The following is a 57671-nucleotide window of genomic DNA, read 5'->3' as shown; positions in this document are numbered from 1 at the left end:
TTGATAGTAATCAATGGTCAAATCGGGATAGGCCATGCGCAGCTTCTCTAAATAGCTTTCAAAGGATTCTGCGCCGTATATGCTAGGTTCTCGTTTACCCAACAAGTTGATATTTGGCCCGTTTATGATTTGTATTCTCATCTTTTTCTATAATTTTGTAGAAAACGTGCCGCAAAAATACAAAAAAAGAATGGAATACAGCGAAAAAACGTCTTATAATAGAGGTGGGGATGTCTCGAAAGTGCTGCTACGAAGATATTACCAGTATTTGAAGTTGGAAAGAGGGCTTTCAGAAAATACGTTGGATGCTTATACCGAAGATTTAAGGAAGCTTTTGGACTTTTTTTCAGATGAGGAACTGGATTTCAGGGCTGTCTCTCTGGATGATTTGCATCAGTTTATGGCAGAATTGGCAGACGTGGGAATCAGCCCCCGTTCTATGGCGCGTATCTTGTCCGGAATCCGTTCATTCTACCGTTTCCTGTATGTGGAGAAAGAAATCGAGCAGGATCCGACGGAACTGCTTGAATCTCCGAAAATAGGGCGACGTTTACCGGAGGTCCTGACCGTGGCAGAAATAGATGCTATGATCGAGGGCATTGATTTGAGTCAACCGGAGGGACAACGGAACCGTGCCATTCTGGAGATGCTTTACAGTTGTGGCTTGCGGGTAAGTGAGTTATGCGGGCTTCGGATTTCCGATTTGTTTTTGGAAGAGGGCTTCATCAGGGTGAAGGGCAAAGGGGAGAAGGAACGTTTGGTTCCCATTTCCGGCCGTGCCGTACACGAATTGGAGAATTGGTTCCTTTGCAGGAATCTTATCCGTATCAAGCCTGGACATGAGGATTTTGTGTTTTTGAGTTTGAGGAGGGGGACTGCCTTGTCGCGGATTACTATTTTTTATTGGGTCAAAGAACTGGCAGTTGCAGCCGGAATCCAGAAGACGATAAGTCCCCATACTTTCCGCCATTCTTTTGCTACCCATTTGTTGGAGGGGGGCGCGAACTTGAGGGTCATACAGGCTATGTTGGGGCATGAGAGCATTTCCACGACAGAAATTTATACCCATATCGACAGAAGCCGTTTGCGGCGGGAAATCATGGAACATCATCCGCGGAATATTCGTGACGATTCTTCAAAATAAAGGCGGAAGTGGGTTGAATATGGTATAATACGCATTTTTTTTGCAATATTTTAAAGTTAAAAATAACACGGTCTATTAAAGATTTGTATCTTTGCAGCCGGAACTATTAATTAAAACAGTGTTAGTATGCGTAAAAATTATTATTTAGTCATGTCGTTGGCTGCCGTTGCGGCTCTTTCGTCATGCAAGAAGTTAGGCGAACTTTCTGCCGACAACTTTACGGTGACTCCGACTCCGTTGGAGGCGATTGCCGGTCAGGTGCCTGCCACTATCGACGGTAAATTCCCCGAGAAGTATATGAAGAAGAAAGCCGTGGTAACGGTGACTCCGGTATTGAAGTACGAAGGCGGCGAGGCTAAAGGACAGAGTGCTACGTTCCAAGGCGAAAAAGTACAAGGTAACGACCAGACTATCGCTTACAAGGCAGGCGGCACTTATACGATGAAGTCTATATTTGACTTTGTTCCGGCTATGCAGCAGTCCGATCTTTACCTGCAGTTCGATGCGAAGGTAGGCAAGAAGACGGTGTCTGTTCCTGAAGTGAAAGTGGGTTACGGGGTTATTGCCACATCTCAGTTGTTGCAGAATACCTTGGCTTCTGTGAAACCGTCTTTGGCTGCAGATGCTTATCAGCGCATTATCAAAGAAAAGCAGGAAGCTAACATTAAGTTCTTGATTCAGCAAGCCAAGTTGCGCGATTCTGAATTGAATTCTGAAAACATGAAAGAATTCATCGCAATGATGAAAGAAATCAATGACGCCAAAGAAACGCGTGCATTGAACAATATCGAGATTTCGGCTTATGCTTCTCCCGATGGAGCCCTTGATTTGAACACCCGTTTGGCTGAACAGCGTCAGGACAATTCTGAAAAGTTCCTCCAAAAGAAAATGAAAGCCAATGAGGTGACTGCCGAAGTGGATACGAAGTATACTGCTGAGGACTGGGATGGTTTCCAGGAATTGGTTTCACAGAGCAATATCCAAGATAAGGAAGTTATCTTGCGTGTACTTTCTATGTATAAGGATCCCGAGGAACGTGAAGCGCAGATTAAGAACATGTCTGCCGTATTCAAGGAATTGGCCGAGACGATTCTTCCTGAATTGCGTCGTGCACGTTTGACGATGAATTATGAAATCATCGGTCGTAGCGACGAGCAGATTGTGGCACAATTCGGTAGCGATGCCTCGAAGTTAAGCGTGGAAGAATTGCTTTATGGTGCAAACTTGGCTTCTGTATCCAATAAGGAAGCTTGGTACCAAAAGACTTCACAACTTTATCCCAACGATTACCGTGCATACAACAACCTCGGTATGTTGGCATACCAGAAAGGAGATTTGAGTGCAGCTGAAAACTATTTCAACAAGGCCAAGTCTTTGAAGGGCGATGCCGGTGAAGTGAACGCTAACTTGGCGTTGATTGCTTTAAGCAAAGGTAATGTGAAGGATGCCGAAACGTATATGGGCAAGGCTTCCGGTGCTGAAGGTTTCAACGAAGCCAATGCTGCATTGAATATTGCTAAGGGATCTTACCAACAGGCTGCCAGTGCTGCGAACGGCGTGAAGTCAAATACAGCTGCTTTGGCTCAGATTCTGAATAAGGATTATGCTGCTGCCAAGTCTACATTGAACGGCGTAGCTAATAAGGATGCTTATACTTCATATCTGTTGGCTATCGTTGCTGCCCGCACAAATGACGCAGCTGGTGTAAACACGAATTTGAAGGATGCTGTCAGCAAGGATTCTTCTTTGAAGAGCCGCGCAGTCAAGGATCTTGAATTTGCAGAATACAAATCAGCTGTTGAAAGTTTGTAATCGATGACTTTTTAGATGAAGAGATTTATTCTCTATACATTAGTAGCATTCACCCTGCTCAGTTGTGGAGGATCTGAAGGCCGGTTTCGGCTGAAAGGAGAATTCGAACACCTGCGGCAGGGTGAATTCTATATATATAGCAATGATGGAGGAACCTCAGGATTCGATACCATCAAGATTGAAGATGGACAGTTCGACTATGAAACGGACTTGAGAAACCATGCCATTTATTATCTTTTATACCCCAACTTGTCCGAACAGGTTATTTTCGGTACCTCGGGCGACGTAATTACGCTTAAGGGGGATGCCCGTAACTTGAAAAGCGTGGAGGTGAAGGGGAGTAAGCCGAATGAGGAACTGACGGCTTTTCGTTTGGAGAATAAAGATAAGGGGCTTGTTGGGATAAGGGAAGCTGCTGTGGCTTTTATGACGCATTCGCCTTCATCGCCCGTAAGTGTTTTTTTATTCAAGGAGTATTTTTTGCTTGCTAATGATGTATCGCAAGATGAGGTAAAAAAACACTATCGTGCATTGTGCGAGGCACAGCCCGACAACCTACTGCTTTTAAGTTGGCAGTCTGATATAGAAAACAGGGGGCGACTTTTGAAAAAGGGAAGCTCTTTGCCCGATTTTGTTTTTACTTTGAAAGACGGCAGGAAGGTACAGGCTTCCGATTATCGTGGGAAACCGCTTTTGGTCAATTTTTGGGCTTCGTGGGAAAGCCGTAGCCGGGCTGAAACTTTCCGTATCAGGCGGATGTTGAAAGGAAATTCCGGGAAGATAGAGGCCGTCAGTATTTCGTTGGATGTTAACGATGCGGCCCGAAAGGGAATTGAACGTATGGACAGTGTGTCGTGGACAAGCTATTGTGACTTTCAGGCGTGGAATAGTCCGTTGGTCAAACTGTTCGGCATCCGTTCCATACCTTTCTTTATATTGGTAGGGGCAGACGGTAAAGTGCTTGCTGCCGGAGCTTCTTATGAGAAGGACATAGAGCCGGAAATCAAGAAACTTTTTGAATCGCGATAAACGGGCCGTTATGTTAGTAAAGGTTTATGGTGCATCGGTCCGGGGGCTTTCTGCCATACCCGTAACCATTGAGGTGAATGCCTCAAGGGGGATTAAGTTCTTTTTGGTTGGTTTGCCGGACAATGCGGTAAAAGAGAGCCACGAGCGCATTGTGGCGGCAGTAGAAAACAGTGGATTCCGTTTCCCCTCGAAACAGTTCGTGGTCAATATGGCTCCTGCGGATATCCGTAAGGAGGGAGCGGGATATGACTTGCCCTTGGCCATCGGAATCTTGGCGACGGACGAAAAGGTGAAACTCGAAAAGTTATCCCGCACCATGATGCTTGGTGAGTTGAGCCTTGACGGTAGCTTGCAACCGGTGAAAGGGGCTTTGCTGATAGCCATCAAGGCCCGGGAGATGGGGTTTGAGCATTTGATTGTTCCAGAGCAGAATGTCCGGGAAGCCGCAGTGGTCAACCAACTTAAGGTGTATGGGGCGCGTCATATCAGTGAGGTGGTGCGTTTCTTGAATGATGAGGGAGGTCTTTTGCCTACTGAAGTAGATACACGGGCTGAATTTTATGCCCAACAGACTGAGTTTGATTTCGACTTTGCAGATGTGAAAGGCCAAGAGCATGTGAAACGGGCATTAGAGGTGGCTGCGGCAGGTGGTCATAATGTCATCATGATAGGTCCTCCCGGAAGTGGGAAATCCATGATGGCAAAGCGTTTGCCTTCTATCTTGCCTCCTTTGTCATTGGCTGAAAGTTTGGAAACCACCCAGATACATTCGGTGGCCGGAAAACTGGAGCGTGAAAGTTCGCTCATCGCCCGGCGTCCGTTCCGTTCTCCTCATCATACGATTTCGCAGATTGCCTTGGTGGGAGGAGGGGCGAATCCCCAACCCGGCGAAGTGAGTCTGGCGCATAACGGGGTGCTGTTTTGTGATGAGTTGCCGGAGTTTTCCCGTTCGGTGCTCGAAGTGTTGCGTCAGCCGCTCGAGGACCGGCAAATCAACATATCCCGTGCCAAGTATAGTGTCACTTATCCTTGTTCGTTTATGTTCGTGGCTTCCATGAATCCGTGTCCGTGCGGTTATTACAATCATCCCACGAAGGCTTGTGTCTGCACACCGGGACAGATTCACCGTTACCTGCATAAAATATCTGGGCCGTTGTTGGATCGCATAGACTTGCAGATAGAGATTACTCCTTTGTCGTTTGAAGAACTTTCGCGGACAGCTCCCGGAGAATGCAGTGCCGTGATTCGGGAGCGGGTGGTTCGTGCCCGCCGTATTCAGGAACAGCGTTATGCCGATAGCAAGGGAGTACATTGTAATGCGCAGATGACCTCTCGTCTGTTACGGGAATATGCAGCTCCTGATGAACAGGGGGTGGAGATGTTGCGGGCGGCTATGTCGCGGCTTCAGCTCTCAGCCCGTGCTTATGACCGTATTTTGCGTGTGGCTCGTACAATTGCGGATTTGGACGGGAAGGAAACTGTCGGGCTTCCCCATATAGCTGAAGCCATCGGTTACCGGAATTTGGACCGGGCCGGATGGGGAGAGTAGCTTGCATTTCACCGAAATAGGCAAAACATTCCCTTTTTTGGGGAAACTTCTTAATGCTCTCTCTTTGTATCTTTGCTTTAGGAAGTTACGAAAAGAGTGTAATTTATTGGAAATGAGCGTAGGTTAATTGCTCTTGATAGTAATAGGTTACGATTTAGTTAGTTATCTACTGCATTATCCTTCTGCGCGTTGCGTAACCTTCAAAGAACTCTTCGTATGCAAAAGTAGCTATTTAATTCGAGATTTTGATATAAACTCCCGTTTTTTATCCCCTCATTCATAAGAATTTTCCGTAAAAGCGGTATTGTCCGTCGGCACACCATTGCCCAAAACGAGTTTGGAACAAACGTGTGCCGACTACCGCATAGCTGGAGAAAAGGGCATTGCCTCACGCCTAAACGATGTTTAGACAGATGAAGCAATGCCCCTTTCTTTTGCGCCTATGCCAAGAGGTGCTTTTACGGGTTTTCAAATGATTTTTCTTTTTTCGCTGTCTCTTTTGCCGGAAGCGGAAAGTGAATGCAGAGTGTGTCAGCCTGCCCCATGAATGAAACAGGCGCCCACACACAGCCGGACAAACCGGGAAGAATGATTGTTGCCACCCGGCTGAACAAGTTCCGTCGGATCGGAAACAATCATACTTCCTTTGTTGTGGTTTGCCCTTTTCACGCTTCCGGTGATGTCTTTTTCCTTTTGGTGATTCTTTTTTTTACGGATTTTCCCCTGAAGTTTTTTTCTACACAATCTGCCTCTGTTTTCGTTTACCTCCATTTTGCGCCTTTCAGTAAGCCGCATCAGTCAGTCATTTTCGTTCTGGGCGCAAAGGTAATTCCGGGATTGGACGGGAAAGCAAGGTCAAGCCTCCTGTTTTCGGTAAAAATCTCCAGCCCTGCGGGTAGTATTTTGACCGAAAAACCTTGCATTCCCTAATCCCTACCTTTTCAAGCACCCGAAACGAAAACGACCGATGCGACAGAAAGACGCATAAAAAAAATGTCGGATAAACGAGAGGCAGATAAGATAGTTTGAAACTCAACTCCCTCAGCTCTTGAATCCGCATTAAAAACAAAAAAATCAAAAACAGCGAAGATATGACGGCAACGGCAAATTTCAGACAAATGGCGCAACACATCGGGTTGGCGATATGCGGCTTGATGATGCGCACCGCCTTCGGGGTGTTCGGCATCCTTTGGGGCATCATCAGAGAGATTGTAAACGGAGTGTTCCGAGTGGCGATAGGTGTAATCGTGGCTATCCTTTCCACCATTGCCTTCTTTGGCTTCATCCTTTGGTTATTCACCCTTTAACCCTTACCGACATGGCAAAAAGAAACAGCAAGACGGCAGCGCAGCAGTGCAGATATTACGAGGTGGACAACATCTTCGTGTATATGGTGGAAACGTACATCAACGGCAATTTTGAAACTTTCCGAAGATTGTACCACGAACTGAACAAGGACGCACGGAGGGATTTCATGGACTTCCTTCTCAGCGAGGTAGAGCCGACCTATTGGAGAGAGATACTGAAACAGATAATCTAAAAATGACAGCGATATGAAAGGAACAGACCATTTCAAGAGAACGATATATATGTACTTGGAACAGCGTGCGGAGGAAGATGCGCTATTTGCAAAGAAGTACCGCAACCCTGCCAAGAACATGGACGAGTGCGTGACCCACATTCTGAACTATGTGCAGAAAAGCGGTTGCAACGGTTTCACGGACGGAGAGATATTCGGGCAAGCCATCCACTACTATGAGGAAAACGAGATAGAGGTGGGCAAACCGATGGACTGCCAAGTGGTTGTGAACCACGTTGTGAAACTCACGGCAGAGGAAAAGGCGGAGGCACGTCAGAACGCTGTCCGCAAATACCAAGAGGAGGAACTCCGCAAGTTGCAGAACCGCCACAGACCGTCAGCGAGAAAAGAAAACCAACCCCAACCCTCATTATTTGATTTAGGCTTATGAAACCGAAGACCAAGATACAGAAAGAGGTGGCAAGACTTTCCGCCAACCTTCGCCCCATATCAGCGACACAAATAGATTGGGCATACCGCCACTGCGTTGAGCATATCGGCTACCGCACCAAGAAAGGGAACATCACCTGTTCCGACTGCGGTCACGAGTGGCACAGCGACAGCGGACTATGCGACACCCTTGAAGGCTGCACCTGCCCCAAATGCCATGCCGAACTCAAAGTGCAGGACACACGCAGACGCATCTACAAGGAAACGCAGAATTTCAGCGTGATAACCACCTGCAAAGGGTATCAGGTAATCCGCGTGGCGCAGGTCAGATGCGAGAGCAGGAAAGGCGAACCGATGCGTTTCTACTGCCACGAGGTCGTGCAGCGTTGGATTTCACCCGACGGCAAGGTTACGGACATGGCGTTGCTCCGTGGCTTCCTTTTCTGCTATTGCGATGTGTGGGCATTAGGCAGCGATATGGAGGTAAGACCGCACAACAGCCTATACGATGATGTGGTGGCAAGAAGCTGTGCATATCCAAAGATGAGGATATTGCCCCAACTCAGACGTAACGGCTTCAAGGGCGATTTCCACGGCATCTCCCCCGTGCGTCTTTTCAAAGCCTTGCTTTCAGACCCAAGAATTGAAACCCTTATGAAAGGCGGTGAGATTGAGGTCATGAAACACTTTCTTTTCAATACCCGTACTGCCGATGAATGTTGGGCATCATATCTGATTGCCAAGCGTCACAAGTATCAGATAGACAACCTCTCAATGTGGTGCGACTATCTGCGTATGCTCAAAAAACTCGGTCAAGACCTCCGTAACCCGAAGAACATCTGTCCCGAAGATTTCATGGCGGCACACGACAACGCAACCCGAAAAATTGAAGCCATACACGAGAAGGAAAGAGCCGCAGAGCAACGCCGTTGGGAGATTGAAAGGCGTGAGCGTGAGCAACAGCGACAACTCCAACGAAAGAAAGATGCGGAGGATTTCATCGCCAACAAATCCAAATTCTTCGGCTTGGTAATCACGGACGAGGAAATAATCGTCAAGGTGCTTGAAAGCATAGACGAGTATTACAACGAGGGCAAGACGCAGGGCATCTGCGTGTTTGGCAGTGGATACTACAAGAAAGCCGACACCCTCATACTATCGGCAAGGATTGGCGATGAGATTATTGAAACCGTAGAGGTGGACTTGCGAACCCTCGAAGTGGTGCAGTGCCACGGCAAGCACAACCAGGACACCGAATATCACGAGCGCATCATAGACCTTGTGAACAAGAACGCCAACCTTATCCGTGAGCGGATGAAAGCGGCATAGCATAACCCCTAAAACAACATTGATATGGAAGTAAGAATTGAAAGTATGATTTGTGTGTGGGATGATGCAATCCCCACGATGTTCCTTGAATTTGTGAACCTCCTCACTCTCACAACGAGTGAGGGGGAATTGAGAAAGAGCGTAAAGGAGTTTGCCGAGAAGCACGAACTTGACAAGTTTTTCCTTTACGGCTTCGGCTCACACCATTTCTACCTGCACCAACGCTACACAAGCAACCCCGAAATGGTGATGAAGAACAGAGTTCTGTCAGTACATTTTTAACCATCTAAAAAGCAACATTATGACAACACGAATGACCATCAACGGAGTAAGCACCTGCGCGGAAGCAGGTACGGAGAAATACGAGCGTTTCCAATCGGGTATCGGAAGACGCAGGCGGACACTTGTGCAGTACGACTACCGCCACCCCATAGACAGAGAATTGTTCTCTTGTGTCAAACCCACGTTGGACGAGTGCCGAGCCGCACGGGACAAGTGGCTGAACGCAAAGAAGGGAAAGGAGGACAGACTATGAACACGACCTATCAAACGCTGATAGTCAAGTTCAGCGAACCTATCACGGCATTGGACGGTATCTTTGACGATACCGGAGCGTGGGGAACGGACACCCTCAAGGGGTGGATAGATGATTACGAAAGCACACGTTTCACCGCCACCGACAGCCATACGGCAGTCATCACGAGCGAGTACAATATGGAATGTGTGAAAGAGTGGCTACAACGGCAGACCCCCATTTCCGAAATGCGAGAATTTTGAACGGGATGGCGGTGTCCGCACCGCCAATACTTAAAACCCTAAAAACAAAAGATATGATAGCCAAGACGATATTACAGCAGATAGGCGGAAAACGCTTCACCGCCATGACAGGTAGCCGTGATTTCATAGATATGGGCAACGGCTTACGGATGAGCCTTGCAAGGAACAAAACAAGTGCCAACCGCCTTGACATCATCTATGACGAAGGGGCAGACCTCTACAATATGCGCTTCTACCGCAGGACGTTCAGCAAAAAGACCTTTGAGTGCAAGACAAAGGACATTGCCGTACACGAGGGTATCTATTTTGATATGCTGGAGGAAATGTTCACGATGGTGACGGGACTTTACACACGCTTTTGAGTGGCGGGGCGGCGAGAGCCGCCCTACTTTCTTTCAGTGAGCATGATGGCGGACAAAGAAAGTAGCAAAGAAACCTTTGTCCAATCTGCGATAACTAAAAAATCCGCAAGTAAAACTTGCGGAGGCTATATATTGGGTCGTTATTTTTTGGTGGAGGGGAATGATAATCTCGAACCGTTGAACTACACATTTCTGCTTCGTCTCCATTTCCCCCAACGATTTGATACGTTCAATCATTTTTGTTGTTCCTTTCTGAATTTTCCTAAATACTTTCTTCATAATTTCGCTATACTTTTTATGGTTAATAACTATGTTTTGTATTGCTCTCACAACACTTACAACTTGAAGTGTTATTTGGAAACCGATAGGCAAAAATGGCTCAACGATGTCAATTAACGAGAAAATCCTACGATAATCTATCAAGTGATAGAGCAAAAGACGTGCCAAGTTAAATATGGCACGTCTTTTGCCAGTTTTGTCAGTCCTTTTATGGGATATACAACAGCGCAAACTCCGCCTTTCTCCGTTTGAGCAGCATGGCGTGGCGTTTTCCTTTGTAGTTGCAGAAGGCTATATACTCACGGTAGATGTTCCTGTCACCAGCTTCCAGCTTCTTGATTAAGGTGCTTTTGGGGATTGTTTTGCTGCCTAACAGCTTCGCCGGTCCCACATTGTAAGCTAACGTGCCAAGCAAAATCGAATCAACCCCGAATTTACGGAACATGGCGACAAATTTGCGCAGGTCTTTCCGCAAAAGTTCATCCGCATCCCGTTTTGTCATGGTTCGTGCCGAATACTTCTCGTTTGGCAAAAGTTTGTGACCCCAACCGACGTATGGGTAGTGTTTTTCTGAGTGCCAGCCTTCAAAGTAGCGGCAGCATAAAAAAGCACGTTCCATAAGCGGCAGTCGGTAGATTGCCGCCTGCCCGTCCGTTCCCTCTTGGCGGCTGATCTGCGCGGACACAGAACAGACCGTCAGAAGTGAACAGAGCATTGTCATGAATACACGCATCATTTCAACAAGGGGCTGAAGTTGCCGATGGGAACGATGGTAAGATCGTCGTCCTTTACATTCCTGTTGTTGAAGTCAAATTCCAGTTCGTAGGAGTTGCTAAAGTTATCCTCCACCACCACGATGAAATTATGCGCCTCATCACCCGCCGCCGTGTAGTACAGGCGGAATTTTTCGTTCTCCAGCAGGTAGCGGTCGTTAGGCAGGAAGGTGATGCCGTTATCCATTTTGAGCGAGCCTTCCCCCTCGAACTGGAAATAGCGGATGGTATAGAGCGTACCCGAAAAGTCGCCCTCCTTTTTCAGTTCACAGCGGATTTCCACTGTCTGCCCCTTTACTACCTTGTTCGGCACGGGCATGACCTCCACCGTGAAGGGATAGGACTGCTGGATGTCCATGTCATCGTCACATGACACGAGGGTGAATGACATGGCGGCTATCAGGCATAACGCCACTGCCTTGAATATTGATGTTCTCTTGTTTCTGTTGTTCAGTATGTTCATTGTTCTTCGATTTTTAGATGGTTGTTTTTCTGTTTTTTCGTTGTCAGTTGCAGGTACTCGTTCAAGTCCTTGCAACCGTCATAGAGGGAGGAACGGTCGGTGACACGTTCCCCGTATCGCATGGTAAGTGCGGCAAGCGTCCGCCGTCCGGCTTCGTCACGGTCGAGGAAGCAGCCGATGCGCCCGTATCCGTCCAGCAATCCCGCCGCCTTCTCCACGTTGGCGACTGAGTTCAGCACAAGACAGTCAGCGTTACCGGTTACACCAAGCGTCACGGCAGAGAGAAAGTCCATGAAGCCCTCGAACACGAGGCACTCGTCAGCCGGGATGTCATTCGCCTTTACCAGTGATACAGACTTCGGAGGTATGCAACCCTTGAAATATCGGCTTCTGACTTCATAGCCACCTGCCATGTTCGGAAAGCCAACGGCAAAATACCGTTTCCCACGCACACCGTAGTTCAAGCGGCAGCAGTGACGGGATGCGATGGCGTAAGGGATGCCCCGTTCCTCTAAATACTCCGTCAGCAGTGAGCGGAGCAGCGGAGCGACCTCCACATCCTCAAAAACGGATTCGGTCGGCTTCGAGAGATAGACGGGCTTTTCCCATCCGGCAACCGTCATATTGGCGGCTTCCGCTATGAACTTCGCTTGCTTCATGAAGTCATCGCTTTGCAGAAACTCCCCGGCAAGCGTGAAGATGTCGCCGCCCTTGCCCAAACCGAAGTCGTACCAGAGCTGTTTCGCCACGTTCACACGGAAAGAGGATGTGCGCTCGCCCCTGTACGGGGCAAGATACCACAGCTCGTTACCGCTCCTTCTGACAGGCTCATGCCCCAGCCGTGCGAGAAAATCCGCAAGCGGCATCCTTCTGACAGCATCTATTTCCGTCCTTTCCATGCCCGTGTCAGTTGATGATGAACTTGATACCGACCCCGAACTGCGTGTGGAACTTCCGTGTGTCGCCACCCCAAAGGCAACGCTCCCGCAGGTTGGCAAGCAGGGCGATACGGTCTGCCACGTAACACTCCACATCGAGCGTCAGCGCACCGCCGTAGATGAAGGCGTCCCGGTCGTGCAGCGTGGAGCCGTCATGCAGCACCTTCTTCCCCCAATTTACCGCCTCATATCCGGCGAGAGCCGAAGCCCCGGCATAGACGAAAACAATCTTTCGGGCGTCCGACAGTATCTTGAAGTAATAGCCGCCCTCCGCCGTGAACTGCGCCACGGGTATCTTGGTGTCCTTGTAGGGATTGTTCTTCAACAGGTATTCGCCACCGAACACCCACTTGTTCCCCTTCTTCGTGTAGGTGGAGAGAGCCGCCCCGAAGCTGTACCCGCCGTCCTTGCCGCCGAGATTGAAGCCGTCCGCCATGTCCGCCCTCACCTCGATGCCCTGCATCTTCGGCAGACACCGCTGGGCGTGCGCCTGCCCTGTAAAAAGGGCAAGCGACGCGATGATTATTGCGATGTACTTTCTCATGGTCAGCGTACTTGAAGTTCGTTGATGGTACCCGCGCGTACCAAATCCTCGTTCTCAATCACGAAGGACTGGTGACGGCCGCCGTTCTTCTCGTTCAATTCCACCACGAGGCACTTGTCATCGGGGATGGTGAACTTCGCCATCGTGAAGACCGTGCGCTCGCTCTTTTTGCCCGGCACGAGGGTGGCGTAGTTCTGCGCGCGGAGCGGCAGAATAATCTGCTCCTGCACGGCAGTACGCTTCGCAACCTTCTTGTCCACGATTTTCCAAGTGATGTAGTCCACATCGAAAGGCACGTTGCTCTGGTTCTTTATCTCCGTGTGGAAATAAAGCAAGCCGTTGTGCGTGTAGATGCCTTTCAACAGGTATTGGATGCCGAAACGCTTGCAGCCGATATGCTTCACCTCGCGCTTGTTCTGTTTGTGGATGGACTTCATGATAAGGCGCACCAGCATCGGGCTTTCGCTGCCCAGCTCTTTCAGATAGATTTCCTGCGCGTTGTTCGGGCGGTTCACCGTGCTGCCGTCATGGATGAAGTCGCACATCTCCACGTTGAGCAACAGCGGTTCGGCGGCGTACTTCACGTTGAAGGTGTAGAAACTGCCGTCCTCCGTGATGACGGACATATTCGTTTCGTTGGGAAAATTCCTTACGGTAGCCTTCACACGGATGATGTTCTCCGCTCCGTCGGCTTTCCCGGCAATCAGGTCGGGCGAGCCTAAATCGACATAGCGCACCTCCGCCGGAAAAATGACGTGGACGGTCTTGTCGTAGGTCACTTCCAGACCGTGCGGCGGTATCATGCGGTCGAAGGTCAGCTTGCGTGACAGCCCGTGATATAGGTCGCCGTCCGCCTCCTTCTGCGGATAGACCTCCTTCGTCAAGGTCGGTTGTTCACTTCCGTTGGTCGTTTCAACGGTTACATTCTCCTGCGCGTTGGCAGTTATGATGCCCATAGCGAGGGCAAACATGATGATTACTTTTCTCATTACTTTTGGATTTTAGTGGTAATTTTTATTGTTTTCAATATTTTTCTTGGTAAAGCATGACCCTGTACCCGGCTTTCAGATGCACCTTGACGGTTCGCATCTTTTTGGCGATGTACTGGCTCGTGCCTTGTATCAGCCCCTTGCCCAAGTCGGAGGCGAGCTGCGCCCCGGCATTGGTGGAGATGTTGATGCTGCTTCCCAGCGAGCCGCCCATGTTGGCGGCGACCTCCCGGACGGCGTTCATCTCCATCGAGTTCGGGATGAAGATGCCGGGCTGTCCGTCCGTGTCATAGACCGCAAGCTCCACGGGGATAATCGTGCCGTCGTATTCCAGCGAGGTAATCTCGATGTCGAGCCGCTCACCCTGTATCTTGCCCGTGCCGACCACCACCGCACCCCGGGGTATTGTCCTGCCTGCCACCGCCATAGGCTCCAGCAGGCGCAGCCTTACCGTCTGCCCGTCCGTCACGCTCTGCGCCCCATGCACGCACGCCGGTATGGTGTTCCTGTCCAATACCTCCGCCGTGCCGACAGCCGTGTTGAAACCCCGGTTGCGTTCCTGCGATAAGGCGGCGACAAACTCCGCGTTACTCATAGGCTGTGAGAGTGAAGAAACTACTTGATGCTCCACCTGTCTGATAGGCATTGCCTTGTTCTTCTTCCCTTTCTGCACGGTAGTTGGCTCTGCCCTCTGTTCCGCCGATGGCTGTCCTCCGTTCTGACCGCCCATGTACTTTGCCGCCAGCTCGTAGGACTTCTCCATAAGAGCCACCTGCTCGTCCATAGAGGAAGCCTTGCCCCTCTCGCTTTCCAGTTCCGACTCCAGCGATGCGATGCGCTCCAACAATTCGTCCATCTCCGCATTGTCGTTTTTCGGCTGGTCGTAGAAGTTTCCGAGCGTGGCGTTCAGGTCACGGTAGGCGGCTGCGGAGGACTGGATGGTCTGCGGCGTGGCTGGCTTTGCCCTTTCTTCCTTGCCGCCCGGATTGGCGAGGTCGAAGTCCACTCCGTTCTCCGTTCCCGCTATCTCGCGGTCGAACATGTCGCCCAGCTGCCCGATGGCACGGTTGCGGCTCTCCTGACGCTCTTCCATCTCCCCATGCTCGTAGGCTTTCAGCTTGTCGCCGATAATCTGCCGGTTCGCCTTGTCAGCGTCGGGCATCTCGGTGTTGTATCCGTCCGTTCCCGGCGGTTGCTCCTTGCCGGAGGACGGGGCGAATATCAGCCACATCGCCCCGATGAACACCAACACCATAGCGGGCAGCACGATCATCTTCTGCCGTTTCAGCCGTTGCGCCTCTGTCAGCGGTTCGCGCTCCTTTTTCGGTTTCCCCGTTTCGGGAGCAGCTTTGTTCTCTTTCGTCGGTTCATTCTTTGTCTGTTCCATATAAATAAGGTGTTAAGTGATTGCCTGTTTCCGCCGGGGTCGGCAGTTCCACCCGTCCGGCGTGTCCCGTTTCCATATGTGAGCCGTCGTTCCTGCCGATGTCATAGACGGCTCTGCCGAAGGTGTAAAGGGCAAGCACCGCGAAGGCGGCGAACATCCCCAGCACGATGCGGCGGCGTGTTTCCGGCGGCAAGCCGTCCAGATACCCTTTGAGACTTGCCGCCAAGCGTTTCCGTTTGTCGTGGAGTTTCCAATACATGCCCCACATTGATTTTCTGATACTTTTCATGTCCTGTTACCGTTTGATAGTCTGTAAATCCTTGTTCTCAATGATGGTGAAACCCTCGATGGTAAAACCGTTCGGGTTGTCATCCGACCGCGATGCGTTCAGCAGGCGGCAGGTGGTCACGAGGCTGCGCTCGGTGACGTTGCTCTGCCGGATGATTTTCTGTGTGGCGTAGGTCACGGCACGGTAGGGATAGGCGTTGAAGTCGCACACCACGCTGTCCACCTTCAGCACTTGGTTGATGTTCCCGGCGATGATGCGGTTGTAGTACCCCTTCTCCGCGAAGTCCGAATAATAGTGGTACACGCTCTTGTCCGCCAGCAGCAAGGCACGTTTCACGTTGTGTTCAATCGCGCTTTTTTCAGGTGATAGCGTGAAGAACATCTCGTGGAAACGGCGCACATGTTCCCGTGCCTCCGCCGGGCGGTTCTGCGACAAATCCTGAGACAAGGCGAGCATCAGGCTCTTGCCGTTGTCCAGCACATAGATTTTCTCCCGTTGCTTCTCTGCGAAACGGTAGGAGTTCCACACGCTCCACACCGTCACCACGGCGCACAGCGAGAGGAAGACGATACCGAACAGGCGTATCTGCCTGAACGACGATTCGATGTTTCTAAGTGATTTGAATTCCATTTATATTTTCCAATTTATGATTGCACATTGATTATTTCAGCAATTTGCCGACACGTCCGACTGCGTTTCCTGCGGCTGCACCCGCCACGCTGCCCGCCATGCTTCCGGCTCGTCCCGCCATCTGGTTCACGTTGCGACCGTAACCGCCCATGCCTCCGGCTTGGATAATCCAGCCCGCAACGGTGGGAATGGTAAAGTAGCCGATGATGCCGATGCAGAGGAATACGATATACACCCCGTCGCTCGAATCCAGCGAGAAGTTCGGGTCTGCCTGCATCCGCTCGATGTCGTTTTGCAGCATCAGAACCTGTATCTTCGCCAGTATGGTGCTGAACATGTCCGATACCGGTAGCCACAGATAGACCTGTATATAGCGGCATATCCACTGCGTGAGCGTGTTTTGGAAACCGTCCCATACCGACAGGGCGAAGGCTATCGGACCGAGAATCGCCAGCACCACGAGAAAGAAGGTGCGGACGGTGTCTATCACGAGGGCGGCGGCTTGGAACAGCAGTTCGAGTATCTCGCGGAAGAAGTCGCGGATGCTCTTCTTCATGTTGTACATTCCCCGGTCGATATACATTCCCGCCATCGTCACCATGTCGGAGGGCGACCAGCCGAGTTCCTCCAGTTGCTTGTCAAATTCCTCGTTGGACACGAGGTAGGCGGTTTCGGGGTTGCGTACCATCGCCTCGTATTCCAGTTTGTCCTTCTGCTCCCGGTATCGGTTCATGTCCAGCGTTTCCGCCTCCAGCATCTTTGCCGTGCCCTGTACGACGGGTGAGAGGATGCTGTTTATCGTGCCCAGCACCACAGTCGGGAAGAACATGATGCACAGACCGATGGCAAAAGGACGGAGCATCGGGAATACGTCTATCGGTTCAGCTCTCGCCAGCGACTGCCATACCCGGTAGGCGACGTAGAACAGCGCACCCAGCCCGGCGATGCCTTTCGCCACACCAGCCATGTCCCCACACAGCGGCATCATCTGCTCATAAAGTGAACGTAAAATCTGATGAAGGTTGTCGAACTTCATAGGCTACCAGTATCTTTCGTTCATGTTCCCGTACAGCCCCATGATGCGGTCGAGGTCGTTCTTCTTTTTCGCACGCAGGTAACTCACGGAGATGTTCTTGTTCGTGTAGTAGCTCACGAGGTTGCGGTAACGCTTCATCTTCGAGTGGCAGCGTTCCACCACGTCCATGCGCTCCTTGTCGGTCATGGAGAGCGTGGTGATGTTCACCACGTTCCTGAGTTCCGTCAACACTTCGTTGCTTTCCTCCAGCAGTTTCGTGTAGCCGAAAGCGATTGCGGAAAGCTCTTCGGGTCTGAAATTCCCGTCACGGAGCATCCGTTGGAAACTGTTCACATAGATGTCTGTGATGTCGCCCACCATCAGGATGGTCTGCTGCACCTTGCGGGCGTCCTTGACCAGATTGTTCACCGATTTGAGGGCATCGTAATACTTCTTGCCCTGCTGATAGATTTTCACCGTCTCCTGAAAGTTGCTCACCATGTTCGTGGCGGTCTTGGAGGTATGGATGATGTTTTTGGAGGCATTGATGATGCCCTGCGCTAGATTGCCCGGATCGCTTACGACCCACTGTGCGCTTGCCCTGCCCGCGAAAAGCAGGCACAGGCAGATAATCATTGTTATTCTTGTTCTCATGTTACTTTGGATTTTAGTGGTTGTTATTCTTCGGTCGGATGTCCCGGCTGCGGCTTCACCCGCACATAGTCCCCGTTTGGCGAGAAAGTCAGCACATCCGTGGCCTCGTTGTAGGACACGTCGATGCGGAAGCCGGTGTTCATGAACAGGTTGCCGTTCTCCTCCTGCAAGAGATAGGTTTCCGGCTTGAGCTTGCGGCGCAGACCGCTACGACGGAACACCGTCACTTTGTAGGCTTCGCCCTCCTTGTAGATAAGCACGTCAGGTTTTCCCTCCACGCTCTCCCAGTTCCCGCACAGCATGTCGCGGCGGTTGTCGGCCACGTCGCAGGATTGCAGCATCATGACCGCCAATCCGATAAGGCACTTGCTGACTTGCAGCATTTTCACTTTTGGTAAATTCATACGCGTTTTTCTTTTTTGGTTGATACATTCTGTTTTTTAGTTATTCCTTGTTTCTCCGCCTTTCGGCAAGCTGCCGGATGGCGGCTTCGATGTCGTCGCCCAGCTTCTCCGCCAGACGGTAAACCTCCACTTTTTCCGTTTCCTCGGTGGTGTACGCCAGATACTCTTCCGCGCTGACCTCCGTGGCATAGACCGCCGACTGCGTGCCGCCCAAGCCTATCCACACCTCCTTGTAGAGCCGTGAAGGGTTGTTCGCCATGTTGATGGAGAGTATCTGCGACTTCTCCTTTTCCGTCAGTCCGAGCAACGCCTGTATCTGGTCGAACTTGTTCATATATTTCCTTTGGTCAAGCAGGATTTTACAATCCGAGTTGTTGATAATGCTCTCTTTGACCACCGGAGAACTGATAATGTCGTCCACCTCCTGCGTCACCACGATTGCCTCGCCGTAATATTTTCTGACCGTCTTATACATATAGCGCAGATATTCAGCCATGTTCGCCGATGAGAGGGCCTTCCAAGCCTCTTCCACGATAAGCTGTTTCCGCACGCCTTTCAGCCGCCGCATCTTGTTGATGAAGGCTTCCATGATGATGATGGTCACGACGGGGAACAGTTCGCGGTTTTCTTTAATCGAATCTATCTCGAAGACGATGAACCGCTTGCCGAGCAGGTCGATGTTCTCCGTGGAGTTGAGCAGGAAATCGTAACGCCCGCCCCGGTAATACTGCCGCATGGTGGTGAGCATGTTGTCGATGTTGAAGTCGGACTTCTCCACCTTGATGTCACGCTGTGCCAGTTCCTTGCGGTAGTCGTCACGCATATACTCGTAGAAGGTGTTGAACGACGGCACGATGCTACGGTCGGATTGGATGCGCTCAATATAGGCACTCACGGCACTGCCCAGCTCGCCGCTCTCCGTCTTTGTCACCTTGTCGTCCTCCGACTTCCAGAGCGTCAGCAACAGGGTCTTGATGCTGTCCTTCTTCTCCACGTCGAAGATGTAATCGTCGGTGTAGAACGGGTTGAAGCTGATGGGCTTATCTTCCGTGTAGGTGAAATACACACCGTCCGCTCCGCCTGTCTTGCGTCGGATCATGCCGCACAAGCCCTGATAGGAGTTTCCCGTGTCCACCAATACCACATGTGCGCCTTGCTCATAATATTGGCGCACGAGGTGGTTCATGAAGAAAGACTTGCCGCTGCCCGAAGGACCCAGCACGAACTTGTTGCGGTTGGTCGTGATACCTCGCTTCATGGGCAGGTCGGAGATGTCAAGGTGCAGCGGTTTTCCCGTGAGCCTGTCCACCATCTTGATGCCGAAGGGCGAGAGCGAGCTGCGGTAGTTGGTTTCCTCTGTGAACAGGCACACCGCCTGTTCGATGAAGGTGTGGAAACTCTCTTCCGCCGGGAAGTCCGCCGCATTGCCGGGTATCGCCGCCCAGTAGAGTGTCGGGCAGTCGATGGTGTTGTGGCGCGGCACGCATTCCATGCTTGCCAACTGGCTGCCCACGTCGTTCTTGATATGCTTCAGTTCCTCCGCATCGTCGCTCCACGCCATGACGTTGAAGTGTGCCCGTACCGAGGTCAGTCCGTAGGAATGGGCTTCGTTCAGGTATTGGTCTATCCACTCGCGGTTGATGCTGTTGCTCCTTGAATAGCGAGATAGCGACTGCATGTTACGGGCGGACTTCTCGAACTTCTGCAAGGTTTCCTCACTGTTGTCTATCAGCACATACTGGTTGTAGATATGGTTGCAGGAGAGCAGAAGCCCCACCGGGGAGGCGAATGACAGTCGGCAGTCACTCCGGTCGGTGGAGAGCTTCTCGTAACGGGTGTCGGTAGCCACCTTGCCCGGCAGGTCTTCCGCGTCGGAGAGGGTGTGCAGACACAGGCGGTTGTCGCCGATGCGCATCTCCCTTGCCGAAAGCTCGATGTCCTGCAAGGTGGTGTCACCTTCCGGCATGAGCGAGAAGTAGCGTTCAATAAGTCCCGTCTTTCCCTCAGTACCCACAATCTCATCGGTGGAGAGGCGGCGCAGCCTGACAAGCCCGCTGTCGTTCATGATGCGCTCGAACTGTTCGCAGGCTTCCAAGAACTTGGTCGTGGTTTCCCTGTCCAGCTCCTTCGGGATGATATGTCCCCGGCACAGCGTGCTGAAATTGCTCTGCATCCGGTTACGCTCCTTTGTTGTCTTGGTCAGGTAGAGGTAGCAGGTGTGTTTCAGGTACGGACGCTCGTTGAAGTGACGCTCGAAAGAGCGGCTTAAAAAGCTCATGTCGTCCTTCTGAAGCTCCGGTTTGTAGCGTTCCTTGATGAACCAGTCCTGTTTGTGGACGACGGAGTAGTCCGGCAGCACCTTGATAGCCTTGCACCAGCAACTGTGTATCGCCTCGTACTCCGCACCCGTCACGGTGTAAAGTTCCGGTAGTTCCACCTCGAAAGCCACCGTGATGTCGGCGTCCTTTGAGATGATGCAGCCATGCTCCACCGCTAAAAGTGGGAACCTGTTTTCCAGTGTTGTCATTTTCGATGTATTCCTCATTGTCTTTCTTCCTTTCGTTGTCGTTTGAACAGACGGGTTATCCGCCGCCGGTTGATAAGGTATCGGGGATGGCTCCGTGCCGCTCCTAATTTCATCAGCCCGTGTTCACCGTACCGGGCGTTCAGCGCGAAGGTCTGCCATACAAGGAGGGAGGACGATGCCGCGCCGAAGCCGATACATATCCACTGGTCGATACCGACCATGTAGAGGATGACGAACAGGACGAAGAGAGCCAGCAGACCTCCGCAGAAGATGAAGAGGTACTGTGCCTTCAAGCCCTTGAACTCTACCGGACGGCCGATACCCTTGTTGATTGGGTATTCAGCCATACATTATTTATTAAAGGAAGAATGAGCGCAGGATGGTGGCGGCAACAATCAGGAAGATGCACGCGCCGAACCACGAGGCGGCTGTCTTGCTGGTGTCGGGGTCGCCCGATGAAAACTTGCCGTACACTTTTACGCCCCCGATAAGCCCGACGACTGCACCGATGGCGTATATCAGTTTAGTTCCGGGGTCGAAATAAGAACTCACCATAGAGGTGGCTTCGTTGATGCCCGCGATGCCGTTTCCCTGCGCGAAAGCGGAGGCGGTTGCGGCGATGACAAGTGCCGCGGAGAGGATTGCTTTTCTGTTTTTCAAGATGTTCTTGTTCATAAACTGTTCTTGTTTTTTGCCGTCAAAAGGGTGGATGGTCCTTTGTCGGGCGGTTGATACTTTGTTTCTTTACTTTGGTTTTAGTGGATGCCCGTTTGTTTCCACGGACGTGGGCGTGTCCGTTGCGGATGGGGATGCGCCTTGCGTTTCCTCGCCGCGTGGGTTGATGTCATTCTTTCATGTTCATTTCTTTTATTGTTGTCATACATAGTTGCGAATGTCGAACTCCTCGATGTTGTCCGGCACGACGAACTCCTTTTCAGATTTCTTCAGCCGAATCTCGATAAGCCCCTTGATGCGGATGCCTATCTCCGAAGAGCCTTCCATCATTTTCTCGTACAACTCCGTGCCCTCCATGTCGGTGAACACCTTAGCCGCCTTTTCACGTTCCGCCTGTGTCGCGTCCGGGTTTTTGGCGGTCTTGCAGGCGTCGTCAATCTCGTCAAAGCTGCTGCCCGAAGCCCGTGGCGTGTCCGAGGCGTCCTCTTCCGGTTCGTCGTCCCCGTATCCCAGTTCCTCCGGCGGTATGCTCGTGAAGGTCTCATCGAGTTTTTCCTCCGGGACTTGTGCCGGGCGGGATGCGTTTCCCGTTTTTCCGTCGTCAAAAGTAGCCTCTTCCTCCGACAGCTCAATGCCTTTTTCAATAGTGGCGGCTTCTTGCGTCGGTATGGCAGCGGTTGTCCGGGTGGATGCCATCCTGAAACGGCTCTTGCCGATGATGTCCGCCTTTTCCGCAGGGACTTCCTCGTGTGCCGCTATGCGTTTAGCCTCATTCCCGTCCAGTGACCGCCATAATCCGACAATGCCCTTGAAGAAGCGGACAATCCGCGTGTCCATGATGCGCTCGTAAAGGAGCAGGAACAGGAACCAGAGGTTGCAGCCGACCGATACCGCCAGCAGAATGTCTGTCATGCTGATTGTGTAATTCATATCCTTCCGTTTTTGGTTAGAATACTGAATTGTAATTTCGGGCATAAAGGCTCTTTATCGCATCTTCGCACTGGTTGAAGTGGTGCGTCAGCACATGGTCGATGTAAGCGGACAGCGTAAGCCGGTCATGCCCGATTACACGGGTGATACGCATGATACGCTCGTGGTACTCCGGGCGCACATACGCCATCTTCCCCTCACGTGCCTTTACTTCCGGGTCGCGGATGAACAGGCGTTCATAGTCCTTCTCACTGCATTTGCCGCTTACCGGGACAGGCGACAGTATTTCCACACTCGCCTGCACTTGGGTAAACATACCTCCGCAGTCTTGCTGTGGTCTTTTTTCATTCGGTGTCATTTCTTTTTCCATTTTCAAATCAGATCTTCACGTTGTTTCTTGTACAGTTCGTTGATTCTCTCCTTGTGCTGTTCCAGATGCTGGCGCAGCACGGTATCCACATATCCGCCTACTGAGATTTCCCCTCCGGCGATGTCGTTCACGATTCTGAGGATCTTGCCGTGGACGTCACGGCTGATATAGACACATTGGCGGGTCTTTATCTCGTTGCGGCGCAGGAATAGCTCGTTGTAGTCCTCGTCCTGCCTTTTCCGGCGTCCACTTTCCCTCTGCGCTTTTTCCCGTGTTACGGGTTGCACAGGAGATGGTTCCGGTGCGGCGGTGTCCTCTTCGGTCGGTGCAGCTGCGGGTACTTCCTGTGCGGGGCGCAGTGTCCCGTCCTGTGTGCGCCGCCCGATGGAGGCTAACAGCAGTTCCTCGTCGATGCCTTCCGTGTTCACTTTCCTGCTGCCCATGCTCACTGCGGTCTGATGATGTCGCTTATCTCTTCGGAAAACTCCCGGATGCCACTCCCTTTCAGCAGTGCCGTGTCCATCGGGAAGATGGTGGAGCGGAAAACGCTCTTGCGCTCTTCCGAAAGGTCACGGCGGAACTTCTTGCTGTCGGGCAAGCGGGTGGAAAGTACCGGAAAGCCCATTTCGGCTATCACTTCCTCGTAGATGCCGTACAAGTCGTTCCTCTCCCTGCCGTCCACCATCGTCCAGAACAGATGCAGCCCCTTTGTTTTCGCCTGTCCGGTAGTCATCAGCCTGTCGCGGAACATCGTGACGAATTTCAGGGTACTCTCCACGACAAAGCGGTCGGCACTCAGCGGAGTGAAAATGTAGTCCATCTGCGAGAGCGTCTTTATCACGCCGTTGCTTCGGAGTGTGCCGGGCATGTCGAAGAACACCACGTCGGGTTTCACGTCCTCAGTGGCAATCATCCTCTCGGCATCGTCGAGGGCGTTCACCGCATTGCTTTTGACGATGGTGTAGGCGTTCTTTTTGATCCGGCGGAAATGGTCGCAAGCGAGAGCCTTGAAGTAGGTGCTGCTGTCGATAAGCCCCATTTCGTGTTCGCGCAGCCCGTGGATGCTGTGCTGCGGGTCGTCGCAGTCCACGACGGCGACATTGTAGCCTTTCACGTTGTGCAGGTAGCTGGCGGCAAGTGCCGTGACAGTGGATTTGCCGATGCCACCTTTCTGTGTTGCGAATGCAACGAAGATTTCCTTACTCATAGTTCCATTTATTTTAATTGTTGATGATTTGTTTTTCTGTTTCCATACGGATTTGGCTGTCGCACCATCCGCTTCCGTGACTACACACGCAGGCGGGTCGTCGCGTATCCGGTTCTGTGGTGAAGCGGTGCGTCGGACAAATGGTGATTGACGACATTGCGTCATGAAGTCATTGAATCCATACGTCACCGAATTGTCGGAGAACCGGGTTTCCGACGGTTCGGGTATCCGTTTCGGCAAGTATCCGAAGAAGCGGATTTCCGGGTATTTGAATGTTCCGTTTATCATATCTTCAAATCGTTCGTTTCTTGAATCATGCTGCAAATAAACAAGTATATTTTGGAACCTGTATCACTTCTCCGGCAAGTGGCGGCACGTTGCGCCGGTTGGCAGTCATTGACCGGGTCAAGCATCTGTCCGATACCGCTTTAAGGGCGTAACTTTGCACCCGGACAGCAGGGTTCGCCGATGACGCGCGGCCCGGAGTCCTGAAAGGTATTTTCCCAATCCGTCCCCTGACGGATTTTTATGTTCACCTGAACATAGCAAGATGTCTTTTCAGCCGCTCAAAATATTTTGAGCAGCCACGAAAAGCACTTGCCCTTGCAGGGGGCGGGCTTTCCCTCCGAAGTCGGGAAGCCTTTCAGAACTGCGGTGCTGTAATCCGAAGCGGCGGCTTATGCCGTCAATCCGCTAAATCCAAAGTAATATGAAAGAGAAAAGGAAAAGCAAATCAGGGAGAAATCCCAAACTTGATCCGGCGGTGTACCGGTACACCGTCCGTTTCAACGAGGAGGAACACAACCGTTTCCTCGCCATGTTCGGAAAATCGGGTGTCTATGCACGGTCTGTTTTCCTCAAAGCGCACTTCTTCGGGCAACCGTTCAAGGTGCTGAAGGTGGACAAGACGTTGGTGGACTATTACACCAAACTGTCGGATTTTCATGCACAATTCCGTGCCGTGGGTACGAATTACAACCAAGTCGTGAAGGAACTGAGGCTGCATTTTTCAGAGAAAAAGGCGATGGCGTTGCTCTACAAATTAGAGCAACACACCGTCGAACTCGTGAAACTGAGCCGCCGGATTGTGGAACTTTCAAGGGAAATGGAGGCAAAATGGTCGCAAAAATCAGTGTAGGAAGTTCGTTGTACGGCGCGATTGCCTACAACGGGGAGAAGATTAACGAGGCGCAGGGGCGGCTTCTCACCACCAACCGCATCTACAATGACGGTTCGGGAACGGTGGACATAGGCAAGGCGATGGAGGGTTTTCTCACCTTCCTGCCACCGCAGATGAAGATCGAGAAGCCGGTGGTGCATATCTCTCTCAACCCGCACCCGGAGGATGTGCTGACCGATATTGAGTTGCAGAATATCGCCCGCGAGTATCTGGAAAAACTCGGTTTCGGAAACCAGCCTTATCTTGTATTCAAGCACGAGGACATCGACCGCCACCACCTGCACATCGTGACGGTCAACGTGGACGAGAACGGGAAAAGGCTCAACCGGGATTTTCTCTACCGCCGCAGCGACCGTATCCGCAGGGAACTGGAACAGAAGTACGGATTGCATCCGGCAGAACGTAAAAATCAGAGATTGGATAATCCGTTGCGCAAGGTGGCCGCATCGGCAGGTGATGTGAAGAAGCAGGTAGGCAACACCGTGAAGGCTCTGAATGGGCAGTACCGTTTCCAGACGATGGGCGAATACCGTGCGCTCCTTTCCTTATATAATATGACGGTGGAGGAAGCGAGGGGCAACGTGCGCGGACGGGAGTATCACGGGCTGGTCTATTCCGTCACGGACGACAAGGGTAACAAGGTGGGCAACCCGTTCAAATCCTCGCTTTTCGGGAAGTCCGCAGGCTATGAAGCCGTACAGAAGAAGTTTGTCCGTTCCAAATCGGAAATCAAGGATAGGAAACTGGCAGACATGACGAAACGCACCGTCCTTTCCGTGCTGCAAGGCACTTATGACAAGGACAAATTTGTATCCCAACTCAAAGAGAAGGGCATCGACACCGTACTGCGCTACACAGAGGAAGGGCGCATCTATGGGGCTACCTTCATCGACCACCGCACGGGATGCGTGCTGAACGGTTCGCGCATGGGTAAGGAGCTTTCGGCGAATGCCTTGCAGGAACACTTCACCCTGCCATACGCCGGACAACCGCCGATACCGCTATCCATCCCTGTGGATGCTGCGGACAAGGCACACGGGCAGACCGCCTACGACAGTGAAGATATATCGGGCGGTATGGGCTTGCTCACTCCCGAAGGTCCGGCGGTAGATGCCGAGGAAGAGGCTTTCATCCGGGCGATGAAGCGCAAAAAGAAGAAAAAACGCAAGGGCTTGGGTATGTAATCAGAGTATCAACAATTAAAAAATCAATGTATGTCACAACAAGAAGACGATTTGAGGGCATTGGCGAAAATCATGGATTTTCTGCGTGCCGTGAGTATCATTTTAGTGGTCATGAACGTGTACTGGTTCTGCTACGAAGCCATCCGGCTGTGGGGCGTGAACATCGGCGTGGTGGACAAAATCCTTCTGAACTTCGACCGCACGGCGGGGCTGTTCCATTCCATTCTCTACACGAAGCTGTTTTCCGTCCTTTTGCTTGCCTTGTCCTGTCTGGGTACGAAGGGTGTCAAGGGTGAGAAAATCACTTGGGGGAGAATCTGGACAGCATTTGCCGTCGGGTTCGTGCTGTTTTTCCTGAACTGGTGGTTGCTGCCCCTGCCGCTGCCGCTTGAAGCGGTGACGGGACTGTATGTCCTTACCATTGGAACGGGCTATGTCTGCCTGTTGATGGGTGGTCTGTGGATGAGCCGCCTGTTGAAACACAATTTGATGGAGGATGTTTTCAACAACGAGAACGAGAGTTTCATGCAGGAAACGAGGCTTATCGAAAGCGAGTATTCGGTCAATCTGCCGACACGTTTCTATTACAGGAAACGCTGGAACAACGGTTGGATCAATGTAGTTAATCCCTTCCGTGCGTCCATCGTGTTGGGTACGCCGGGCAGCGGCAAGTCCTATGCCGTGGTAAACAATTTTATCAAGCAACAGATTGAAAAGGGCTTTAGTCAATACATCTACGATTTCAAGTATCCCGACCTATCTACTATTGCCTACAACCATTTGCTGAACCACCCGGACGGCTACAAGGTAAAGCCGAAGTTCTATGTGATCAACTTCGACGACCCGCGACGCTCTCATCGGTGCAATCCCATTCACCCGGATTTTATGGAAGATATTACGGATGCCTATGAGAGTGCCTACACAATAATGCTCAACCTCAATAAAACGTGGGTGCAAAAGCAGGGCGACTTCTTCGTGGAGTCACCTATCATTCTGTTTGCCAGTATTATCTGGTATCTCAAAATCTATCAGAACGGGAAGTTTTGCACGTTTCCCCATGCTATCGAGTTTCTGAACCGCCGTTACGAGGATATATTTCCGATACTGACCTCTTATCCGGAGCTGGAGAACTACCTTTCGCCGTTCATGGATGCGTGGCTTGGAGGGGCTGCGGAGCAGCTCATGGGTCAGATAGCGTCGGCAAAAATCCCGCTTTCGAGGATGATTTCACCGCAGCTCTACTGGGTGATGTCAGACAGCGAGTTTACGCTGGACATCAACAATCCCGAAGAGCCGAAAATCCTCTGCGTGGGTAACAATCCCGACCGTCAGAATATCTACGGTGCGGCACTCGGTCTGTATAATTCCCGTATCGTGAAGCTCATCAACAAGAAGGGGATGCTGAAGTCATCGGTCATCATCGACGAGTTGCCCACAATATACTTCAAAGGGTTGGACAATCTTATAGCTACCGCCCGAAGCAACAAGGTTGCCGTGTGTCTGGGCTTTCAGGATTTCAGCCAGTTAGTGCGTGACTACGGGGACAAAGAGGCGAAAGTGGTGATGAACACTGTCGGCAATATTTTCTCCGGTCAGGTGGTGGGGGAAACAGCCAAGACGCTCTCCGAGCGGTTCGGTAAGGTGTTGCAGAAACGGCAGTCCATCTCCATCAACCGGCAGGATGTTTCCACCTCCATCAACACGCAGATGGACGCGCTCATTCCACCGAGTAAGATTTCCGGGCTTACGCAGGGAATGTTTGTCGGTTCTGTATCCGACAACTTCAACGAGCGTATCGAGCAGAAGATTTTTCATTGCGAGATTGTGGTGGATGCCGAAAAGGTGAAACGGGAAGAAAGTGCCTACAAGAAAATTCCCGTCATTACAAACTTCACGGACGAGGACGGCAACGACCGCATGAAGGAAACGGTGCAGGCGAACTACCGGCGCATCAAGGAAGAGGTGAAGCAGATTGTGCAGGAGGAACTGGAGCGTATCAAAAACGATCCGGTGCTGTGTAAACTGCTACCAGATAATGAGACTGTCTAACAAGTCCCCAAAATTGAAAATTATCCCTATCGAAGTTTGAAGTGACCCCCAAAAGTTGGATACAATTTTTTTGGGGGGCACTTCAGTTCTGACGGGTAAAATCGTAAAATTCGGACTTGTTAGACAAATACTTACGCGGTTTCAACCTCAGGTACTGAATCTATCGAATTGACAAATTTAACCAATTGCGGATCTGAATCTTTTTGTATGAGGTTTCGGAGACTCTTTTTCAATTCATAAGCATCATCCCCTGCTGTATTTATTAAATCCATATAAAAATCTTTGTTTTGCAGAATCAATGAACGGCATGCCCCATCGGAAATTACAGGTTTCACTATTTTATCAATAACGTCTCCAGCTTGACTTTTCAAATTACCATGCGATCTAAGCCATGTTTCGAAAAATTGAAACTTTATTGCATTGATAGTCTTTTTACCGATGCAGAAATCATTTCTTATATCGGTAACTGTCGATTTAATTTTTCGTTTATCCAATCTTTCAACTATATTCTTGAAACAATTAGGGAAAGGATTCAAACTTTGAGTTCCAGAAGCAATATCCATCAGAATCTTTTTGCCAAATTCAGTCAAGTTATCTGGCAAGGATTTGATTTTAGCCAGTAAATGTTTTATTGCGACAAACCAATAATATGATGTATGTGCTGTTCTTTGGGCGTATAATGTATCAACACTTATTTCAGACAACGCTTCGAACGCTATTTTATTGATATGATCGGTCAGGACATTGCTTATTTTAGTGGTCAAATCGTAAAAAGATGCGTCAGGAATTACATCTTTAATATTGTTCTTAGTGATATACTTATCCAAATCGGTATTCCACTCTGCTAAATGCTCGATAAATACCTCATCCGTTACACCTATTCTGTTCTTAATATCTTCAAATTGGGGCAATATGTCTGAGAGCAATAATTTATAGCCAAGTTTATGATTTACCATGTATTGTAGTGTTTCATTTAATAGCGGTATATTCCATCCCACACTATTTACTAATAAGTCTCCATGATCCACATAATAGTCCATGAGTTCTGCAACATATTTTATATCTCCACCCTCTATTAAGGAAACGGAATGACCATGTGCCAATTGCATGGCGACTAAATCGTAATATCCAGACTCTTTAATGTTTCGGCCATCAGTTTCTAATTCAGAATGCAACTGATTTATGTAGGTTGAATCTAACGTTACAGGTAAAGGTCTTTCTTCGTCAGATGCCAATAAACGATAGGTTGTAAATATAGCCCCTATATTATCTTTATTTACATTCTGTTCATCAATGCAATTCGTGATCGCTTGCAAAAGCGTTGGAAACGTATAGGTAGAATTATCTTTTAACGTTTTTACAATATCTGCATGGTCGAAATTATCGGGTAGTAAGTTTGCCAAATAATTATCGAGCGCCTCCGAATTTGTTGCTACTTGATAATATTTATATGCTTTAGTTGTCGCGTTATCCCGATAGGCAGCATCTGTTGCATTTGCAGCTTGAATATAATCGATAAATGTATTTGGCTTGACTGTTTTTGCTTCAATCAATGACGTAAAATCGCACGCCAACTTATTTTGCGCAATAAACCTGTCTATTGCATCTAACGTTTTGAAATAGTCGCCGCCATTGAAGTCATTGAACCGAACTATCTTCTTATATAATTGAGCAATCACATGGTTTTGGCTTTCCGTGTCTAAATGCAACAGCAGTTCTTGGTATTCGACAGGGAACACCTGCTTCTCTATGGATTCTTTTAATTTCAATTGTGCTATTCTTTGCCATACACGCAGAATAACATCGCTCTTTCGAGTTAATTTATGCAAACAATGTATAATCTTATCGATAAGCGCATTGTCCATACATTGTATAACTTCTTCTAATACAGTGTCAAATTGTTTATTAGTCTCTGCATATTGATTTATGTCGTGGTCTTCTTCTCCGTTGATGCAGCCTTCAATATATTTTTTCAATGGAATTTGTCGAGCATCTTCAACATCGACACCATATACCAAAGCTGCAATTTCGCGTTGTGTTTGCAGATCATTGTTAATTATTGTTTGAATGCCATTCAGATAGTCGCCGGACAATATTTGTTCTACTGGATTTGCCAGAATATCCGTCTTCTTCAAACAGAACAATGCTATGTTTATCATCAAAATTTCGTTACACCACTCTTGTTTAAGAGCGACCATCTCATTGATATATGATATAATTTCCCTAACATTGGCATTAGGATTTACCAATCTGAATATCCGATTTATAGTTTCTTTCGCTTCATTTTCTGTTTCTCCAAATGCTTCAACAAACAGTTTGTTGAATATACTTCGATAGTCGGTAATAACAGGAGGAGCAACACGATAAACAATAGGGAAAGTTTTATTGATAAAATACTTGGTCAGTTGTTTCGTTTGTTCGTCGGTCTCATCTCCGAATGCACAAGCTAAATGTGTTTCATCGAAAGGAATAACAGCCCAAACATTTTCAAAACCGCTATCGGCGAAGAACGTATGGATAGAAGACCATAATTCTTTTACTTTTTCAGCGGGGAGACGATCCATGTTGTCAAAAACAAGGACTAATTTACGTTGTCCTTTTTCCTTGATAAAATCAGAAATGTCTTGCATCCATGTTTTGAACTCGTAAACCGTTGGTTCGTCTTCGCTCAAAGTCTCATAGCAAACGTCCTTTTCGACTTTATCTTGATAAATAGCTAACATATAACTCCATCCATATTTATGATCTTTGCTATATGCCCATTTCCAAACGCACAATGCAATAAGAACTGGCAGTGCAGCTATGATAATAGACAATAAAGAAAACCACCATGTTGTGGGTGTAGGTTTTACTGCATACGCAATAAATGTAAATATCGGAGTTAAAACTGCAACCAAAAATGCCGCAACCATACCATTACTGATAAGGGGATATTTTTCGGTTACGGTCTCCGTTTTACGGGCTAATAAATATTTCAGCTTTTCAGACCATGATACGGTTTTCGTACCTCCACCTTTGACTTTTATTGTTGCATTTCCAGATAGGATACCATCATCAATAAGTTTGCTTGTAAGCAATTCCAATATAGAGCGGCGTTGCAAGTCCTCTTGATGTCCCCATGCGTCATACTCAAAAAAGTAATAGTCGTCTGATAATTCACGTTCCAACATTTTAACCACGTTGGATTTTCCAGATCCCCAAATACCTTCGATGCCGATAATTCGAGGTAAAGTACATTCCTCATCCAATGAATCATTCTGACAAAAATGGCGAGCAATAGTTTTTGCCAACCTTTCTTGCGAACCTCCATCGAATTTGTCAATACCACACGGTTTATTTTGGATAAACCGCGGATATTGCTGTTTGGATTGTAGTTTTGTTTCCATATACGTAATTTATTGATTATACGAACTCCAAATAATTCTCCCGATTTACCACATGAAACTCGGCATAGGGATAGGCTTCTTGGAAGGCTTTCGGTGCGGCCGGCATTTTATTTCCCCACTTGAACTCCAAGGCGGTAAGACTGTCGGCACTCTCCTCAATCAGGTCGATTTCCTGTTTGTCGTAGGTGCGCCAGAAATAGAACTCCCTGTGCAGTCCCTCATTGAAGTTCGCTTTGCGCCGCTCTCCGATGATGTAGTTCTCCCACAGCGCACCGACATCCTGCCGAATGGCCAGCGGTGAGAAAGCCCCGATAATGGCATTGCGAATGCCGTTGTCGTAGAAGTACCACTTGCCAGCTTTTGTAACCTCCTTGCGTAGGTTACGCGAATAAGCCCCCAGACGATAGATAACGAAGACCTTTTCCAATAGGTCGAGGTATTTTTCAACGGTCGTCTTGCTCATGCCGAGTTGTTTACCTAACTCTTCGTAAGAAACTTCGCTGCCCAACTGAAAAGCTATCAATCGCAGTAGATCGCGCATCTTGCTCGAATTTTTTAAGCCGTCAATTGCTAAGATATCTTTAAGCAGGTATGCACCGACAATATCACGTAGGTAGTCTGTTTTACGTTCATAGTTCTCCATCATTACTACTTCGGGATAGGAACCGTAAATCAAGCGCGCTTCGAGGTTCTGGCGGGTTTCAAGTGCCGTTTCCGTCTGTGCGATTTCCCGTTGCGAGAATGGTGTAAGGAGAAATTGCGTACTGCGGCCGACCAACGGTTCACCAGTCTTATTCAGCAAATCGAATGACGAAGAACCACTTGCCAAGACACTTATTCCCGGTATTTCATCAACTATCAACTTCAGAATACTACCGATTTGTGGTATGTTCTGTGCCTCATCAATAGCCAGCAAATCAATACCATCCAATAAATGCCGATAATTGGCTATTGAGCGATTCTCCAATAGTGCTAATGTGTCGTAGTCTTCGCCGTTGAGCATCATCGTCCTACCTGAATAGTTGTCCACAATTTTACGCATCATTACCGTTTTACCAACACGGCGAGCACCAAAAATCAGTACTGCTTTATTGGGCGCGATTCGTGCTGTAATCTTCTCTTGAAGTATTCTATTTACTGTTTCCATACCTTATAAAATATAATGCAAAGATAATCATATTTTTTTTAATTGGCGAATTTTACAAAAAAAACGGGCTATTAAATGGCGATTTTTACAACCACAATCTTATGGAAGTTGTTTCATTGTTTTTAGTAATGATATATGTTCATACTATGATGACTCAATAATTTACCAGACATACGTTTCTGAAATTTGTCCTTATAGGAATGAAAAACTCACATATATTGTGCTAATTAATATATAATTAAATGAAAATAAAAAGACAGGATACGAGTATTCCTGTCTTCTCATATGTAATGGATATTTTTTTATTTTCTCATCCGCTCCAACTCCTCATCACGCAACATTCTCTCGTTCAGTTTTTCCTGCATCCTGTCAATGAAATAGGTGCGGCTTTCGTTCTTCCGGCGTTTGATATCAGTGTAGAAGCGGTAGCAGTCTTTAGAATCAACCCCGAATATCTTATAGAGAAGTGGGGCGAGCTGTTTGAGCGGCATATTGCCGTTGTTGATGCAGCCCATCACGTCTATGCCGTAGATAAGTTCCACGAGGTCGATGGCATTGCCCGTCCATTGAAGAAGGCTGGCGGTGGTTTCTGTTGCGTTGTTGGCGGATATTAGTGGTGGCACTTGGGGCGTGGCAAGGAATTTCTGCATCTTTCTTACGAAAGACAGAGCCTTGCTGACGTAGGCGGCAATCTCTCTTTTTTCTTCTGACAGATTACGTACGGGATGGTGCTGCAACTCGATTTCGATGTAGGCAAGCGCGATGACGGTAAGGTTCATGTCCATGCCGCCGTTGCACAGTTCGATCACTTGGGTGGCGAAAGCCGTGTATGCCGTTTCCATATTGCAGTCGCCGGCTTCGTTTATCAGGCGGAAAAAGTCGGTTTCCGCCAACAAGAAATAATTCATGGTTCTGTCAATTTTGAAAATTACACTTTGTTTTCTGCGTGCGCACATGAATATAATTGGCAAAAAACGCGGCAGAAAATAAAAAATCCAACACTCAATTTTACAAAGTGCTGGATTTCAGAGGTATAAAATTCAGTATTTTTTCACAAGGACAAATTATCTCCGACTTAAATTGTTTGTAATCGGAACATTTATTCTATTCCTGAAAATAGAAATGTATGCTTGCCGCACATTTTGGCTATCTTGCTTTTTTATCAAGGATATAGATAATGCGACATACACCGTTGGGATAGCTTTTCAAAGAGGAAAGCGTCCAGTGTTGCTCTGGCAGAGCCGACTTAAAAAAATGTCGTCCGCTTCCGGATATGAAAGGAACGGTGTATAGTATGATTTCATCCACAGCGTGCATCCGCAGCAGTCCGTTTATATAGTCTGCCGTGTCCGGTGTGGCTTCCGCGAGGTAACGGATGTTTGTGCAGTCTTTTCTCCATTCGTGCAGCATTGAAATGGAATAGTCCGGTGTCACACGGTAAAAGGCTTTCTTCCTGATTTCATCAAGACCGCAACGGTCAAGGCACAAATCCTGATGTGCTTTATCATATAACTCTGAAGAAAGACATCCGTCCATCGTCAGTACGGCGAGAATCTGAACTTTACCCATAATCGTTTCCTTTCGTTAGGCAAGGGTAAAAAAGTAGCGTGCAATTCACACTACCTTCAAGCGATGGCTCTGGTAAAGCCTTTACGGAGAGTACGTGAATGCACGCTATGCGTAAGCATAGCATAAGCATCACGCAATCGTCTCCGTAGTTCCAATTTACCAGATTTTCGCTTGAAACGCCTTGCGGTCTTATCCTATATGTTGGCGGCGAAAAGCTCCTGCCAATCGCCGTTTTTCTCAAATGTTATGCAAAGATAGCCAAATTCAGTGAATTACGGGCTATGATTGCTTGAATTTATATTTAAGTCCATACTCTTCAAGTTTGCTGTATAGTGTTGTCCTGCCTATGCCGAGCAGTTCTGCGGCGACACTCCGGTTGCCGTTTGCCTGTTTCAACGCACGCAATATCCGCTCCTTATCCTCCGCGTCATTGCGCAAGGCGAAGCTGACAGTAGAGGTCGGTTTCGTCACGGCAAGTTCCAGATGCTCTTTCATGACAACACCTTCCTGCGCCTGCAATACAGCACCCATAACTTTCTGCCGAAGTTCCCGCACGTTGCCCGGCCATGCGTGTGTCAGCAACGCTTTACGTGCTTCGGAACTGAACCCGCTCACGCTACACTCCAGCTCTCTGTTTGCCATATCACGGAAGAACTCTGCCAGCGGCATAATGTCTTCTTGACAGTCACGCAACGGAGGAACGGTTATCCCGAAGTCGTGCAGGCGGTACAGAAGATCCTGCCGAAAACGCTTTTCATTCACCGATACCTCCAAATCTTCATTGGTAGCAGCGATGATGCGGACATTGAAATTCCGGTCTGCCTTGTCTCCGACCGGGCGATACCGCCTCTCCTGTATGGCACGGAGCAACATCTGTTGGGTTTCCAACGCGAGGTTTCCTACCTCGTCCAGAAACAACGTGCCGCCTTCCGCCTCATGGAAATATCCTTTCTTGGCATTGTCCGCACCTGTAAATGCACCTTTGACGTGTCCGAAGAAAGCCGACGGTGCAAGCTCTTTGGAGAGTGAACCGCAGTCCACCGCCACAAATGGCTTGCCTGCACGTTTGCTCTTGTCATGCAACAGGTGGGCAATATGCTCCTTGCCCGTGCCGTTCTCACCAAATATCATCACGCTCATATCGGTGGCGGCTACCAGCCTTATGCGGTGCATGATTTTCTGAAAGGCGGAACCTTCACGGGCGAATATAGGCATACGGCGTTGTCCTGCCTGACGTTCTTTCAGTATGGAACGGATCAGGGGGACAAGTTTATCCTCCACAAGCTGTTTGGGAATATAGTCTATCGAGCCGAGTTTCATGCTTTCCACGGCGGTATTAACTTCGGCGTAGTCGGTCATAATGATGAAGGGCTGCATCTTTCCCTCCTTTCGCATCCAGCACAAAAGGTCTATGCCACTGCCGTCAGGCAGACGCAGGTCGGCAACCACGATATCATTATCTGTTGCCTGTTGCAGATGTTTCTTCGCGGTTGAGAGGTGGTAAGCCTTCATATTGCGGTAGCCCTCCCGTGACAGCATATTGCAGACATATTCGCAATACACGATGTTGTCTTCCACCACAATTATTTTTGTCTTATTCATCTTCGTATTTTCTCCTTTCCTCTTCTGCCAACCGTATTATTTCCACTCCCTTATCCAGCACGGCAGTCACGGCATGGCTTAACGCTTCACCATCCGGGAGAGCATCGCCACGAAGCAATCCGTAAAGTACATTCAGCGGTTGGTCGGCACGGAGCACCTCCCACGAACTGCGCAGGTGGTGGATCAGGGAATCCAGCTTTTGCAGGTCTTTTTCTTTTGCTGCATCCCGTACCGCCTGCATTTCCTTTTCTGTTTCAGTTATCAACTTTTCCAGCATGACGGCTTCATTGCCATAGGACAATAAGGCGGAAAAGTCCGGTTTCCCGTCCGGTGTCGCTTTTATGGCACACCTGTCGGAAACCTCCATCAGTTCCGATATGGAGAACGGTTTGAACAGGCATCCGGCAAAGCCTTTTGCCAATAGTTCCCCTTTGTTACAACTGCCCGAAGCGGTTGCCACAACCACCGGGATTGTTGGTGAATTGCCCACGTTGGACGAACGCAACAGTTCCAGCAATTCGAAACCGTTTATATCGGGCATATTCAAGTCTGTCAGCAACAGGCTGTATTCTTTCTGGCGTATCATTTCCATCAGTGCCGCAGCATCGGTGCAAGTGTCGCAGTGTATTCCTTCTTGGGAATACATCTCTTTCAGCATCAGAAGTAATACCTCATCATTGTCAATGGCGACAACATCATGGAATTTATTGTTATGATAAACAGGTGTATTGCTTGTATATCCAAGCTGTTCTTCAGCTTCCTGCATAGAAATTTCAACTGTGAAACGACTGCCTTTCCCTTTCTTGCTGTCTAAACGGATTGTTCCGCCAAGCATCGACACAATATTACGCATTATGGCAAGCCCAAGCCCGAAACCCTCCTTTGCGGCGGCATTTGATAGACGTTCAAACGCACCGAACGCTTGTTTCTGTTCCTCTTCTGTCATGCCTGTACCTGTATCTTCAACGACCAGTGTCAGAACTCCATTATCATATTCAGTAATCAAAGAAACACCGCCTTCTTCTGTGAACTTGACAGCGTTTGACAGCAGGTTATTCCCGATTTGTATTATTCGCTCTTTGTCGGTCAATACAATGGCATCGTGTCCAGTCTTCACGGACAAGGACAGCCCTTTGTTCACGGCAACAGGCATGAACTCCGTTTCAAGTGTGTGCGTGATTGCTGAAATCCGGCAGGGTGACAGACGGGGCTGTTCCTTGCCGTTGTCCAGGCGGAAGAAGTCAAGCAAAGTGTTAAGCATATCCCGCATACGGTCGGAGGATTGCAGTATGTTTTGGATATACTGCCCGGACTTATCCTCACACTGTTCTTTCCGTATCAGTCCGGCATAGCCTGTTATTGCTGTCAGCGGTGTGCGCAGTTCATGGGTGATAGTATGTACCGCCTTCTTCCTTGACGTTATCAGTGCCTCGTTCCGTTGTACGGATTGTTCCAGTTGCCTTATCAAATCAGTTGTCTTGTGCTTGTATTGTTTAATGCTTTTTGCATCACGATGTATGATGATGTAGGAAATTAACAACAATAGAAGAACGAATCCCATTAAACCGCCTACTTGCATAAATGACTTTTCACGCATGGCAACTATTTCGTTTTCCCGGCTTTGCAGTTCGGTTTGTACCTTTTCTTCTATTTGGCAAATCAATTCTTGCAGTTGTCTGTTAAGTTCTGCATTACGAGCTGCAAGGCTGTCGGCTTGTTCCGACAATTGGCGATCCTGCACTTTCTGTTCGCTGATTACGTTTCTATTGACCGAATGAAGGATAGTGGTTGATACTGCTGGAGTTACTTCCTTTTTTTTGCCGAATATGCCTAAGAAACCTTTTCGTTTTGGCTTTTTGGACTGTTCCTGCACACTTTTCTGTACAATAACCGGAATTTGATTGGCTATCTTCTTGTTAATAGATTGTTGTTCATCCATTAACCGGACTATCTGGAACATCTGTCGTTCCTTATCCTCTAAAAGACTGCGCACACTATCGATGCGCTCTGCTGGATAGGTGGCCTTGAAACGGCAGAGCATACTGTCCATTGCCATACGCCGTGCATGGTAATGCTCGATATCTTTATCGTTCCATTCCAGTATTGTTTCACCCAATAGAGAAAATTTTATCATTTGAATATTGATATTGTTTATTTCTTTTCGGAGCTCGTCTATTTTTTTATTGCCAAGTTCTAATGCTTCTATCTCCTGCCATTCATAGAGGCTATTATATGCCATACATCCGATAAGAATGGAGATAAGTATATATCCCAACCGTATTGCCTTATAGAAATTTCCTGACCGCTCCATTATTTTAATGACATTGATTTTTGGAACATGAATAAAAGTTTATCTTTTTCGTTCATGCGGATATTATCAGAATAACCGTCTTTTGTTATTTGATACCCACATGGCTTAACCATAAAAATGCCTAAGCCCTTAGTGTACGAACTTACTTCTGAGGCATAGTCTTTACTTGTATTTAATGGAACTTTCCCTTTAATATGACACCACTCATTATTACAACTGATGTCTTCAATCTCAGACATCAGTTTTTGCAAATCTGTAATAGCTTTGGAACTCGCTACTTGGGGTATCTGCAACTCAAAACAGAGCATCGGTTCGAGAATGTCCACACCTGACTGTTGCAAAGCCAGCCTGAAGACATAAGGGGTCAGCTGTCTGAAATCAGCAGGTGTACTTACCGGGCTATAATACTCGGCTTGAGTAAAAGTTACTTTCAGATCTGTCACTTCCCATCCATGTAAACCAGATTGGCAAGACATACGAATCCCTTCAAAAACGGCATTTTGAAAAGAATGGTTCAGATAACCATAGGAGATGTCACTTTCGATTTGCAACCCTGCCCCTAACGGTAAGGGTTCAAGAGTCAGCCCTATTGTGGCCCAGTAAGGGTTGGGTGGTACTTCGATCTGAATAATCTTATTGACCTTTTTTATAGGTCGTTCTTTGTAGATAGTCTTGATCTCATCAAAATGGACCTTTACGGAAAATCGTTCTTCCAGCAATGTCTGTATGATTTCCTTTTGGGTCAAACCATATAACGAGATTTCCAATTCATCACTATATGAGTTTATGGAAAAGGACAAAGACGGGTCTTCAATCCACAATGTATTCAGAGCGGATATCACCTTGCTTCTCTCTTCGGGCTTATTTGGCCGGACGGAGGATTTGAGAGCGGGATGCTGATGAGATAATCCTTGAATCAAACAAGGTTTAGCACCTAAATAATCTCCGATTCGAAAATCTTCTATATCTTCTACAATCGCGATATCATTGGCACCCACTTCATCAACATTTATCTCTCTGCCCTGATAAATAGTCTTTAGATTTTTAATCTTGATGAATTTTTCCGAATCGTTGATTCTTACAACGTCTCGAAGTCTCAGACTTCCGTCAATTATTTTAAGAAAACTTCTTTTATGCCCTTTGGGGTCATGCTCTATCTTATAGAGATAAGCTGAAAGTCTGTTTGAGACTGATGCCGGAGGAAGTATAAAAGAAGAAATGGCGTCCAACAACTCATTGATACCGATATTGAACATTGCTGATCCATGTAGCACCGGATAGACTTTGGCTTTTGCCACAAGAGCGATTATCGTATTCCAATAATCAGCCGGTGAAATTTCGCTATCCGCCAAATATCGTTCTAATATATCGTCGTCATGGTTGCATACAAATTCTTTGTATTCTTCCTTTATATATGTTTGGGAGCAAACCGGATAAACCGATCCATCGACAACAGTTTGCATAAACAGGACATCTTGCGACAGATTTGTTTTTATATCCATATACAAACGCTCCAAATTCACACCGGCACGGTCAATCTTATTGATAAATATAATTGTCGGGATTTGCAGCTTTTGTAAAGTACTGAACAGCAACTTTGTCTGCGCTTGTATGCCTTCCTTTGCGGATAAGATGAGGACTGCTCCATCAAGCATTTTGAATGTCCGCTCCACTTCCGCAATAAAATCCATGTGTCCCGGAGTGTCAATGATATTGCATTTCACTCCATTCCAGATAATAGATGTCGTAGAAGCCCGGACAGTAATTCCTCTACGTTTCTCTATATCCATAGAGTCCGTTATGGTGTCACCATTATCCACACGGCCGCACTTTTCCGTTGCTCCACTGGCAAACAGCAGATTCTCGGTTACGGAAGTTTTTCCTGCATCAATGTGAGCAAGAATTCCTAAATTTATAATATTCATTTGGATTAAGCAATAATATACTACAGTAGATGCATTGTCGAAACGCACCTTTTAATACCTCCTCGTAGCATATGAGAACTACAGGATTACTAACTCGTATTAATATGTATATTATTACTGCCGCATAACGATTACAAAATTACACAAAAAAATATATCTAACAAAAGTGGGAGGATTTTTTAACTTTTTACCATAGACATTTTATTAGGGAAGCGTAGGTTCAACTGGCAAGTACAAATAAGTAGAAATGTTTGAACAACACCGTTTTAGGAAGTTGAAAAATCAAGTTTCTCTCTCGGTATAGCGTTTATTTTGGCCAATATCTTCTTTAGTTTAGCATTTGTGTATTTCCCATTCGTGTTCTATTTAGCTCCTTATTATGAGTATGTAGCAAGTTACTTATCAAATTCAGCCTCTTTGAGGGTCAAATATGGTTTTGCAAATGGTGACTGACAAGACATAAACAAGGTCAGCAGGAATTTTTTACATAAATGGACATGAATGTATATAACCTAAAATAAGAATAAATTTTAATAAGGGCTGCCCAAAAAGAAAAAAATGCAGTTGCCATCCTATAGATACTTGCAGAAAGGATAAAATTTACTTTTAGACCTTTTGGGATAGCCCTTATTAATACTTCAGATAAAATTCCTTAGGTTATATTTTCAATCCTTTGGACCGGGTTTCCTCCTTGGCATACAGTCCCGGACGCCCGATTATGACATGGTTGGCAACGATACTATCCGCCGGACTGCGTATCTGCGGCGGTGCATTTTCGGGATATTGCGCCTGCCTGTTCCTCACATCTTCCGCTTCCGGCTTGAGCTGTTGCCCTTCATTCTCCTTTTCTGCGACTTCGGGCGTGGGTGGCGCAAGCTCCAGCTGAATTTTTCGGTCAAGGGCGGCAAGTTCGGACTTCAACTGCTTCAGCTCGTCCTCCTTCTTCCACACCTTACCCGCTATCTCCTGTAACTGCGGTATCTCCATCTCCAGCACCTCGTTCTTCGCCTTGTACTGGTCGATGATGGAGGGTATCCTCTCCATCGCGTTGAGGAAGTTGCGGGCGGCGGCCAACGGGTCAGCCATCGCCAGATGCCCGTTGTTGTAGGTGTACTTGTAGTTCCCCTCGACCACGAAGCGGTTGTCGGTGAACTCCAATCCCTCTTTGAGTATCCTTTCGCTCACCACCTTTATCGGAAAACCGTAAAGTTCACCGACCTGCGTGTACAACCCTCCGGTCGTGGCATTCTTGGCTATCTCCTGCAAACGCTTTCCGATGACCTTCTCATCGGCGGAATCCACTCCGTCCACCTTTATTATATTAAGGCGGTTGCCCTCCTTGTCGGTCTGCACCACCGACAGGAAGCGGTTCCAGTCCTCCGTCATGGCATCTATGAAAGCCGTGTTGTTGCGCAACTCGCCGGTCTTTGACTCCAGCTTGAACTCCGAATCACGCTTGCCCTTGTTGAACGACTTGCGTTCCCCTTCGAGCGATGCGATCCGCTTTTCCAGTTTCGCCTTGTCCAACAGGTCGGTATTGCCGGAGAGCAACGCCATGTATTCCGAGAAATTCATGCCCGATTTTTCGTCCATTGCCCCCTCGTCGATGGTACGCGCACCCATCGCACCGCTTTTGAGCTGGCTTATGAAAGTCTGCTTGCAGTGCAGGAGGTTGAACTTGTAGCTGTCCAGTGACTTCTCCACCGCGTAGATGATTACATCCACGTTGTTCCCGGCGAAATGTTTGGCAATCTCATTACCTGCCCTAACTCCGCGTCCGTCACGCTGTTGCAAGTCGGACGGTCGCCACGGCGTATCGAGATGATGGATAGCCACACACCGTTTCTGGGCGTTCACACCCGTTCCGAGCATAGAGGTAGAGCCGAACAGCACACGCACCGTCCCGGCGTTCATGGCGTCTATCACCGCCTTCCGCGCCTTGTCGGTCTTGCACTCCTGAATGAAGCGCACCTCGCTTGGCGGTATACCGTAGTCCTCCGTCAGTTTGCGCTTGATTTCCGAATAGACGTTCCACCCGTCGCCCGGCTGGTATGTCCCCAAATCAGAGAAAACGAACTGCGTGCCTTTCTGGGCGTCGTATTTTTGATAATACTCCGCGATCATCTTGGCACAGTGACTCGCTTTGTTGTCGGGATGATCTTCGTAATTCGGGTCTATCATGCGCATGTCGAGTGCCATTTTCCGGGCATAGTCCGTGGCGATGAGCATCTTCGCCTTTTCTTCCGTTTCCGAAAGCGGCAGCCTGCCCAACAAGGTGGCATCGCCCGTCTTGGCGAACTGCATCAGTTTCTGTATGAAGTCCTCCTGTTCCGGCGTGGGCGGTATATGGTGCAGTATCTCGTTCTTGGCAGGACGGTCAACGCCCACATCCTCCGCCGTGCGGTAGTCCGTGATTTCATTATAGAAGGCGGCAAGCTCCGGCACTTTGATGAAGTAGCGGAAACGCTCCTTCTGGACCACATTGTTCGTCACGTTAAATTCAAAATCCGTCGTCTTCTTGGCAAATATCGCCGCCCAAGCGTCGAAACACCTTATGTCCTGCCGTTCCAGCTCCTTCGGGCGCAGGTACTTGAACAGCAGGTACAATTCAGTCAGTGAGTTGCTGATAGTCGTGCCGGAGAGGAAGGTCGCACCCAAGTCTTTTCCTGTGCGCTCCTGTATGGTGCGTATGGCAAAGAGCATGTTAAGTGCCTTCTGGCTTCCCTCGCTGTTTCCCAATCCCGCCACACGGTCGTGGCGCGTGTTGAAAGTCAGATTCTTGAACTGGTGGCTCTCATCTATGAAGATGTGGTCGATGCCCATCTGCTTGAAATCCACCACGTCGTCCGTGCGTGACTTTATGGCGTGTTCCACCTTCTCCAGCTTCGCTTCAAGGTTGTGCTTGCGCTTCTCCAATCCTTTCAGCATCGCCCGCGACACGTTCTTTCCCTGCTGCCGTAGCACTTCGAGGTTTTCCTCCACCGTGTCAAGCTCTGCTTGCAGGATGCGCTGCTGCAATTCCGGCGACTGCGGTATCTTGCCGAACTGGTCGTGCGACATGATGACGCAATCGTAGTCGTTGTTCTTTATATTATTGAAGAAGCGCACACGGTTGGCGGTCGAAAAGTCCTTCTCCGAAGCGTACAGAATACGTGCGTTGGGATATGCCGCCTGATAGGTGGCTGCAATCTCCGCAACGTTGGCTTTCAGCCCGATAATCATCGGCTTGTGTGCCAAATTCAGACGCTTCATCTCATGCGCGGCGATGCACATTATCAGCGTCTTACCGGTTCCCACCTCGTGGTCGCAAATTCCGCCGCCGTTCTGTTTCAACATCCAGACGCAATCCATCTGTGAGGGATAGACGCTCTTGATACCCCGGCTTGCCAGCCCTTTCAGGTTGAGGTCGGGAAAGGTCTGATGGGAGCCGTCGTAGCGCGGGCGCACGAAACAGTTGAACTTGCGGTTATACATCGTCACAAGCCGCTCCTTGAACTGCGGCGACTGCTCTTCGAGCCATTCGGAGAAGCCGTTTCGTATCTCGTCAATCTTGGCGTTGGCGAGTTGTATTCCCTCGCTGTCGCGCATCTTGATGTCGTTGCCATGCTCGTCCTTGCCGATGGACTTCATCATGTCAGGGCAGGTGTTGTGCAGGGCGTGTTTTAGGAGGTGCATACCGTCATAGTTCCGGTAATACCCCTTCACCAGAAACTCGTCCGTGATTTTCATGGTGCGGTAGCCGCACACCACCGAAAACTCGTCCATGCTTGCGGAATAGGCGATTTTCACCTCCGTGTCGAACAGCCGGCTCATGTAGGCGGCATAGACACCCGTCGGAATCCAGCGTTCCCCGAAATTGAAGTCCAGATCCTCGAAGGCGATGCGCTGCGGCTCGGCATCTTTCAGAGCCTCCAACGCCTGCTTCACCTCCGGCATACGCTCATTTTCGGGATTGTCACCCATCCATGCCTCTATGCGTTCCGCTTTCTCTATGACATTTCCGGCGATGAAACGGTCTTTGATTTCGTAACCGGTCACGAGCGGATTGTAGTAGATGCGCCCTTGCAGGGCAGTGAGCAAATCCTCCGCCGTGCTGTCGGTTATCTCCCGCATATAGTCGAGATTGACCGTACCATATTTGTTGAGCGACGCAGACAGGGCTTCTTCGGGAGAGCCTACGTTGGCATGGCTCTCCACCGCGAAGGAAACAGGATGCTCGAAGATGTCCGCCTTGACGAACTTTCCGTTTTCCATCCGTTCCAGCGAAAGGATGTCGCGCCCGCCCGCATCCATCATCACTAACTTCACGTTCTGCTTGGCGTTGAGGTTGCCGTAGCGCATGACAAACTCATCGTAACAGGTATTCAGATGCTCTCGCCACGGAACATTTGCCTCGCGCCGGAGCGATTCATAACGGTACAGACGCTCGTAGGCGTCACGCAGCGACACATACAACAACGCCTTTTCCTTCTGGTATCCTTTCAGGTCGAGCGGCTGGAATGTCGCCCCGTATGGCGTGATGTCTTTCAGGTAGCCGATGTTATGACGCCCCCGGTCAGCCACCAGCGACCCTTCGCGCAGGTGCATCTCCGGCGTGCGGTGGTAGGCACGCGGAGAAAGGTCCACGACTTCCTCCTTCGGCTTTTCCGCTTCGATGTCGGGGAAAAGGAAAGTCCCCACCGCTTCCGATGGGGTATCTGTAACGGCAGGTGCGGCGACTGCCTCCGGCTGTGTTTCCTCCTGTCGTGGCTGCTCACGGGAAGTTTCCGGCACGGCTTTCACTTCCGTCTTTTCCGCCACTTGTTTCTCGTTATGCTGCCTTGCCAGTTCCCGAAGTTCTTTCCTACGCTCCGGCGTCAAACCCATCATCATTTCATAGAAACCGTTGATGGGAGGATTGGTATCCCAGTCCAGTGTGGCATAGATGTCGTCCGGGTCGGCAGGCTTGGCGGTGTTCTCCGCTTTCACCTCCTTATTCTCCATTGCGGGTTTTGCAGTTGGAGCTGTCGGTGTAACCGTGACTTTCGGTTTGGGCGGAGTGGACTTTGCCGTAACTGCCTTTTTCACCGTCTTTTTCTTTTTGGAGGTTTTCGGTTGGCTGACCTCTTCCGTCATCCCCCAGAGGTCAAGCAGGGTGAGCTGCACGCCTGCGGAATATTGCGGGCGCGGTTCTATCTCCGGCTTTTCATCTGCGGGTTGCGGCTTTTCTGTCGGAGTTTCCACCGTCTGCGCCGAGGATACTGTTTCCAATTTTATGGCAGGACGCTCTACTTTATTTTGAACGGCAACTTTTTCTTCCGTTCCTGCCTGCCGGATTGAACCCGAATACAAGCGCATGGCAAGCCTGTAATGGAAATCCTCGTCGAGCATACGGCGCAAATCCCCGGCGATGCCTGCTGCCTTGCCCTCGTGCAGATAAACCATAGCGGGCTTCCCGTAGGGGTCTGTGTCAAGTTTCGCCATCGTATGCACGATGCGTTCCGGGTGGTGGATGAAATAGGCGTTGTCGGTCAGGGCGGTTTTCGTGTCCGTCTGTATCACGGTCATCAGCCGCTCGTCCTGCGACATTTCCTTCTTGCTGAGGTTCTTTTGCAGGACAATCAGGTCACTGCCCACCTCCGTGCCCGCGTTGTCCGTGAACAGGTTGTTGGGCAGGCGTATCGCGGATACCAGATTGGCCTGACTGAACAGCTCGTTACGCACGGAGGTCTTGGTGCTATTCAATACCCCTTGCGAGGTGATGAACGCCACGATACCGCCGTCACGCACGGCATCCAGTCCTTTGAGAAAGAAATAGTTGTGGATGGTTTTCTGGGCGGAGCGTCTGCCGAAAGAGTCGCTCCGCTGAAACTCCGCGTCGAACACGGCAATGTCACCGAACGGAATGTTGGACACCGCCAAGTCGAAATAATTGTTGAACGGTCTTTCGATTTTCTCAAAACCGCAGGTGCGCATTTTCTGGTCGGGATAGAGATGCCTCAAGATTGTACCCGTGAGCAGATCCTTCTCGAAAGCCATCACATCCGCATTGGGGCTGTGCCGCAGCATGGAATCCACGAACACGCCGACACCTGCCGACGGTTCGAGCATACGGGCGGGGCGGACGCTGTAATCTGCCAGCACGTCCGCGATGGTGTCGGTTATCTCTTTGGGGGTGTAGAAAGCGGTCAGCACGGACGCTTTCAGCGAATCCACAAACCGCTTGTACTCTGTTTCGTCCTTGCTGTTCTCACGGATAAGCCTGTGCAGCTCCACCGTCGGGGCGAACAGTTCGAGGTCGGATTTCGCCCACCGGACGGCATCCGTCAGTTCCTTTGCAGGGTTGAGGATACATTTCAGACCGCCGAAACCGCAGTACCTTTGAAGTATGGCACGCTCTTCGGTTGTCGCTGTCCTATTTTCCCTGTCAAGGATGAATGCCGTCCGTATCGCCTCGATGTTGTCCCGCAGTTTCTGTTTGCGGTTAAACGCCATATTCGTCTAAGTAAAGGACGGTTGCTCCCGTCAGCTCCGTGTAGAGCAGGTCGTAATCGGAAGACAGGGCGAAATTGTCATCCGAGAGGTCATAGACGGAGAACACGTTGCCGACAAGCGGCAGCAGTTTCAGGACAAAGGCTTCACGCTTCTCTTCCGGCACTTCATCGGCAAACTCGTTTTCCACGACTTCGCGGAGGATGGCGTAACGGGAATAATGCAGCCCGCGCAGCAGCGTGTCCATCGCCAGTTCCTGCGCACCATCGGCGGGATAGCCTTCAAGCCGTGCCCTCTCATACGTTTCGGCGGCACGGTCGGCCCGTTCCCGTATGAAAGCGGTGTCGTCAGCCTGTTCAAACTTGTTCGTGCGGAGATAGTCCAGCAGGTACAGACCGTAATAGGAAAAGTCGGTCTGACCCTCGTTTTTCTTCTTGTTGTTCATTACTTTGGATTTAGCGGATTGATAATTAACGGGATAATCGGTTGGAAAAAGGAAGAAAAAGGCACTCGGTATCCCTCCGAGTGCCACCACTAAATCCAAAGTATGAGTGTAATCCGGTATCGAAGAACAATTCATTACTCTGAACAAGTGGCAAAGTTAATACTATTTCTTCCGTCCTGAAAATTTCTTGTCCTTTTTAGCCTCCGGGAACACAAAAGTCGTGTTATATTCCCCGTCAAAGGCGACAACAGCATCGAAACTCTTGCCCTGTTTGCTCTTGAACCCTTTGAGCAGCTTGGTATGCCCTTCGGTGAGCAGGTCTTTGATTTCATCGTCGGACAGGGTGCGTCCCGCTTTCAGCCGGAACACGGGCAGTCCGCACTCCGTGTTGTCGCAGCGTACCACCTTGCCGTAGAACCGCATCCTGCCCGTGCCACACTTGGGACACGCGCAGCCGGAGTCACGGCTGCCGAAGAGCTTGTCGCACGAGATCAGTTCGGAGGTTATCTCACGTGTGTACGCCTCTATCTCCTTGCGGAAGGTGTCGTCGGACAGTTCCCCGCGCTCGATACGCGCCAGCTCCTTTTCCCATTCGCCCGTCATGGCAACATCGGCGATGCGCATCGTCTTGACGACGGAATTGAGGGCAAGTCCTTTTTCGGTGGGAACAAGCGACTTCTTGCAGCGTTCCATGTAACCGCGCTTGAAAAGCGTTTCGATGATGGAGGCGCGTGTGGCGGGAGTACCGATGCCACAGTCCTTCATCGCCTGCCGCAGTGCGTCGTCCTCAATTTCCTTGCCCGCCGTTTCCATTGCCGAGAGCAGGGTGGCTTCGGTATGCAGCGGCTTGGGTTTGGTCTTTCCTTCGGTAATGGACGAGCCTTTCGGTGTCAGCGTGTCGCCTTCCTGCCAGCCGGGGATGGTAATTTCCTCTTTTTCCTCGCCATAGACGGCACGCCATCCGGTTTGCTTCACGACGCTGCCTTTTACGGTAAACTCCACTCCGGCACATTCCGCCGTGACAGTGGTCACATCCTTGACGCATTTCTCAGAGAATGCCTCGACCATGCGCCCGGCAATCATCTGATAGATGGTATTGTCCTCTTTGGAGAGGAAGAGCGGTTTCTCACCCGTGACGAGCAGGGCATGGTGGTCTGTCACCTTGCCGTCGTCCACGCTGCGGCGTGTCGGGGCGGCTTTTGCCCGCACCTTGTCTTTCCATTCGGGCTGTGTGCCGATGAAAGCGAGCAGTTTGGGAATTTCGGCAAACACGTCTTCGGGGATGTAGCGGCTTCCCGTTCTCGGATAGGTTATCAACTTCTTTTCGTAGAGTTTCTGCGCGATTTCAAGCGTCTGTTCCGCCGTGAAGCCGTGCTTGGCGTTGGCTTCTTTCTGGAGCGTGGTCAGGTCGTAGAGCAAGGGAGTTTCCTCCGTCTTCTCCTTGCGCTCGGCTTTCGTGACAGTGGCGCAACCTGCCGCCTTTACCTTATTATATAGTTCCATCGCCGGTTCTTTCTCTTTCCATTTCTCGGAGGATGAGAATTTCACGACTTCGCCGTCGCAACCGTCCGTTGCGATATGGAGCTGCCAGAATGCTTCGGACGTAAAGCGGCGGTTCTCCCAGTAGCGTTCACATACCATAGCCAACGTTGGTGTCTGCACCCGCCCCACGGAATACGTGCCGTGTCCGGCGGCGATGGATAACGCCTGTGTGCCGTTGATGCCCACGAGCCAGTCGGATTCGCTCCGCGCTTTGGCGGCGAGGTAGAGGTTGTCGTATTTGCTGCCGTCTTCGAGTTTCCGCAGTCCCTCGCGGATAGCTTTGTCGGTGAGAGAGCTGATCCACAGGCGCACGAAAGGAGTGGTGCAACCCGTATAGTGGTAGAGGTAGCGGAAGATAAGCTCTCCCTCGCGTCCGGCATCGGTCGCCACGATGATATGTTCGCTTGTGTCGAACAGTCTTTTGATGACTTTTATCTGCGACACCACGCCGCTGTCGGGCTTGTAACCTTTCTCCGTCCTGACCTGACGGGGGACGAGCGTGAATGTGTCGGGAATAATCGGGAGGTTGTCACGGACAAATCCGCGCACGCCGTAGCCGTCGGGCATGGCAAGCTGAACGAGGTGTCCGAATGCCCATGTCACGGCATAACCGCCTCCCTCGAAATATCCTTCCTCTCTCTTTGTCGCGCCCACGATGCGGGCGATTTCACGTGCCACGGAGGGCTTTTCTGCAATGATTGTCTTCATGTCTTCTTCTTTTTTGTTGATACTTTGGATTTTATTTTGGATTCAGTGGCGGACACGGGATTACATTTTCATGCCCTTGCCCGTTTTCTTCTGCGGCTTCTCCTGCTGCTGTTGCTGGCGGGCGTCCTTCGGGTTGGTCTGACCTTTCTGCAACGGCTCTCTCAGATTCTTTGTAGCCTCGTTGGTCTTGCCATCGTTGTTCACCGCCACCTGCGTGCGGCTCTCGTTGGACGGAGCAACCTGCTGTGCATTGTCAGGGTTCGTGTCGTAGCGGTACGGGCGTCCCTTCTCCGGGTTGAACTTGATATACATCGTGGCATGGAAGCCCTGCTTGTCGGTCACGTTCTCCAGCTTCACGGCTTTACCCGCCACATAGTCGGCTTTCTGCTGGTCGGTGAAGCTCACGCCGCTCCATTTGCTGATGGGGCGGATGCTGCCGTCCTCGTTCGTCCACGTGTTGCGGCGTTGCTCCTTCTTGGTCTGTGCGGCATTTTCCCCGCCCTGCGCCTGACTTTTCGATGTGTCGCCTTTGGTTTCCTGTGTCTGTGCGGTACGGGGCGACTTGCCGGTTCCCGGCACGAACTCCACGCCGCGCTGCTCCACGTTCACTTGCAGGGTGGTGACGAACTTTCTGCCGTCGTTGCGCTCGATGAGCTTGTCGCGTACGGGCAGTCCGGCGCGGAGCATGTCCCGCTCCTGCGTGGTGATTTCCGTCTTGCCGATGCGCTCCGGGATGCGCACCCTGCTTGCCGGAATGTCCGTGATTTCATTCGTCTTGCGGTCGATGCTGATGTAGGAGGGGATGATCTCGCCCGTTTCCCTGTCCACAATGTCCACGACCCTACCGAGATTGCCCGTTTCGCGGAGGTTCTTCCGGTCATTGTCGGAGAATTTGTGTTCCTTGTACTCATCCAGCTTCTGCTCCTTGCGGATGAAGTGCGGCACGAGGCTGATGTTTCCCTCACCGTCCTTCTTGAAGGAGAGGCGGGCGTCCAGCTCGAATGATTCGCCGCCGAAGGTCGGTTTGACCTTTACCAAGTCGGACTTGCCATAGTTGAGCATCTTCGTAAGGTCGCCGGACTTTTCAAGGTTGTCCCGCTTTACGCCCCATCTGTCCTCCAGCTCCTGCCAGTTGATTTTACTCTCGTCGATGGGCTGGTAGCCACGTTTGCCCTGCATCTGTTCGGATTTGTCCTGTTGCTGTTCTTTCCGTTGTTCCATGTTCTCCTGTTTTTGAGGTTCTTGTTTCTCTGTCTGTTGTGCTGCCATCTCTTCCTGCACCTTCTTCTCATAGTCGGAGGTGTCCACCTTGTGAGGGGCGAGCAGCTCCTTGTTCGCTTCGGGGTCTTTCAGCAGTTGCTTCATCACCTCTAAGAGATTTTCAGCTTGGTCTGCCGCAATGCGGTAGAAACCGAAGCGGCTGGGTTCCTTGCACTGCCGGAAGAAGTTCTTGAAGAAGTTGTCCAGCACGTCGCCATGTCGGTCGAATTGCAGGAAACTCTGCGCGTTCTCCGCTTTTGCGGGGGTGCGCTTGGGTGTGCCGTCCGCGTTCAGCCCGGCTACCACGCTGATCTCGCCTGTCTTCTCGTCACGGACTACCAGCACGTCCTTTTCGTCTTTTTTCTTTGCCATCTGAAAAATGTTTTAATGGGTTATTTATGAAAGAAATTATGGATACGAGCCTTGTAGAAGGCTATATCTTCCTTTTTGAAGTCCTTGATATGGTTGGAAAGGAATGTCAGCACGTCCTCCTCGCTGTAATAGGTCTTCTTGCCCAGCGTCTTGTAGGGCAATGCGCCTACGCTGCGGTAGCGTTGGAGGGTGCGTTTGCTTATCTGGAGCAACATGCACAAATCCTGATTGTCGAAAAGGCGGATGCTTTCCGTGATAGTGGGCTGTTTCCCCTCAGCCTTCATCGCCAGCAGCAGTTCGTCCTGACGGTCGAGCCGTTCCATCAGCTTCTGCATCCAGCCCTCGAAGTTGTTTCGTGTGAGCAGTTCCATGACCTATGTCCTCCTTCCTTTTGGTTTGCCGCCCGTGCGCAGCGTGTGGTTGTGGAACAGGGTGTCTATTGTCCCTTCCTCGTTCCTTACTGTGTTGTCCTCCAATAGCCGCAGTATCTCGGAAAGGCGGTAGCGGCAGCTTCCGCGTACCACCACATACTCGATACGGTGGTCGGTGCGCATACGCTGCATGGTGCGCTTGCTCACGTTGAGCATCTTCGCCGCCTGTGCCGTGTCAAGCAGCTTGTCTTCGGTTTCCCGCTTCCGTTTCTTCTCGTCCCTTGCCTCGCGGATGTACCCTGCGATGTTCGCAATCTGCGCCATCATCTCCTTGTAGGCGGAACTTTCCATTGTTATCACTTTCATGTTCAGTCCTTTCTTTTTGTTTCTGCGACAAAATTCGGCAATAAACAAAAGGGGCTTTAACAACTCACTACGTGACTCACGTAAGATTTTTGCGGAAGATGGCTCCGTAACCCGGTCAAACGGCGCAACAGGCAGCCTTTCAGCGGAAAACGATACGTCTTGTATGCCGTTTCGTTACCTTTGCGGCAAACTCTAAATGACATGAATATGGAAATAGTATCTATCGAGAAAAAGACTTTCGAGATGATGGTGGCGGCATTCGGCGCACTCTCGGAGAAGGTCGCCGCCCTGAGGCGCAAAAGCGACACGGGGCGCATGGAAAGATGGCTCACGGGCGAGGAGGTCTGCGGGCAGTTGAGAATAAGCCCGCGCACGTTGCAGACGCTGCGTGACAGGCGGCTTATCGGCTACTCGCAGATAAACCGCAGGTTCTATTACAAGCCAGAGGAGGTGAAGCGGCTGATACCGCTTGTCGGCACGCTCTATCCGCACGGCAGATGATTTGATTTATTCACCCACTGAATCCGAAGTTATGATGAACGAGAACAACGATGTTTTTACGATGGAAGACGAGCCGATAGCCTCTGTGGTGCAGGATATGCGCAAAGGCTCGAAATGGCTGTCCGCATTTCTGGAAAGCTACCGTCCTCCGCTGGACGGGGAACGTTACCTGACGGACGGCGAGGTGTCGGAACTGCTCCGTGTGAGCCGGCGCACCTTGCAGGAATACCGCAACAACCGCGTGTTGCCCTTCATACTTTTGGGAGGGAAGGTGCTTTACCCGGAAACGGGGCTGCGCGGGGTACTGGAAGCGAACTACCGCAAGCCGCTGGAGTGAGGCGGTTTCATGAAAAAGTAAACGGGTGACACCTTTTGTGGTGCTACCCGTTTACTTGTCTTATGGGGTATGTGCAATCAGCAATACCCGGCTTTTCCGTTCTGTATGAACATCACGTATGTCTGCCGTTTCTCTTGTGAGAGTGCCTTTCCCACCAGCCATGTGCGGAACAGGTGGGTGTTGTAGGTATTCACCCTGAAAGCGACCGGGATGATGATTTCAAGGGCGTACACGTCCGCGTGCAGCCCGTTTTCAAGCTGCATGTAGCGGCACACCTCGTAGTCGTTCAGCACGTCCGACTTGCGGACGGCTCTGATGGCGGCGTTCACTGCCGGGACGGTCGTATGGAACAATCCGGCTATTTCGGTGGCGGTCATCCACACGTCGTTACCGGTTACGCTGACTGCCTTGTCCTCGATGATGATTGTGTCACGTTTCATGGCTTTTCTTTTTAGATGGTGCAACCTGCAAATTCCTCGACGCCGTTCAATCTTGCGGCAAGGTTCTCCATGTCCTGATTGAGCTTCTCTTTGGTTATCTTTGCGTAAATCTGCGTCGTCTTTATGCTCTTGTGTCCGAGCATGGAGCTGACCGTTTCGATGGGAACACCGTTGGAGAGGAATATCGTCGTGGCTGCCGTGTGGCGGCTCTGATGCCACGTGATATGCTTGGTGATGCCGCAACGCTTGGCGACGGCACGGATACCGGCAAGGCACGTGTTATAATGCGGAACGGGAAATATCCTGCCGTCCCCGCACAGTCCCCGGTATTTGCCGATTATGCGGTTGGCGATGTCGAGCAGGCGGATGTTGGACACCACGCCCGTTTTCTGGCGGTTGATGTTTATCCACTCGTGTTCGTCGAAGTAGGTGCGGATATTCTCTTCCGTAAGGTTGCGCATATCCGCGAACGACAGCCCCGTGAAGGCGCAGAACAGGTAGAGGTCGCGGTACAATTCCTGTTTGGCGTTTTTCAGTTTCCCCTCCATCAGCAGGCGGATCTCATCTTTGGTCAGGAAACTGCGTGTTGTTTCCTCCTTCTTGATTTCATACTCGCGGAACGGGTCGCGCGTCAGCCACTCGTTGTTGATGGCGATGAATACCATCGTCCGTAACGGGCAGACGTACAGCCACACGGTATTGGTGCAGCAGTGCTTGTCCGTGCGCAGGAACATCTCGAAGTCGGAGATGAAAGCCGGGGTAAGCTCTTTTAGGGCGATGTCCTTCACATGGTAGCGGATGTCGAGGAACTCTTGCATGTGCTTGTAAACGGTGCGGTACTTCAGCAGCGTGCCTTTGGCTTTCATGCCTGCCTCCACCTGCTTCTCGTAGTCCTCGTTGTGCTGGCGGAACACCTGCATCAGCGTGTGGTAGCGGTGTTCCAGTCCGAGAAAGGCGTTCTTCACCTTCTCCGCCGTGACGAAGTTGTCACGCTCCATGATTTCCTGATAATGCCTGTTGATGCGTACCCGCATCTTGTCAAGCATACGGTTCGTTTCGAGTGCCGCCGTGCTTCTGCCCGTGACACGTCCACCTTTGGTGTCCCACAGTTTCGGATCGACAGTCAGTTTGCAGCTGAACTGTGTCTGGCTGCCGTCCACCGTGATGCGTCCCATGACGGGAACTGTCCCGTCCTTTTTCACTACCTGACGCTTGAGGTAGTAGATTACTGAAAATGTACTCTTCATTGTCCTTAATTTTTGGGTTTCAAAATTAGTTGGTGAAGAGTCCGGTGTTGGTACGCAAAACGGGGAGGAACGGCGCAATCTTTTTCCGTAACCTGATTTTTCGCATGAGTTATGGATAACTCACTATTCCTTAGAGCCTTGTTTCGCTATTCGTACCCGTTTGTCGCATTTTCGGGCATGGTTACGAACAAGTAACGTAGCGGCGTCAGGATTTGGCTTCGGCAGGGATTGTAATGGCTTCACGGATTATCGCCACTTCAACCAAAACCCTTGTAACTCAATTCTATCACTATATCTTTCCGCATTTCACTTTTTTGTAGTAACTTTGCTGACGTTTGTTTTAACCTATAATTAAAGAAGAGAATGGTAAGTATGAAAGCATGGACACATGGTTTATGGAGTTTGTTGTGTGCTGGAATGGTAGGTGTTGTCCCGGCAAAGGTTGCCGCTGCTTTGCCGCAAGGAAGCGGTAAAGCCGTGAATTTGGCTTTGGGGGCAGAAGCATTTTCCGGCTCTTGCTATGGTGCCGGATATGAGGCCAAGTATGTGACGGATGGCAATTGGGATACGCGTTGGGCATCAGCCGGACTGTCTGGGACGGTATGGCTTACCTTGGACTTGAAAGGGGAAAGGACGTTCAACTGCATTGATGTTTATGAGACAGAAGGTTACAAAGGACGCATAGAGGAGATTGTCATTTCAGTGTCCAATGACGGAATAGGATGGAAACGTTGGCTGAACCGCAGACCGAGTGATGCACGGACAGTGTTGGTTGGTGAAGAGATGACAGCACGTTATGTACAGGTCTCTTTTTTGGAGTGTAGTCCGGAGGGCATCAACGTAGATGAAATCGGTATCTATGACGACCCGCAAGCTGTGGCTACGCCCGAACCGACGGCGTGGAGGGAGGATGCTCTCGGTTGGATTCGTCAACTGCCTTCCCGTGAGGCCAATGTGTACCAACAGCGTAAGGCACATTTGAAGTACGGAATGTTTATCCATTACGGTATGAATACCTTTTTGGGGCAGGAATGGAGCGATGGTTCATCTCCGGCCTCGGCCTACCATCCGGACTTGTCCACGCTCAATCCCGAGGCTTGGGTCAAGGTGGCATACGAAGGCGGTATGAATTTCATTGTGTTGGTTACGAAGCATCATGACGGTTTTGCTTTGTGGAATACTCAGGTCGGTACGTATAACATCAATCATACGGGCCGGAAAGGCGACCGTCGGGACATCGTAAAAGAAGTAGCGGATGCTTGCCGCAAGTATGGAATCAAGTTGGGGCTATATTATTCTGCTTGGGACCGGAACTGGGATGCGAACCATACGCAGGCCTCCACGGGGTTAGACCGTGTACAGTTGGCGCAGGAATATAATGATTTCGCTTTGGCGCAAATCACCGAACTGATGGACGGGCGTTACGGCGAGATTTCGGAATTCTGGATAGACGGGGCGTGGGTGAAGAGCAATAAGGCATGGGAATTCGGCCGGATGTATGACAAGGTGAAGCGTTTGCAGCCTTCCTGCCAGATGGCGGTCAATACTTGCATCCGTTGTGGACGCACCCCGGACCAATACCAAGGCGGAGAAGAAATCTATTATTTCCCTTCCGACTTTCGTTTGCACGACCCGATGTTTACTCGGCGCGGCGCGGATGCTGACCCGAAAGTCTACCGTCGTGAGGGACAGGACTATTATTTGCCTTTCGAAGCCACGGTCTGTATGAACAACAGTTGGTTTTGGTCTGAAAAGAATAATGCGGAGAGTGTCATGTCTGCCGATAAAATCAAGGCGGCATACGAACACATGGTGGAACAGGGCAATACCTTGGTGGTCAACCTGGCTCCCGGCAAGGACGGATTGTTGAAAGACTACGACGTGGAAGCGTTGTATGAGGGGGCGCGTGCGTTGGGCATTGCCCGTGGCGATGCCCGTTTGAACCGTGGCAAGGAAGAGAGGGCTGTGCGCATAGATTATGTGACGACCAAGGGGTATGTGGCATTTCCCACCCGTTATCTTTATGGGAAGAAAGGGGTTGGCTTTACCGTCAAGGCCGAAGACTTGTCGCAAGACGGCTATCGCTTCGTAGGAAAAGAGGAAGTCGTAGAGGGTCGTTTCGGCAAGACCAAACGTATAGAGTTTGTGTACGAGGATGTGGCCGGAATCCCGGCAAGCGGTAAGTCGGATGGTTCGCTGTCAGGTTCGTATTCATGTCACATGAATTAGTAGGTATGAAGAAAGTTGTTTTTGTTGTGCTTGCAACATTGTGGTTGTTTGCATGTAAAAAAGAAGACGGTAAAAAGGTAGAGTTTCATGCTCTGCCTGTCAGTTCTATAGTGTCGGATACGTTGGAAATAGATTCGGTGCGCATGAATACCTTTTTTTCTAATCCGACTGCTCTTTTCATTATAGATGATTCGTTGATTCTCGTTTTTGATGATAATAGAAGTGATAAGCTTTGCCATTTTATTCATACGAAAGGGGGTGTGGTTAAAAGTTTCGGCGAGTGGGGACGTGCAAGAGGTGAATTTATCTTGCCGCAAGGATTGTCCTTGTCTAAAGATAAGGAGACTTGTTGCGTGTACGATTATAATATGCAATATACTGTTTGCTTTTCCGTAAAAGAGGCACTGGGTGGAGGCAATCCTGTCCAAGATGTGATAAGAATGGAAGAAGTAGAAAGCGGGCGACCTGTGGAGCATCGCTTCCATCAAGTCTTGGCTTTGTCAAACAACCGTTTCCTTGGCTTTGGCAACCATCCTGAAAATAGGGTTCAAATCTTTAATCGGTTAAAGGTGCTTGCCGCGTATTCAGATTTTCCGGTTCTTGACGAAAAAGAAGAGAACAACAGGTCTGTTTGGGGTAATTTGGCATCTTTTGGTGTATCTCCGGATGAAAAACATATCGTCATAACCACCGGGATAGGGGCGGCCTTTGAGATATTGTCTTTGAGTGGGGAAAAAATAAGCCATAAGTTGGTGAAAGGCTTCTATGCTCCGAAATATTCTATTGCTCAGGGAGCCGTTCCGACTTGTGTCGTCGTATGTCCGGAAACAGTAGTCGGATTTAATGCCCTGCATGTGGCAAATGATTGTTTTTATGCCGTGTTAGCCGGGCCGGAAGAGCGGTACAATGAAATCTTGAAATTTGATTTTGGTGGGGAATGTGTGCATAGATATTGTTTTCCGTCGGATATTGTTTATATAAATT

55 protein-coding genes (2 of these 55 only partly in view) are annotated in these 57671 nt (G+C 49.8%); 20 read left to right on the top strand and 35 right to left on the bottom strand.

What is annotated here, in order from left to right; genetic code table 11:
• A protein-coding gene (gene aroQ, locus E0E47_RS10045) for a type II 3-dehydroquinate dehydratase (RefSeq protein ID WP_008628288.1) crosses the window boundary here: on the bottom strand, positions 1–141 show its 5' end (the start). 291 nt of this gene lie to the left of the window's left edge; only the first 141 of its 432 coding nucleotides appear in the window; the start codon lies at positions 139–141; the stop codon falls past the left edge of the window.
• A 49-nt stretch (positions 142–190) separates the two neighbouring features.
• Here aroQ and xerD point away from each other — a divergent pair, with 49 nt between their 5' ends.
• The 13 genes from xerD to E0E47_RS09970 all read left to right on the top strand — a co-directional run bounded on the left by xerD (position 191) and on the right by E0E47_RS09970 (position 9971).
• Positions 191–1144, top strand: coding sequence for a site-specific tyrosine recombinase XerD (gene xerD / locus E0E47_RS10040; protein WP_008628286.1), 954 nt, complete (start codon positions 191–193; stop codon positions 1142–1144).
• Positions 1145–1270: 126 nt separating this feature from the next.
• A complete protein-coding gene (locus E0E47_RS10035) occupies positions 1271–2956 on the top strand; it encodes a tetratricopeptide repeat protein (RefSeq protein WP_008628285.1) in 1686 nt (561 codons plus the stop codon).
• Positions 2957–2971: 15 nt separating this feature from the next.
• The gene (locus tag E0E47_RS10030) at positions 2972–3985 is read left to right on the top strand and encodes a TlpA disulfide reductase family protein (RefSeq protein ID WP_130893570.1); all 1014 of its coding nucleotides are present in this window, start codon (positions 2972–2974) and stop codon (positions 3983–3985) included.
• A 10-nt stretch (positions 3986–3995) separates the two neighbouring features.
• Complete coding sequence (locus E0E47_RS10025; protein WP_008628281.1) at positions 3996–5534, top strand: YifB family Mg chelatase-like AAA ATPase; 1539 nt, start codon at positions 3996–3998, stop codon at positions 5532–5534.
• Positions 5535–6077: 543 nt separating this feature from the next.
• Positions 6078–6464 (top strand): hypothetical protein, encoded by a 387-nt coding sequence (locus E0E47_RS10015; protein ID WP_009126113.1) that lies wholly within the window; start codon positions 6078–6080, stop codon positions 6462–6464.
• A gap of 161 nt (positions 6465–6625) precedes the next feature.
• On the top strand, positions 6626–6841 hold the full coding sequence (locus tag E0E47_RS10005; RefSeq protein ID WP_004291535.1) for a hypothetical protein: 216 nt from the start codon (positions 6626–6628) through the stop codon (positions 6839–6841).
• Positions 6842–6852: 11 nt separating this feature from the next.
• Positions 6853–7074, top strand: a complete 222-nt coding sequence (locus E0E47_RS10000) for a hypothetical protein (RefSeq protein WP_004291534.1) — start codon at positions 6853–6855, stop codon at positions 7072–7074.
• 13 nt (positions 7075–7087) lie between these two features.
• Complete coding sequence (locus tag E0E47_RS09995; protein ID WP_004291533.1) at positions 7088–7504, top strand: PcfK-like family protein; 417 nt, start codon at positions 7088–7090, stop codon at positions 7502–7504.
• A complete protein-coding gene (locus tag E0E47_RS09990; RefSeq protein WP_004291532.1) occupies positions 7501–8832 on the top strand; it encodes a PcfJ domain-containing protein in 1332 nt (443 codons plus the stop codon). The genes E0E47_RS09995 and E0E47_RS09990 overlap by 4 nt, the downstream gene beginning before the upstream one ends.
• A 24-nt stretch (positions 8833–8856) precedes the next feature.
• Positions 8857–9114 (top strand): hypothetical protein, encoded by a 258-nt coding sequence (locus E0E47_RS09985; protein ID WP_004291531.1) that lies wholly within the window; start codon positions 8857–8859, stop codon positions 9112–9114.
• A gap of 19 nt (positions 9115–9133) precedes the next feature.
• Positions 9134–9367, top strand: coding sequence for a DUF3873 domain-containing protein (locus E0E47_RS09980; protein ID WP_004304291.1), 234 nt, complete (start codon positions 9134–9136; stop codon positions 9365–9367).
• Entirely contained in the window at positions 9364–9609 is a 246-nt protein-coding gene (locus E0E47_RS09975) for a DUF6956 domain-containing protein (RefSeq protein ID WP_004291529.1), read from the top strand. The genes E0E47_RS09980 and E0E47_RS09975 overlap by 4 nt, the downstream gene beginning before the upstream one ends.
• Positions 9610–9662: 53 nt before the next feature.
• Entirely contained in the window at positions 9663–9971 is a 309-nt protein-coding gene (locus E0E47_RS09970) for a hypothetical protein (RefSeq protein WP_004304290.1), read from the top strand.
• A gap of 33 nt (positions 9972–10004) precedes the next feature.
• Here E0E47_RS09970 and E0E47_RS17805 read toward each other — a convergent pair whose 3' ends face one another.
• The 19 genes from E0E47_RS17805 to E0E47_RS09875 form a co-directional block, all read right to left on the bottom strand.
• On the bottom strand, positions 10005–10394 hold the full coding sequence (locus E0E47_RS17805) for a hypothetical protein (RefSeq protein WP_004291527.1): 390 nt from the start codon (positions 10392–10394) through the stop codon (positions 10005–10007).
• A gap of 64 nt (positions 10395–10458) precedes the next feature.
• The gene (locus E0E47_RS09960) at positions 10459–10986 is read right to left on the bottom strand and encodes a glycoside hydrolase family protein (protein ID WP_004291526.1); all 528 of its coding nucleotides are present in this window, start codon (positions 10984–10986) and stop codon (positions 10459–10461) included.
• Complete coding sequence (locus tag E0E47_RS09955; protein WP_004291525.1) at positions 10983–11486, bottom strand: DUF3872 domain-containing protein; 504 nt, start codon at positions 11484–11486, stop codon at positions 10983–10985. Before E0E47_RS09955 ends, E0E47_RS09960 begins: the two co-directional genes overlap by 4 nt.
• Positions 11483–12385: a toprim domain-containing protein gene (locus tag E0E47_RS09950; protein WP_004291524.1), complete on the bottom strand. Its 903-nt coding sequence runs from the start codon at positions 12383–12385 to the stop codon at positions 11483–11485. Before E0E47_RS09950 ends, E0E47_RS09955 begins: the two co-directional genes overlap by 4 nt.
• A gap of 7 nt (positions 12386–12392) precedes the next feature.
• Positions 12393–12968, bottom strand: a complete 576-nt coding sequence (locus E0E47_RS09945; protein WP_004291523.1) for a conjugal transfer protein TraO — start codon at positions 12966–12968, stop codon at positions 12393–12395.
• Between the two features lie 2 nt (positions 12969–12970).
• The gene (gene traN / locus E0E47_RS09940; RefSeq protein ID WP_004291522.1) at positions 12971–13957 is read right to left on the bottom strand and encodes a conjugative transposon protein TraN; all 987 of its coding nucleotides are present in this window, start codon (positions 13955–13957) and stop codon (positions 12971–12973) included.
• 34 nt (positions 13958–13991) lie between these two features.
• The gene (gene traM / locus E0E47_RS09935) at positions 13992–15344 is read right to left on the bottom strand and encodes a conjugative transposon protein TraM (protein ID WP_004291521.1); all 1353 of its coding nucleotides are present in this window, start codon (positions 15342–15344) and stop codon (positions 13992–13994) included.
• A complete protein-coding gene (locus E0E47_RS09930) occupies positions 15325–15612 on the bottom strand; it encodes a TraL conjugative transposon family protein (RefSeq protein ID WP_018697145.1) in 288 nt (95 codons plus the stop codon). Before E0E47_RS09930 ends, traM begins: the two co-directional genes overlap by 20 nt.
• 27 nt (positions 15613–15639) lie before the next feature.
• The gene (traK, locus tag E0E47_RS09925) at positions 15640–16263 is read right to left on the bottom strand and encodes a conjugative transposon protein TraK (protein WP_004291519.1); all 624 of its coding nucleotides are present in this window, start codon (positions 16261–16263) and stop codon (positions 15640–15642) included.
• Positions 16264–16294: 31 nt separating this feature from the next.
• Positions 16295–17299, bottom strand: a complete 1005-nt coding sequence (gene traJ, locus E0E47_RS09920) for a conjugative transposon protein TraJ (protein WP_004291518.1) — start codon at positions 17297–17299, stop codon at positions 16295–16297.
• 3 nt (positions 17300–17302) lie between these two features.
• On the bottom strand, positions 17303–17932 hold the full coding sequence (locus E0E47_RS09915) for a DUF4141 domain-containing protein (protein ID WP_004304283.1): 630 nt from the start codon (positions 17930–17932) through the stop codon (positions 17303–17305).
• A 23-nt stretch (positions 17933–17955) separates the two neighbouring features.
• Positions 17956–18336, bottom strand: coding sequence for a DUF3876 domain-containing protein (locus E0E47_RS09910; protein ID WP_004291516.1), 381 nt, complete (start codon positions 18334–18336; stop codon positions 17956–17958).
• A 40-nt stretch (positions 18337–18376) separates the two neighbouring features.
• Complete coding sequence (locus E0E47_RS09905) at positions 18377–20881, bottom strand: TraG family conjugative transposon ATPase (protein ID WP_004291515.1); 2505 nt, start codon at positions 20879–20881, stop codon at positions 18377–18379.
• Entirely contained in the window at positions 20878–21210 is a 333-nt protein-coding gene (locus E0E47_RS09900; protein WP_004291514.1) for a DUF4133 domain-containing protein, read from the bottom strand. The genes E0E47_RS09905 and E0E47_RS09900 overlap by 4 nt, the downstream gene beginning before the upstream one ends.
• Positions 21211–21220: 10 nt before the next feature.
• Positions 21221–21538: a DUF4134 domain-containing protein gene (locus E0E47_RS09895; RefSeq protein ID WP_002560983.1), complete on the bottom strand. Its 318-nt coding sequence runs from the start codon at positions 21536–21538 to the stop codon at positions 21221–21223.
• 201 nt (positions 21539–21739) lie between these two features.
• Positions 21740–22468, bottom strand: a complete 729-nt coding sequence (locus E0E47_RS09890; protein WP_004304280.1) for a hypothetical protein — start codon at positions 22466–22468, stop codon at positions 21740–21742.
• Between the two features lie 16 nt (positions 22469–22484).
• Positions 22485–22838, bottom strand: a complete 354-nt coding sequence (locus E0E47_RS09885; RefSeq protein ID WP_004291505.1) for a DUF3408 domain-containing protein — start codon at positions 22836–22838, stop codon at positions 22485–22487.
• A 2-nt stretch (positions 22839–22840) separates the two neighbouring features.
• Positions 22841–23281, bottom strand: a complete 441-nt coding sequence (locus tag E0E47_RS09880) for a DUF3408 domain-containing protein (protein ID WP_004291503.1) — start codon at positions 23279–23281, stop codon at positions 22841–22843.
• 2 nt (positions 23282–23283) lie between these two features.
• Positions 23284–24333 (bottom strand): ParA family protein, encoded by a 1050-nt coding sequence (locus E0E47_RS09875; protein WP_004291492.1) that lies wholly within the window; start codon positions 24331–24333, stop codon positions 23284–23286.
• A gap of 421 nt (positions 24334–24754) precedes the next feature.
• Between E0E47_RS09875 and mobA the strand changes: the two genes are divergently transcribed.
• From mobA to mobC, 3 genes are read left to right on the top strand one after another with little or no spacing between them, the layout of a single operon-like run.
• A complete protein-coding gene (gene mobA, locus E0E47_RS09860) occupies positions 24755–25183 on the top strand; it encodes a conjugal transfer protein MobA (protein WP_004291488.1) in 429 nt (142 codons plus the stop codon).
• The gene (gene mobB / locus E0E47_RS09855) at positions 25162–26409 is read left to right on the top strand and encodes a conjugal transfer protein MobB (RefSeq protein ID WP_004291483.1); all 1248 of its coding nucleotides are present in this window, start codon (positions 25162–25164) and stop codon (positions 26407–26409) included. Before mobA ends, mobB begins: the two co-directional genes overlap by 22 nt.
• A gap of 30 nt (positions 26410–26439) precedes the next feature.
• Positions 26440–28458 carry a conjugal transfer protein MobC gene (gene mobC / locus E0E47_RS09850; protein ID WP_004291482.1) on the top strand — a complete coding sequence of 673 codons (2019 nt, stop codon included), beginning with the start codon at positions 26440–26442 and terminating at the stop codon, positions 28456–28458.
• 131 nt (positions 28459–28589) lie between these two features.
• Here mobC and E0E47_RS09845 read toward each other — a convergent pair whose 3' ends face one another.
• The 13 genes from E0E47_RS09845 to E0E47_RS09785 form a co-directional block, all read right to left on the bottom strand.
• Entirely contained in the window at positions 28590–31844 is a 3255-nt protein-coding gene (locus tag E0E47_RS09845) for a P-loop NTPase fold protein (RefSeq protein ID WP_004291481.1), read from the bottom strand.
• A gap of 16 nt (positions 31845–31860) precedes the next feature.
• A complete protein-coding gene (locus E0E47_RS09840; protein ID WP_004291480.1) occupies positions 31861–32991 on the bottom strand; it encodes an ATP-binding protein in 1131 nt (376 codons plus the stop codon).
• 302 nt (positions 32992–33293) lie between these two features.
• Positions 33294–33899 (bottom strand): RteC domain-containing protein, encoded by a 606-nt coding sequence (locus tag E0E47_RS09835; RefSeq protein ID WP_004304269.1) that lies wholly within the window; start codon positions 33897–33899, stop codon positions 33294–33296.
• Positions 33900–34137: 238 nt separating this feature from the next.
• Positions 34138–34560: a dihydrofolate reductase family protein gene (locus E0E47_RS09830; protein WP_004291474.1), complete on the bottom strand. Its 423-nt coding sequence runs from the start codon at positions 34558–34560 to the stop codon at positions 34138–34140.
• Positions 34561–34839: 279 nt separating this feature from the next.
• Complete coding sequence (locus tag E0E47_RS09825; RefSeq protein ID WP_004291471.1) at positions 34840–36162, bottom strand: sigma-54-dependent transcriptional regulator; 1323 nt, start codon at positions 36160–36162, stop codon at positions 34840–34842.
• Positions 36155–38473 (bottom strand): hybrid sensor histidine kinase/response regulator, encoded by a 2319-nt coding sequence (locus E0E47_RS09820; protein WP_004291467.1) that lies wholly within the window; start codon positions 38471–38473, stop codon positions 36155–36157. Before E0E47_RS09820 ends, E0E47_RS09825 begins: the two co-directional genes overlap by 8 nt.
• Positions 38473–40398, bottom strand: a complete 1926-nt coding sequence (tet(Q), locus tag E0E47_RS09815; protein WP_004291466.1) for a tetracycline resistance ribosomal protection protein Tet(Q) — start codon at positions 40396–40398, stop codon at positions 38473–38475. The genes E0E47_RS09820 and tet(Q) overlap by 1 nt, the downstream gene beginning before the upstream one ends.
• 657 nt (positions 40399–41055) lie before the next feature.
• Positions 41056–46872, bottom strand: a complete 5817-nt coding sequence (locus tag E0E47_RS09810; protein WP_004291462.1) for an N-6 DNA methylase — start codon at positions 46870–46872, stop codon at positions 41056–41058.
• A complete protein-coding gene (locus E0E47_RS09805) occupies positions 46862–47314 on the bottom strand; it encodes a DUF1896 domain-containing protein (RefSeq protein ID WP_004304266.1) in 453 nt (150 codons plus the stop codon). Before E0E47_RS09805 ends, E0E47_RS09810 begins: the two co-directional genes overlap by 11 nt.
• 162 nt (positions 47315–47476) lie before the next feature.
• Positions 47477–49564, bottom strand: a complete 2088-nt coding sequence (locus E0E47_RS09800; RefSeq protein ID WP_004291456.1) for a type IA DNA topoisomerase — start codon at positions 49562–49564, stop codon at positions 47477–47479.
• 60 nt (positions 49565–49624) lie between these two features.
• Positions 49625–51196 carry a DUF3945 domain-containing protein gene (locus E0E47_RS09795; protein ID WP_004291455.1) on the bottom strand — a complete coding sequence of 524 codons (1572 nt, stop codon included), beginning with the start codon at positions 51194–51196 and terminating at the stop codon, positions 49625–49627.
• Positions 51197–51216: 20 nt separating this feature from the next.
• A complete protein-coding gene (locus tag E0E47_RS09790) occupies positions 51217–51567 on the bottom strand; it encodes a helix-turn-helix domain-containing protein (protein WP_004291454.1) in 351 nt (116 codons plus the stop codon).
• A 3-nt stretch (positions 51568–51570) separates the two neighbouring features.
• The gene (locus E0E47_RS09785; RefSeq protein WP_004291432.1) at positions 51571–51996 is read right to left on the bottom strand and encodes a helix-turn-helix domain-containing protein; all 426 of its coding nucleotides are present in this window, start codon (positions 51994–51996) and stop codon (positions 51571–51573) included.
• A 138-nt stretch (positions 51997–52134) separates the two neighbouring features.
• Here E0E47_RS09785 and E0E47_RS09775 point away from each other — a divergent pair, with 138 nt between their 5' ends.
• Complete coding sequence (locus tag E0E47_RS09775; RefSeq protein ID WP_004291426.1) at positions 52135–52434, top strand: helix-turn-helix domain-containing protein; 300 nt, start codon at positions 52135–52137, stop codon at positions 52432–52434.
• Positions 52435–52465: 31 nt separating this feature from the next.
• Positions 52466–52771, top strand: a complete 306-nt coding sequence (locus tag E0E47_RS09770; RefSeq protein WP_004291424.1) for a helix-turn-helix domain-containing protein — start codon at positions 52466–52468, stop codon at positions 52769–52771.
• Positions 52772–52848: 77 nt separating this feature from the next.
• Here the strand turns inward: E0E47_RS09770 and E0E47_RS09765 are convergent, their stop codons facing one another.
• The gene (locus E0E47_RS09765) at positions 52849–53211 is read right to left on the bottom strand and encodes a hypothetical protein (RefSeq protein WP_004291423.1); all 363 of its coding nucleotides are present in this window, start codon (positions 53209–53211) and stop codon (positions 52849–52851) included.
• A gap of 11 nt (positions 53212–53222) precedes the next feature.
• Positions 53223–54458: a site-specific integrase gene (locus E0E47_RS09760; RefSeq protein WP_004291422.1), complete on the bottom strand. Its 1236-nt coding sequence runs from the start codon at positions 54456–54458 to the stop codon at positions 53223–53225.
• 372 nt (positions 54459–54830) lie between these two features.
• Between E0E47_RS09760 and E0E47_RS09750 the strand changes: the two genes are divergently transcribed.
• Together E0E47_RS09750 and E0E47_RS09745 are read left to right on the top strand one after the other, a co-directional pair.
• Positions 54831–56687: an alpha-L-fucosidase gene (locus E0E47_RS09750; RefSeq protein ID WP_232038397.1), complete on the top strand. Its 1857-nt coding sequence runs from the start codon at positions 54831–54833 to the stop codon at positions 56685–56687.
• 5 nt (positions 56688–56692) lie between these two features.
• Positions 56693–57671: the 5' portion of a BF3164 family lipoprotein gene (locus tag E0E47_RS09745; protein ID WP_232038396.1), read on the top strand. It continues 83 nt past the right edge of the window; the window shows 979 of its 1062 coding nt (coding positions 1–979); the start codon lies at positions 56693–56695; its stop codon lies beyond the right edge, outside the window.

Source organism: Paraprevotella xylaniphila YIT 11841 (assembly GCF_900683745.1).
GTDB classification, from domain to species: domain Bacteria; phylum Bacteroidota; class Bacteroidia; order Bacteroidales; family Bacteroidaceae; genus Paraprevotella; species Paraprevotella xylaniphila.
Note: the sequence above shows the minus strand (reverse complement) of the source record. Positions and strands in the feature narration are given on the sequence as shown.

Excerpts from the sequence above, each read along its gene's own strand:
- E0E47_RS09995 (WP_004291533.1), top strand. The coding sequence starts at position 7,088 with ATGAAAGGAACAGACCATTTCAAGAGAACGATATATATGTACTTGGAA.
- traM (WP_004291521.1), bottom strand. The coding sequence starts at position 15,344 with ATGGAACAGACAAAGAATGAACCGACGAAAGAGAACAAAGCTGCTCCC.
- E0E47_RS09980 (WP_004304291.1), top strand. The coding sequence starts at position 9,134 with ATGACAACACGAATGACCATCAACGGAGTAAGCACCTGCGCGGAAGCA.
- E0E47_RS09825 (WP_004291471.1), bottom strand. The coding sequence starts at position 36,162 with ATGAATAAGACAAAAATAATTGTGGTGGAAGACAACATCGTGTATTGC.
- E0E47_RS09900 (WP_004291514.1), bottom strand. The coding sequence starts at position 21,210 with ATGGCTGAATACCCAATCAACAAGGGTATCGGCCGTCCGGTAGAGTTC.
- traK (WP_004291519.1), bottom strand. The coding sequence starts at position 16,263 with ATGGAATTCAAATCACTTAGAAACATCGAATCGTCGTTCAGGCAGATA.
- E0E47_RS09800 (WP_004291456.1), bottom strand. The coding sequence starts at position 49,564 with ATGAAGACAATCATTGCAGAAAAGCCCTCCGTGGCACGTGAAATCGCC.
- E0E47_RS09810 (WP_004291462.1), bottom strand. The coding sequence starts at position 46,872 with ATGGCGTTTAACCGCAAACAGAAACTGCGGGACAACATCGAGGCGATA.
- traJ (WP_004291518.1), bottom strand. The coding sequence starts at position 17,299 with ATGAAGTTCGACAACCTTCATCAGATTTTACGTTCACTTTATGAGCAG.
- E0E47_RS09820 (WP_004291467.1), bottom strand. The coding sequence starts at position 38,473 with ATGGAGCGGTCAGGAAATTTCTATAAGGCAATACGGTTGGGATATATA.
- E0E47_RS09975 (WP_004291529.1), top strand. The coding sequence starts at position 9,364 with ATGAACACGACCTATCAAACGCTGATAGTCAAGTTCAGCGAACCTATC.
- E0E47_RS09990 (WP_004291532.1), top strand. The coding sequence starts at position 7,501 with ATGAAACCGAAGACCAAGATACAGAAAGAGGTGGCAAGACTTTCCGCC.
- E0E47_RS09790 (WP_004291454.1), bottom strand. The coding sequence starts at position 51,567 with ATGGAACTGCTCACACGAAACAACTTCGAGGGCTGGATGCAGAAGCTG.
- E0E47_RS09915 (WP_004304283.1), bottom strand. The coding sequence starts at position 17,932 with ATGAGAACAAGAATAACAATGATTATCTGCCTGTGCCTGCTTTTCGCG.
- E0E47_RS09830 (WP_004291474.1), bottom strand. The coding sequence starts at position 34,560 with ATGGGTAAAGTTCAGATTCTCGCCGTACTGACGATGGACGGATGTCTT.
- E0E47_RS09945 (WP_004291523.1), bottom strand. The coding sequence starts at position 12,968 with ATGAGAAAGTACATCGCAATAATCATCGCGTCGCTTGCCCTTTTTACA.
- E0E47_RS09750 (WP_232038397.1), top strand. The coding sequence starts at position 54,831 with ATGAAAGCATGGACACATGGTTTATGGAGTTTGTTGTGTGCTGGAATG.
- E0E47_RS09910 (WP_004291516.1), bottom strand. The coding sequence starts at position 18,336 with ATGAATTTACCAAAAGTGAAAATGCTGCAAGTCAGCAAGTGCCTTATC.
- E0E47_RS09840 (WP_004291480.1), bottom strand. The coding sequence starts at position 32,991 with ATGGAAACAGTAAATAGAATACTTCAAGAGAAGATTACAGCACGAATC.
- E0E47_RS10025 (WP_008628281.1), top strand. The coding sequence starts at position 3,996 with ATGTTAGTAAAGGTTTATGGTGCATCGGTCCGGGGGCTTTCTGCCATA.
- E0E47_RS09845 (WP_004291481.1), bottom strand. The coding sequence starts at position 31,844 with ATGGAAACAAAACTACAATCCAAACAGCAATATCCGCGGTTTATCCAA.
- E0E47_RS10030 (WP_130893570.1), top strand. The coding sequence starts at position 2,972 with ATGAAGAGATTTATTCTCTATACATTAGTAGCATTCACCCTGCTCAGT.
- E0E47_RS09775 (WP_004291426.1), top strand. The coding sequence starts at position 52,135 with ATGAATATGGAAATAGTATCTATCGAGAAAAAGACTTTCGAGATGATG.
- E0E47_RS10000 (WP_004291534.1), top strand. The coding sequence starts at position 6,853 with ATGGCAAAAAGAAACAGCAAGACGGCAGCGCAGCAGTGCAGATATTAC.
- E0E47_RS09950 (WP_004291524.1), bottom strand. The coding sequence starts at position 12,385 with ATGGAAAGGACGGAAATAGATGCTGTCAGAAGGATGCCGCTTGCGGAT.
- mobC (WP_004291482.1), top strand. The coding sequence starts at position 26,440 with ATGTCACAACAAGAAGACGATTTGAGGGCATTGGCGAAAATCATGGAT.
- E0E47_RS10015 (WP_009126113.1), top strand. The coding sequence starts at position 6,078 with ATGAATGAAACAGGCGCCCACACACAGCCGGACAAACCGGGAAGAATG.
- E0E47_RS09895 (WP_002560983.1), bottom strand. The coding sequence starts at position 21,538 with ATGAACAAGAACATCTTGAAAAACAGAAAAGCAATCCTCTCCGCGGCA.
- E0E47_RS09805 (WP_004304266.1), bottom strand. The coding sequence starts at position 47,314 with ATGAACAACAAGAAGAAAAACGAGGGTCAGACCGACTTTTCCTATTAC.
- xerD (WP_008628286.1), top strand. The coding sequence starts at position 191 with ATGGAATACAGCGAAAAAACGTCTTATAATAGAGGTGGGGATGTCTCG.
- E0E47_RS09960 (WP_004291526.1), bottom strand. The coding sequence starts at position 10,986 with ATGATGCGTGTATTCATGACAATGCTCTGTTCACTTCTGACGGTCTGT.
- E0E47_RS09905 (WP_004291515.1), bottom strand. The coding sequence starts at position 20,881 with ATGAGGAATACATCGAAAATGACAACACTGGAAAACAGGTTCCCACTT.
- E0E47_RS09890 (WP_004304280.1), bottom strand. The coding sequence starts at position 22,468 with ATGAATTACACAATCAGCATGACAGACATTCTGCTGGCGGTATCGGTC.
- E0E47_RS10005 (WP_004291535.1), top strand. The coding sequence starts at position 6,626 with ATGACGGCAACGGCAAATTTCAGACAAATGGCGCAACACATCGGGTTG.
- E0E47_RS09985 (WP_004291531.1), top strand. The coding sequence starts at position 8,857 with ATGGAAGTAAGAATTGAAAGTATGATTTGTGTGTGGGATGATGCAATC.
- E0E47_RS09835 (WP_004304269.1), bottom strand. The coding sequence starts at position 33,899 with ATGAATTATTTCTTGTTGGCGGAAACCGACTTTTTCCGCCTGATAAAC.
- E0E47_RS09970 (WP_004304290.1), top strand. The coding sequence starts at position 9,663 with ATGATAGCCAAGACGATATTACAGCAGATAGGCGGAAAACGCTTCACC.
- E0E47_RS09930 (WP_018697145.1), bottom strand. The coding sequence starts at position 15,612 with ATGTGGGGCATGTATTGGAAACTCCACGACAAACGGAAACGCTTGGCG.
- E0E47_RS09875 (WP_004291492.1), bottom strand. The coding sequence starts at position 24,333 with ATGATAAACGGAACATTCAAATACCCGGAAATCCGCTTCTTCGGATAC.
- E0E47_RS09880 (WP_004291503.1), bottom strand. The coding sequence starts at position 23,281 with ATGGGCAGCAGGAAAGTGAACACGGAAGGCATCGACGAGGAACTGCTG.
- E0E47_RS09885 (WP_004291505.1), bottom strand. The coding sequence starts at position 22,838 with ATGGAAAAAGAAATGACACCGAATGAAAAAAGACCACAGCAAGACTGC.
- mobB (WP_004291483.1), top strand. The coding sequence starts at position 25,162 with ATGGTCGCAAAAATCAGTGTAGGAAGTTCGTTGTACGGCGCGATTGCC.
- E0E47_RS09760 (WP_004291422.1), bottom strand. The coding sequence starts at position 54,458 with ATGAAGAGTACATTTTCAGTAATCTACTACCTCAAGCGTCAGGTAGTG.
- mobA (WP_004291488.1), top strand. The coding sequence starts at position 24,755 with ATGAAAGAGAAAAGGAAAAGCAAATCAGGGAGAAATCCCAAACTTGAT.
- E0E47_RS09765 (WP_004291423.1), bottom strand. The coding sequence starts at position 53,211 with ATGAAACGTGACACAATCATCATCGAGGACAAGGCAGTCAGCGTAACC.
- E0E47_RS09795 (WP_004291455.1), bottom strand. The coding sequence starts at position 51,196 with ATGGCAAAGAAAAAAGACGAAAAGGACGTGCTGGTAGTCCGTGACGAG.
- E0E47_RS09770 (WP_004291424.1), top strand. The coding sequence starts at position 52,466 with ATGATGAACGAGAACAACGATGTTTTTACGATGGAAGACGAGCCGATA.
- E0E47_RS09955 (WP_004291525.1), bottom strand. The coding sequence starts at position 11,486 with ATGAACATACTGAACAACAGAAACAAGAGAACATCAATATTCAAGGCA.
- E0E47_RS10035 (WP_008628285.1), top strand. The coding sequence starts at position 1,271 with ATGCGTAAAAATTATTATTTAGTCATGTCGTTGGCTGCCGTTGCGGCT.
- traN (WP_004291522.1), bottom strand. The coding sequence starts at position 13,957 with ATGAGAAAAGTAATCATCATGTTTGCCCTCGCTATGGGCATCATAACT.